Source organism: Alkalimonas cellulosilytica (genome assembly GCF_036325985.1).
In the GTDB taxonomy this organism is placed as follows: domain Bacteria; phylum Pseudomonadota; class Gammaproteobacteria; order Enterobacterales; family Alteromonadaceae; genus Alkalimonas; species Alkalimonas cellulosilytica.
In genome coordinates this window covers 1-55,505 of the sequence record NZ_JAUHLI010000019.1, presented here as the reverse complement: position 1 = coordinate 55,505, position 55,505 = coordinate 1, and the positions used below count along the sequence as shown (strand labels likewise).

Annotated in this window: 47 protein-coding genes; 26 read left to right on the top strand and 21 right to left on the bottom strand. The window is 53.1% G+C overall.

All coding sequences use genetic code 11. The features are described from left to right. The first annotated feature begins 104 nt into the window (after positions 1-104). Together QWY20_RS16225 and QWY20_RS16220 are read left to right on the top strand one after the other, a co-directional pair. A complete protein-coding gene (locus QWY20_RS16225) occupies positions 105-1,412 on the top strand; it encodes a short-chain fatty acid transporter (RefSeq protein ID WP_330130053.1) in 1,308 nt (435 codons plus the stop codon). A 100-nt stretch (positions 1,413-1,512) separates the two neighbouring features. After that, a complete protein-coding gene (locus QWY20_RS16220) occupies positions 1,513-2,175 on the top strand; it encodes an SDR family oxidoreductase (RefSeq protein ID WP_330130052.1) in 663 nt (220 codons plus the stop codon). An 85-nt stretch (positions 2,176-2,260) separates the two neighbouring features. On the opposite strand, the gene QWY20_RS16215 is transcribed toward QWY20_RS16220, so the two are convergent. Continuing rightward, on the bottom strand, positions 2,261-2,743 hold the full coding sequence (locus QWY20_RS16215) for a hypothetical protein (protein ID WP_330130051.1): 483 nt from the start codon (positions 2,741-2,743) through the stop codon (positions 2,261-2,263). A 331-nt stretch (positions 2,744-3,074) separates the two neighbouring features. On the opposite strand from QWY20_RS16215, the gene QWY20_RS16210 reads away from it, so the two are divergent. From QWY20_RS16210 to QWY20_RS16200, 3 genes are all read left to right on the top strand, one after another. Continuing rightward, complete coding sequence (locus QWY20_RS16210; RefSeq protein ID WP_330130050.1) at positions 3,075-4,496, top strand: HAMP domain-containing sensor histidine kinase; 1,422 nt, start codon at positions 3,075-3,077, stop codon at positions 4,494-4,496. Next, a complete protein-coding gene (locus QWY20_RS16205) occupies positions 4,493-5,848 on the top strand; it encodes a sigma-54-dependent transcriptional regulator (protein WP_330130049.1) in 1,356 nt (451 codons plus the stop codon). Before QWY20_RS16210 ends, QWY20_RS16205 begins: the two co-directional genes overlap by 4 nt. Before the next feature lie 125 nt (positions 5,849-5,973). Next, entirely contained in the window at positions 5,974-7,305 is a 1,332-nt protein-coding gene (locus QWY20_RS16200; RefSeq protein WP_330130048.1) for a phospholipase effector Tle1 domain-containing protein, read from the top strand. 66 nt (positions 7,306-7,371) lie between these two features. On the opposite strand, the gene QWY20_RS16195 is transcribed toward QWY20_RS16200, so the two are convergent. Continuing rightward, entirely contained in the window at positions 7,372-8,295 is a 924-nt protein-coding gene (locus tag QWY20_RS16195; protein WP_330130047.1) for a tetratricopeptide repeat protein, read from the bottom strand. 249 nt (positions 8,296-8,544) lie between these two features. On the opposite strand from QWY20_RS16195, the gene QWY20_RS16190 reads away from it, so the two are divergent. After that, positions 8,545-9,072 (top strand): DUF3617 domain-containing protein, encoded by a 528-nt coding sequence (locus QWY20_RS16190; protein WP_330130046.1) that lies wholly within the window; start codon positions 8,545-8,547, stop codon positions 9,070-9,072. A gap of 52 nt (positions 9,073-9,124) precedes the next feature. Here the strand turns inward: QWY20_RS16190 and QWY20_RS16185 are convergent, their stop codons facing one another. The 3 genes from QWY20_RS16185 to QWY20_RS16175 are packed head-to-tail and all read right to left on the bottom strand — an operon-like array spanning position 9,125 to position 11,722. After that, positions 9,125-9,856 (bottom strand): ABC transporter permease, encoded by a 732-nt coding sequence (locus QWY20_RS16185; protein ID WP_330130045.1) that lies wholly within the window; start codon positions 9,854-9,856, stop codon positions 9,125-9,127. Beyond that, on the bottom strand, positions 9,853-10,767 hold the full coding sequence (locus QWY20_RS16180) for an ABC transporter ATP-binding protein (protein WP_330130044.1): 915 nt from the start codon (positions 10,765-10,767) through the stop codon (positions 9,853-9,855). Before QWY20_RS16180 ends, QWY20_RS16185 begins: the two co-directional genes overlap by 4 nt. Before the next feature lie 4 nt (positions 10,768-10,771). Next, entirely contained in the window at positions 10,772-11,722 is a 951-nt protein-coding gene (locus QWY20_RS16175; protein WP_330130043.1) for an alpha/beta fold hydrolase, read from the bottom strand. A 182-nt stretch (positions 11,723-11,904) separates the two neighbouring features. On the opposite strand from QWY20_RS16175, the gene QWY20_RS16170 reads away from it, so the two are divergent. Next, positions 11,905-12,981: a sensor histidine kinase gene (locus tag QWY20_RS16170; RefSeq protein ID WP_330130042.1), complete on the top strand. Its 1,077-nt coding sequence runs from the start codon at positions 11,905-11,907 to the stop codon at positions 12,979-12,981. Next, positions 12,978-13,574 carry a response regulator transcription factor gene (locus QWY20_RS16165; RefSeq protein WP_330130041.1) on the top strand — a complete coding sequence of 199 codons (597 nt, stop codon included), beginning with the start codon at positions 12,978-12,980 and terminating at the stop codon, positions 13,572-13,574. Before QWY20_RS16170 ends, QWY20_RS16165 begins: the two co-directional genes overlap by 4 nt. 12 nt (positions 13,575-13,586) lie before the next feature. Here QWY20_RS16165 and QWY20_RS16160 read toward each other — a convergent pair whose 3' ends face one another. Next, positions 13,587-13,907 carry a hypothetical protein gene (locus tag QWY20_RS16160; RefSeq protein ID WP_330130040.1) on the bottom strand — a complete coding sequence of 107 codons (321 nt, stop codon included), beginning with the start codon at positions 13,905-13,907 and terminating at the stop codon, positions 13,587-13,589. A gap of 76 nt (positions 13,908-13,983) precedes the next feature. Beyond that, positions 13,984-15,408, bottom strand: a complete 1,425-nt coding sequence (locus QWY20_RS16155; protein WP_330130039.1) for a hypothetical protein — start codon at positions 15,406-15,408, stop codon at positions 13,984-13,986. Positions 15,409-15,716: 308 nt separating this feature from the next. On the opposite strand from QWY20_RS16155, the gene QWY20_RS16150 reads away from it, so the two are divergent. The 3 genes from QWY20_RS16150 to QWY20_RS16140 all read left to right on the top strand — a co-directional run bounded on the left by QWY20_RS16150 (position 15,717) and on the right by QWY20_RS16140 (position 23,015). After that, positions 15,717-18,560, top strand: a complete 2,844-nt coding sequence (locus tag QWY20_RS16150) for a TonB-dependent receptor (RefSeq protein WP_330130038.1) — start codon at positions 15,717-15,719, stop codon at positions 18,558-18,560. Between the two features lie 39 nt (positions 18,561-18,599). After that, positions 18,600-22,574, top strand: a complete 3,975-nt coding sequence (locus tag QWY20_RS16145) for an alpha-1,6-glucosidase domain-containing protein (protein ID WP_330130037.1) — start codon at positions 18,600-18,602, stop codon at positions 22,572-22,574. A gap of 147 nt (positions 22,575-22,721) precedes the next feature. Then, positions 22,722-23,015 (top strand): hypothetical protein, encoded by a 294-nt coding sequence (locus tag QWY20_RS16140; protein ID WP_330130036.1) that lies wholly within the window; start codon positions 22,722-22,724, stop codon positions 23,013-23,015. A gap of 31 nt (positions 23,016-23,046) precedes the next feature. Here the strand turns inward: QWY20_RS16140 and QWY20_RS16135 are convergent, their stop codons facing one another. Next, entirely contained in the window at positions 23,047-24,369 is a 1,323-nt protein-coding gene (locus QWY20_RS16135; RefSeq protein WP_330130035.1) for a DUF4397 domain-containing protein, read from the bottom strand. Between the two features lie 297 nt (positions 24,370-24,666). Here QWY20_RS16135 and QWY20_RS16130 point away from each other — a divergent pair, with 297 nt between their 5' ends. Together QWY20_RS16130 and QWY20_RS16125 are read left to right on the top strand one after the other, a co-directional pair. Next, positions 24,667-26,574, top strand: a complete 1,908-nt coding sequence (locus QWY20_RS16130; RefSeq protein WP_330130034.1) for an alpha-amylase family protein — start codon at positions 24,667-24,669, stop codon at positions 26,572-26,574. A gap of 3 nt (positions 26,575-26,577) precedes the next feature. Continuing rightward, complete coding sequence (locus QWY20_RS16125; protein ID WP_330130033.1) at positions 26,578-29,001, top strand: glycoside hydrolase family 31 protein; 2,424 nt, start codon at positions 26,578-26,580, stop codon at positions 28,999-29,001. 79 nt (positions 29,002-29,080) lie between these two features. On the opposite strand, the gene QWY20_RS16120 is transcribed toward QWY20_RS16125, so the two are convergent. Both QWY20_RS16120 and QWY20_RS16115 read right to left on the bottom strand, forming a co-directional pair. Further along, a complete protein-coding gene (locus QWY20_RS16120) occupies positions 29,081-29,425 on the bottom strand; it encodes a hypothetical protein (RefSeq protein ID WP_330130032.1) in 345 nt (114 codons plus the stop codon). Beyond that, positions 29,418-29,636 (bottom strand): type II toxin-antitoxin system Phd/YefM family antitoxin, encoded by a 219-nt coding sequence (locus tag QWY20_RS16115; protein WP_330130031.1) that lies wholly within the window; start codon positions 29,634-29,636, stop codon positions 29,418-29,420. Before QWY20_RS16115 ends, QWY20_RS16120 begins: the two co-directional genes overlap by 8 nt. A gap of 174 nt (positions 29,637-29,810) precedes the next feature. Between QWY20_RS16115 and QWY20_RS16110 the strand changes: the two genes are divergently transcribed. Continuing rightward, positions 29,811-30,254: a YybH family protein gene (locus QWY20_RS16110; protein WP_330130030.1), complete on the top strand. Its 444-nt coding sequence runs from the start codon at positions 29,811-29,813 to the stop codon at positions 30,252-30,254. Positions 30,255-30,267: 13 nt separating this feature from the next. Here QWY20_RS16110 and QWY20_RS16105 read toward each other — a convergent pair whose 3' ends face one another. After that, positions 30,268-30,606, bottom strand: a complete 339-nt coding sequence (locus tag QWY20_RS16105) for a tRNA-binding protein (RefSeq protein ID WP_330130029.1) — start codon at positions 30,604-30,606, stop codon at positions 30,268-30,270. Positions 30,607-30,735: 129 nt separating this feature from the next. Between QWY20_RS16105 and QWY20_RS16100 the strand changes: the two genes are divergently transcribed. Then, entirely contained in the window at positions 30,736-32,241 is a 1,506-nt protein-coding gene (locus QWY20_RS16100) for an MFS transporter (RefSeq protein WP_330130028.1), read from the top strand. A 3-nt stretch (positions 32,242-32,244) separates the two neighbouring features. Further along, positions 32,245-33,975, top strand: a complete 1,731-nt coding sequence (locus QWY20_RS16095; protein WP_330130027.1) for an alpha-amylase family glycosyl hydrolase — start codon at positions 32,245-32,247, stop codon at positions 33,973-33,975. A 50-nt stretch (positions 33,976-34,025) separates the two neighbouring features. On the opposite strand, the gene QWY20_RS16090 is transcribed toward QWY20_RS16095, so the two are convergent. The 3 genes from QWY20_RS16090 to QWY20_RS16080 all read right to left on the bottom strand — a co-directional run bounded on the left by QWY20_RS16090 (position 34,026) and on the right by QWY20_RS16080 (position 36,520). Then, a complete protein-coding gene (locus QWY20_RS16090; protein WP_330130026.1) occupies positions 34,026-34,268 on the bottom strand; it encodes an EexN family lipoprotein in 243 nt (80 codons plus the stop codon). 1 nt (position 34,269) lies between these two features. Further along, entirely contained in the window at positions 34,270-35,304 is a 1,035-nt protein-coding gene (locus QWY20_RS16085) for a LacI family DNA-binding transcriptional regulator (protein WP_330130025.1), read from the bottom strand. A gap of 166 nt (positions 35,305-35,470) precedes the next feature. Then, positions 35,471-36,520 (bottom strand): S66 peptidase family protein, encoded by a 1,050-nt coding sequence (locus QWY20_RS16080; protein WP_330130024.1) that lies wholly within the window; start codon positions 36,518-36,520, stop codon positions 35,471-35,473. Between the two features lie 205 nt (positions 36,521-36,725). On the opposite strand from QWY20_RS16080, the gene QWY20_RS16075 reads away from it, so the two are divergent. From QWY20_RS16075 to QWY20_RS16060, 4 genes are read left to right on the top strand one after another with little or no spacing between them, the layout of a single operon-like run. Beyond that, positions 36,726-37,580: a MipA/OmpV family protein gene (locus tag QWY20_RS16075; protein WP_330130023.1), complete on the top strand. Its 855-nt coding sequence runs from the start codon at positions 36,726-36,728 to the stop codon at positions 37,578-37,580. After that, on the top strand, positions 37,580-37,966 hold the full coding sequence (locus QWY20_RS16070) for a DUF3019 domain-containing protein (protein ID WP_330130022.1): 387 nt from the start codon (positions 37,580-37,582) through the stop codon (positions 37,964-37,966). The genes QWY20_RS16075 and QWY20_RS16070 overlap by 1 nt, the downstream gene beginning before the upstream one ends. Beyond that, positions 37,966-38,661: a winged helix-turn-helix domain-containing protein gene (locus QWY20_RS16065; RefSeq protein ID WP_330130021.1), complete on the top strand. Its 696-nt coding sequence runs from the start codon at positions 37,966-37,968 to the stop codon at positions 38,659-38,661. The genes QWY20_RS16070 and QWY20_RS16065 overlap by 1 nt, the downstream gene beginning before the upstream one ends. Next, entirely contained in the window at positions 38,661-39,878 is a 1,218-nt protein-coding gene (locus tag QWY20_RS16060) for an ATP-binding protein (protein ID WP_330130020.1), read from the top strand. Before QWY20_RS16065 ends, QWY20_RS16060 begins: the two co-directional genes overlap by 1 nt. On the opposite strand, the gene QWY20_RS16055 is transcribed toward QWY20_RS16060, so the two are convergent. Next, entirely contained in the window at positions 39,867-40,541 is a 675-nt protein-coding gene (locus QWY20_RS16055; protein WP_330130019.1) for a DUF3334 family protein, read from the bottom strand. The two genes, QWY20_RS16060 and QWY20_RS16055, sit on opposite strands and share 12 nt — an antisense overlap. A gap of 86 nt (positions 40,542-40,627) precedes the next feature. Beyond that, positions 40,628-42,454: an SLC13 family permease gene (locus QWY20_RS16050; protein ID WP_330130018.1), complete on the bottom strand. Its 1,827-nt coding sequence runs from the start codon at positions 42,452-42,454 to the stop codon at positions 40,628-40,630. Between the two features lie 146 nt (positions 42,455-42,600). Between QWY20_RS16050 and pyrC the strand changes: the two genes are divergently transcribed. Beyond that, the gene (gene pyrC / locus QWY20_RS16045; protein ID WP_330130017.1) at positions 42,601-43,632 is read left to right on the top strand and encodes a dihydroorotase; all 1,032 of its coding nucleotides are present in this window, start codon (positions 42,601-42,603) and stop codon (positions 43,630-43,632) included. A gap of 11 nt (positions 43,633-43,643) precedes the next feature. On the opposite strand, the gene QWY20_RS16040 is transcribed toward pyrC, so the two are convergent. Next, positions 43,644-45,149, bottom strand: a complete 1,506-nt coding sequence (locus QWY20_RS16040) for a YifB family Mg chelatase-like AAA ATPase (protein ID WP_330130016.1) — start codon at positions 45,147-45,149, stop codon at positions 43,644-43,646. A 192-nt stretch (positions 45,150-45,341) separates the two neighbouring features. On the opposite strand from QWY20_RS16040, the gene QWY20_RS16035 reads away from it, so the two are divergent. From QWY20_RS16035 to QWY20_RS16025, 3 genes are read left to right on the top strand one after another with little or no spacing between them, the layout of a single operon-like run. Next, complete coding sequence (locus tag QWY20_RS16035; RefSeq protein ID WP_330130015.1) at positions 45,342-47,654, top strand: efflux RND transporter permease subunit; 2,313 nt, start codon at positions 45,342-45,344, stop codon at positions 47,652-47,654. Then, a complete protein-coding gene (locus QWY20_RS16030) occupies positions 47,623-48,420 on the top strand; it encodes an outer membrane lipoprotein-sorting protein (protein ID WP_330130014.1) in 798 nt (265 codons plus the stop codon). Before QWY20_RS16035 ends, QWY20_RS16030 begins: the two co-directional genes overlap by 32 nt. 13 nt (positions 48,421-48,433) lie before the next feature. Beyond that, positions 48,434-50,116 carry a FimV/HubP family polar landmark protein gene (locus QWY20_RS16025; RefSeq protein WP_330130013.1) on the top strand — a complete coding sequence of 561 codons (1,683 nt, stop codon included), beginning with the start codon at positions 48,434-48,436 and terminating at the stop codon, positions 50,114-50,116. Here QWY20_RS16025 and QWY20_RS16020 read toward each other — a convergent pair. Continuing rightward, the gene (locus tag QWY20_RS16020; RefSeq protein WP_407935440.1) at positions 50,113-50,742 is read right to left on the bottom strand and encodes a trimeric intracellular cation channel family protein; all 630 of its coding nucleotides are present in this window, start codon (positions 50,740-50,742) and stop codon (positions 50,113-50,115) included. The genes QWY20_RS16025 and QWY20_RS16020 overlap by 4 nt on opposite strands. A 106-nt stretch (positions 50,743-50,848) precedes the next feature. Between QWY20_RS16020 and QWY20_RS16015 the strand changes: the two genes are divergently transcribed. Continuing rightward, the gene (locus QWY20_RS16015; protein WP_330130012.1) at positions 50,849-51,805 is read left to right on the top strand and encodes a hypothetical protein; all 957 of its coding nucleotides are present in this window, start codon (positions 50,849-50,851) and stop codon (positions 51,803-51,805) included. A gap of 52 nt (positions 51,806-51,857) precedes the next feature. Here the strand turns inward: QWY20_RS16015 and QWY20_RS16010 are convergent, their stop codons facing one another. Continuing rightward, on the bottom strand, positions 51,858-52,988 hold the full coding sequence (locus QWY20_RS16010) for an acyl-CoA desaturase (RefSeq protein WP_330130011.1): 1,131 nt from the start codon (positions 52,986-52,988) through the stop codon (positions 51,858-51,860). A gap of 98 nt (positions 52,989-53,086) precedes the next feature. Here QWY20_RS16010 and fabR point away from each other — a divergent pair, with 98 nt between their 5' ends. After that, positions 53,087-53,683: an HTH-type transcriptional repressor FabR gene (gene fabR, locus QWY20_RS16005; RefSeq protein WP_330130010.1), complete on the top strand. Its 597-nt coding sequence runs from the start codon at positions 53,087-53,089 to the stop codon at positions 53,681-53,683. Between the two features lie 4 nt (positions 53,684-53,687). Here the strand turns inward: fabR and trmA are convergent, their stop codons facing one another. Then, the gene (gene trmA, locus QWY20_RS16000) at positions 53,688-54,782 is read right to left on the bottom strand and encodes a tRNA (uridine(54)-C5)-methyltransferase TrmA (protein WP_330130009.1); all 1,095 of its coding nucleotides are present in this window, start codon (positions 54,780-54,782) and stop codon (positions 53,688-53,690) included. Positions 54,783-54,897: 115 nt separating this feature from the next. Continuing rightward, the gene (locus QWY20_RS15995; RefSeq protein WP_330130008.1) at positions 54,898-55,365 is read right to left on the bottom strand and encodes an RNA recognition motif domain-containing protein; all 468 of its coding nucleotides are present in this window, start codon (positions 55,363-55,365) and stop codon (positions 54,898-54,900) included. Positions 55,366-55,505: the final 140 nt, after the last annotated feature.

Here is a 55,505-nt window from a genome sequence, read left to right as displayed (position 1 = left end):
CCATGCCGGCAGGGTTTTTATTTGTTGTTGGCGTTGGGCTGTCTGGTACTTTGGGGCCAAAGCCGCTAGGCTAACAGCATGATTGTACATGGGATACTGACTTCATGCTGAGCAATTTTGCCAAACCCTTTGTTCGACTGACCGAACGTTATCTGCCAGATCCCTTTGTGCTGGTATTGCTTTTGACCCTGCTGGTATTTGCAGCCGCTGTGCTGTTTCAGCAACAGGCACCGCTGACGGTACTGCGGTATTGGGGGGATGGCTTTTGGGGCCTGCTGAGCTTTGCCATGCAGATGATGCTGGTGCTGGTCACCGGTTTTTTACTGGCGACCACCCCTTTGGTGCAGCGGGCGCTGGATGGGCTGGCTGCCAAGGTGCAGAGTGCCGGTACGGCCATTGTGCTGGTGACGTTGGTCGCACTGATAGCCAGCTGGCTGAACTGGGGCTTTGGTCTGGTGGTGGGCGCTTTTTTTGCCAAAGCACTGGCCAGGCGGGTGGCGGTGGATTACCGTTTGCTGGTGGCCAGTGCCTACTCCGGTTTTGTGATTTGGCATGGTGGCCTGGCAGGCTCGGTGCCACTGACCATTGCTACGGAGGGGCACTTTTCTGAAGCCTTGATTGGCGTGATTCCGACCAGTCAGACCATTTTCTCCGGTTTTAATCTGACACTGACGCTTTTGCTGGTGCTGTTGATCCCACTGTTGAACCGGTTGATGCTGCCGAATAAAGACGAAGCGGTTTTGGTGGATCCGGCCAAACTGGCTGAGCCGGAACAAACAGCGCCTTTGCCAGAGCGTCCGGCTGAGTATCTGGAGCACAGTCACTGGCTGGGCTGGTTGTTTGGTGGCCTTGGGCTTGGTTACTTGTGGCTGTATTTTAGTGATGGCGGTGGGCTGAATTTAAACAGCGTCAATTTGTTGTTTTTATTTGCGGCGATTTTACTGCATCAGAGCCCGCGCAATCTGCTGACCAGTTTGCAGCAGGCGATCAGTGGCAGTGCCGGTATTTTACTGCAGTTTCCATTTTACGCCGGCATGATGGCGGTGATGGTGCAGTCGGGCATGGCGCAAAGTTTGTCACAGTGGTTTGTTGGCTTTGCCAGCAGTGACACCTTGCCGCTGTGGAGCTTTTTAAGTGCTGGTCTGGTCAATATTTTTGTGCCTTCCGGCGGTGGTCAGTGGGCGGTGCAGGCACCGGTGATGCTACCGGCTGCGCTGGAGCTGGGTGCTGATATCGAGCGGGTGGCGATGGCAGTGGCCTGGGGCGATGCCTGGACCAATCTGATTCAGCCGTTCTGGGCCTTGCCAGTGCTGGCGATTGCCGGCTTAAAAGCCAAGGATATTATGGGCTTTTGTTTGCTGCAGCTGCTGCTGACGGGCTTGGTCATCGCTGCGGTACTCACCTGGTACTAAGCAGGTGCTCACTGCCTTTGCCGTACAGAGCCACCAAGTTTTGCTTGAGTTTTGCTATAGTGGCATTACAACCTATTTATGAACCAGGGAGCTGATTCGTATGCAACACATAGTCATTACCGGAGGTAACCGCGGTATAGGTTTATCGCTGGTGAAACAATATTTGGCCAAGGGCTGCAAAGTGACGGTACTGTGCCGTACCATGTCGGCCGAGCTGGCCGATCTGGATGTGACGGTGCACAGTGGCATTGATTTTAGCCAGTCTGAGCAGTTGCAACAGGTGGCTCAGCAGTTTGGCAACAACTCGGTCGATATTCTGATCAACAATGCCGGTATTTTCAGCAATGAAACGCTGAATGATTTGGATCTTAGCCGTATTCATGCACAGTTTCAGGTGGACGCCCTGGCACCACTGGTACTGAGCCACGCCATGCTGCCGGCGCTTAGAAAAGGCAGCAAGATTGCGATGATCACCAGCCGGATGGGTTCGATCAGCGACAATGGATCGGGTGCCTATTACGGTTACCGCATGGCTAAGGCCGCGCTGAACGCAGCCAGTGTATCGCTGAGCCTGGATGTGGCCAGCCAGCAGATTTATGTGGGGATTTACCACCCGGGTTTTGTCAAAACGCAGATGGTGGGCTTTGCCGGCGATATCAGCCCGGATGAGGCTGCCCGTCGTCTGGTTGAGCGCATCAGTGAGCTGTGTGCCGATAACAGCGGCCAGTTTTTCCACAGCAATGGCGATGCGTTGCCCTGGTAGGCAAAGCAGAGCTGTGTACCCTGCTTCACTACGAAACTCTGATGCCTGCTGGGAATGCATTGAGCTGGCCAGCAGGCATGAAGCATTAGTACTTGCTGTCCAGCAGTTGTTGCAACGACTGCAGCTGCTCACGGCTGAGTTCGGTCTGTTCCAGCATACGGCGGATCACTTCCACCTTGTGTTCGGCGACTTTCTGGCGAATATCAAGGATGTGTTCAGCCATCAGCTCATCATCACCACTTCGTATAATCAATTGCTTGATGCCATCTTTATCCTGCCAGTGCACTCTGGGGAGTGGTGGTATAGGCGGAATGGGTGGAAAGTCTGGCCGGCTAAGCAGTCGTTTCAGCTTTTCCTGCCGTTCAGGCTCCAGGCTATCGAATAGTTGCTGCCACTCTGCACTCTCTTGCCAGTCACGGCCTGAAAAGTGCCACTCCTGCCGCTCCCCATCCTGCAGCAAAATGATCCGGGTGGATTGCGAACTGCTGGTTTGCTCTTTGGCCTGGACGGATTGCACACTGCAGCCAGTCATTGCCAGCGCGAGCGCTGCGTAAATCATTGCTTTCATTTGTTGTCTCCTGTGGTATAGGTTCACAGCAGTCAATGAAAAAGCCGTGCCAGAATTAAAACTATTTATTTTCAAATGGTTAATTGAACCCTTGGTCGCTTGTTGCGGATATCATCCTCCTGACTTCCGGATTTGAGGATAGAGTACTGCCAGGATTGACCGGCTAGCCGCTTGAAGCGAGTACAAAGAATACAAAGTGGCTTGTTTTGTATCAGAAATCGCCTTGCTGATGGAGTTGGCATATAGTTTGTAACATAGAGTTTGTAAGTAGATGAATGCTGGTGTGGTTGCTGCTGATTCGCGGAGCAGTCTGGTGGATTTTGGAGTGCAGATGTCGATACGTTGGATTTTATCATTAGGAATTATCGGGCTCTTGCTGGTGATGGCGGTGAGTCAGATTGTATTGATCCAGAGCTTCAGGGAGCGGATTGAACAGCAAATCAGTAGCAGTAGCTCGGAGTTAACTCAGGTGGTGCTGGATGAGGCGAAGCGGCAGTTGATTGAGATCCCGATGCCGCCAACACCGCCGGAGCCGCTGGAGATTCTGCGTGACTTGAAGGTACCGACTCCGGAAGCATTACGCAACCGCGAAGAGCGGGAGGCCTGGCGCCGGGAGCTGCAACAGCAGTTGGAGCAAAACCGCGAGGAACGACAAGCCAGACAACAAGAGATGCAGGCCAGTCAGCAGGAATGGCAAGCCTGGCAGCAGCAGGTGCAACAGCAGGTGCAGCAGCAAGTGCAGCAGAATTTGCGTATTGTGATCCAGCGACAGTGGAGTCCGGAGGCAATCCGGGCGCAGGTGGAACAGGCACAACAGCAAATGCAGTTGCAATCGGCTGCGCCGCTGTTTCGCGAGTTCACTGCCTATACAGTGATGTTGATTGCACTCAGTACCGGCATTGCCATGTTGATCTCCTTATGGTTAGGTCATCGTTTAATTCAGCCATTACAGAGCCTGGTGGCGGGGTTTCGCACCTTGCAGCAGGGGCAGTTGGGGCAGCAGATTGCGGTGCAGGGCTTACGGGAGTACCGCTATGTCAGTGCTCAGTTTAACCAGATGAGTCTCCGGCTGGCTGAGCTGGCAGAGATGGCCGAACAGGCACAGCAACAGCAGCATCTGGTTGAAATTGGTGAGATGAGCAGAGGCCTGGTGCATGCACTGCGTAACCCATTGCATACCCTGACATTATTGATGGAACAACTGGGGGATGAGCCCGATGCTGTCAGGCGTAAGCAGCTGATGCAGCAGGCGGAGCAAAAGATCCAGCACATCAACCGCAGCCTGACCGCGGTGTTAACTTTGAGCTGTGCGGACGTCGATCGGCAACAGCAGGTCTCTGTCAGTGCTATTTTGCAGGATTTGCAGCTTGAATTTTCTGCCAGCCCGGTCCGGATAGAGCTGGATGCACCCACCGATCTGGTGCTGGCCGGAGCCGAGCAAGAGCTACGCGCTATTATCCATACCTTGTTGAGCAATGCGGTGGAAGCAAGTCCGGTCAATGGCATCATTCGTATCCAGCTGGATGCAGCGTGTGCTGCGCTTTGCATCACCGATCAGGGCGACGGCCTGGAGCCGGCTATCGCCGAGCAATTGTTTCAGCCACATATCAGCAGCAAGCCAGCAGGCGCTGGCATGGGCCTTTACATTGCCCAGCGTCTGATGCAGCGTTACTATCAGGGACGAATTGCCCTGGAAAATTATGAGTCCGGTGGCTGCCGGGCCTGCTTATTTTTTGCGGAATCAAAGAAATGAAGAGCACCTTATTGCTGGTAGAGGACGACCCGCAGCAGCGTGAGCTGCTGATCCAAATCCTTAGCGCTGAGCCCTATCAGATCCTGGCTGCTGACTCGGTGGAAAGCGCCATTTTGCTGCTGAAAGAACACCGGGATATCCAGCTGGTGTTCAGTGACTGGAAGCTCGGAGCCCGCACTGCCATGCAGTTATTGCAGTATGTGCGTCAGCACCTGCCGGAGCTTGGCTTTGTGGTTGCGACTGCTTATGGCTCCATCAGTCATGCAGTGGAGGCAATTCAGGCCGGGGCTGATGATTACCTCAGCAAGCCTTTCAAGCGGCAGGAGCTGCTGCTGGCCATTGAAAAAGCCCTGCGGGCATCGACACTGCGGCTGCAAAATCGCCGCTTGACGGCCAGTTTGTCGGAGCAACAACAACTGGTCGATCTGGTCGGTAAGGCGCCCTGTATGCAGCAGCTGTTTGAGCGCATCAGCCGGATTTCACCGACTCAGGCCACGGTGTTGATCACCGGCGAAAGTGGTACCGGCAAAGAGCTGGCAGCGCGGGCGCTGCACCAGCTGTCGCCACGGCATCAGGGTCCTTTTATGGCGCTAAACTGTGGCGCCATCCCGGAGCATCTGGCCGAAGCTGAACTGTTTGGCGCTGAGAAAGGGGCTTACACCGGGGCCAGTCAGAGCAAAGCCGGCAAATTCGAAGCTGCGCAGGGGGGCACCATTTTCCTGGATGAAATTGCCGAGTTACCGTTAAACCTGCAGGCTAAGTTATTGCGTTTATTGCAAGAAGGCACCGTCACCCGGTTGGGCAGTCATCAGGAAATTGCGTTGGATATCCGGGTAGTCGCTGCGACCCATCAAAACTTAGTCAAAGCCGTGGAAGAAGGCCGATTTCGGGAGGACTTGTATTACCGGTTGAATGTGGTGCCGATTCGGATGCCTGCGCTTAGAGAGCGGGCAGAAGACATTCCGCAACTTATCCGGCATTTTCTTCGCCTGCACCAGCAACGCTATCAGTTGCAAGTGCCAGAGCTCAGTAAGACGGTGTTGCGGCAGCTGATGGATTATCACTGGCCGGGCAATGTACGGGAGCTTAGTAACCGACTGGAACGTTTTGTGCTGTTAGGGGATGAGCAGGAGTTGGTGCAGGATTTGCGCAGCAAAGCAAATTCAGCCGTGCTGGCTGGGGGGGCTTTTCGGCTGCCGGAGCAAGGCATGGCCTTTGATGCTCTGGAGCAGCAATGCTTACAGCAGGCTCTGGCGCTGGCCGAGGGCAACAAAACCAAGGCCGCTAAATTGCTGGATATGCCTTATAAGGCCTTTTTGTACCGGCTGGAGAAGTTCAATCTGGTGCCCTGAGTTGTCATTTTCTGCCTCTCACAAAGCCTGGCTGGCGGTTTTTTGTACAGTATACGCTATACTAGAAACAGGCGCCGTTACCGCCAGGCGGTATGCCATTGTGCAACGCATAAGGAGGCATCGCCATGACATCCAAACGCATTATTTTGTGCTGTGACGGCACCTGGAATGAACCGCAGGAAAACCCAACCAACATTGTGAAGATTGCCCGTGCTATCCAGCCGAAGGCTGAGGATGGCCGTCATCAGGTGGTGTTTTATGACCAGGGGGTAGGTACCTTTGGTCGGGTGGATCGCTTTTTTGGCGGTGCATTTGGCATGGGGGTGGCGCGCAATGTGTTAAGGGCTTACCGCTTCTTAGTCCACAACTACCAGCCGGGTGATGAAATCTACTGCTTTGGTTTTAGTCGTGGCGCTTATACGGCACGGGCTGTGGTCGGGATGGTCCATGCCCTGGGGTTGGTGTCAAAGCAACAATTGCACCAGTTAGGGGAAGCGTATCGTTACTACCGCTCAGCCCCCGAGCAACGGGCAACGCAATGGTTAAACAACCCTTATCAGCACAATTACCGGCCAACCATTCGCATGGCGGGTGTCTTTGATACGGTGGGGGCTCTGGGTGTGCCGGTGCTGGCGCTTAACCATTGGGGCCGCTCCCGGATTGGCTTTTTTGATACCCATTTAAGTCCTCTGGTTAAACATGCCTACCACGCGCTGGCGCTGGATGAAAAACGGGAGCCGTTTGCGCCGGATTTGTGGACCGGGGACATTCTGCCCGATCAACAGGTTGAGCAATGCTGGTTTGCCGGTGTTCACTCCGATATTGGCGGTGGCTATCCTCGTACTGGATTATCGGATACCTGTCTGGAATGGATGCTGGAAAAAGCCAGAGCGCTTGGGTTGAGCTTTGATGAGTTCTACCTGGAGCAACAGCTTCGCACTGCACCGATGCAGCGTGAACACAACTCCTATACCTGGCCTTACCGTTTGTTGGCTTTACTCAACAATGGGGTCTATATCCGCCGTATTTATGGCAGAAGCAATGAAGCTGCGATGGGAGTGCGGGTTCACAGCAGTGTTTATCAGCGTATTGAGTCGGGTTACTACCAACCCCAAAACCCGGATTTGCCAGCTAGCCTTAAGGATTATCTGGCCAGCCTGCCGGATGGCGCGCCTGACACGGCAGTCAAGGTAGCGGCAAACGATGGCAGTGAGCGGCGGCAATACCCGCGTTTGGCGGCAAAAGCGGAGGCCGACTCAGCCCGCTTGTATCTATCCACAGAGGCGTTTGAATGTCAGGTGCTGGATTACAGTGAACAAGGCGGGGTGCGGTTGCGTTGCAGCAAAGCTATGCATCCAGGTACGCGATTGCAGCTGGCTTTTGAGAAAACCGGGCTGCGTCAGGCGGTATGCGTTTGGCAGCGCGGTGATGAGAGCGGAATTCGTTTTGCAGCTTGAGCTATGCAAGGCACTTTTCTGCTAGCGGCAGACAAATGCCTTGCATGTATCAATGAAGGTGCTTGCTCACTGTGATCCGGTGATCATATCTGTAATGGTTGAGCTGGTTCCATTCGAGCGTATTACCGAGCATGGGGAACCTGAGTTTTCACAGTTTGTACCCCGGATTCTGCTGCCGATGGAGCCCCGGATATACTGTCCTGAATTATCCAACTGGCGAGCCAGGCTACCAAGTTGAGAAGTCAGCTGATTACGTTGTCCAACAACCTGGATCACCTCGATAGAATCCACGTCATTGAAGTATGCTACCAGCTCATGTTGTTCTGCATCCTGCTGCAATGTATCAATAATGTCTTGCAGTTGTGCCCGGGCATTTGGGTAACCGTGGATAGCAAGGTTGCGGAAAGTTCGTCCGGCAGCCTCGAGATCTTGCTCCGTCCCCAGGCCAAAGGTTTGCAGGCGGGCATACAGATACATAGAGTCCATATGACGTTGTTCATCGCCCTTTTTAAGTAGCTCCGCTGCCTTGGTAATATCTTCAGGTTGGTGTGTCTGAATGAGCTTGCTGGCTTTTAGGTAGAGTGCTGGTGCATAATTCTGTGCTACAGCCCGGTCTAGCAGTTCTTCTGCTTTTACAGCATCTTGTGGCAGCAGAAAACCCCGCTGGTACCAGTCGGATTGCAGATACATCGCCATGGCACTGCCCTGGCGCACGCCCTGTTGCAAGAAGCGCAATGCTTCATCGGCATCGTATTCGTAACCTTCACCACTGGCGTAGGCCAAGGCAATCACGGCTGATGCATCACCACTACCATAGCGGGATAAGCGACGCAGGGTTCGTAAATCGCTGCTGCATTCTCCTTGCTCACATACCGAAAGGCCAATGCCAATCTCCTGTTGATCGGATGGTTGCTGCTGCTCAGATAGCTGGGCTGGGGTAGATAGCAGCAAGCCTAAAGCTGTAAAAGTGCACAATGTCATTAATTTCATAGCGATTCCCTGCAAAGTAACAGTTTGTTCTTGTTGATAGTTCAGTGGAATCAAGGCAGAAAGTCAATGATGATTTTTTATCATAATGTAACAGTATATTAATTGTGGCTGACTTGCTCTGGTCAAATTGCGAGCAAAGTTTTGGATCTAACTACCATTCGCAGCTATGCTGTTAAGTCTTAGCAAAACAAAGACGGCTCCGGGAGTAATGAGTCGCTGCGAAGATGAACTAAAACAAGGATGCGGACTATGTTGCAATTAAAACATTTACTCACACTTCTGCTGGTGTTTTTTTCTGGTTGGGTGGTAGGTGATTCGTTGAAACTGGATATGGAGCCTGGCCTTTGGGAGCACAGCTTCTCGATGCAAAGTGAAAGTGGAGAGCTGGAGCGGGCAATGGAAGAAGCCAAGCGCCAGCTGGAAGGCTTGCCAGCAGCGCAGCGTCGGATGATGGAGTCGATGCTGGAGCAGCAAGGCATTCGCTTTGGCGGTAGCAGCTCCTCCATTCAGGTGTGTTTAACCCAGCAGGATATAGAGCAAGGCAGTATGCCGCAGCAGGAAGGCTGTGAGCAGACTCTTGAACCTCAAGGCGATAACCGTTTTCGTTTTAGTTTCCGGTGCGATACCAACCCACCCTCCAGTGGTCAGGGAGAAATGGTGCTGGAAAGTTCGCGCTCCTACCGCGGCAATGCAGAGTTTACCACCGAGGTGAATGGTCGTGCAGAACGCATGACTATGCAGCAGCAAGGCAAGTGGCTGCGAGCGGAGTGTGGTTAATACGAAAAGAGTGAGCCTGCCAGGCTTTTGCTGACGGCTCACTCAGGTTCACTTAAGTCAGGCGTTTAAATGCGAAGACAGCCAATGCACCAAGCAGGCTAGTGCTTGCAATGAGTAGTAGCAGGTGCAGCCACAGCGCATGGCCCTGATCCATGGCAATGACTTTCAGGCCAATTTGCGATAAGTGATAGCTGGGCCAAATCCAGCTGGCGTGTTGCAGCACTTGCGGTAGTAGGGTGATGGGTAGCCATAAGCCGGATAAAAAGGCCATTGGCAGGTACAGCAGGTTGACTACACCCGGTGCAGCTTTATCACTCAGAGTTAGGCCTAAAATCAGCCCGATTAAGGCAAAAGGCAAGGTGCCAAGCAGCAGTACCAGTACCAGCAGCACCCACTGTGTAGCGAGAAGCTGCACATCGGCCAGTAGCACGGCAATGCTAAACAGTGTGATGATAATCACCAGTGCAAACACAAGGGCGGTAATGAGCTTCGCCAGCAAATAGGCCCCAAGCGGCATCGGCGACAGTCGTTTTAAGGTAAGCCAGCCATGTGCCCGGTCGCTTGCAATTGTCATGGCAAAATTAAACATGGCCGGGCCCATAATGCCAAAGCAGGCGTAGGTCACCAGCATATAGGTGCTTGCCGAACCGGTATTTAAAAAAACACCAAAAAACACATAGAAAATGGTAGGAAATGCCAGCGCTGGCAACACAAAACCAGGTGTGCGCCAGACACTGACTAAGTCGTACCAGGCTTCTTTACGATAGACAATGGCAGTAGTCATGCGGCGTGCTCCTTGTGAGTGGTGTCGTTTTGGGTGAGTTGTAAAAATGCCTGCTCCAGCCCGACCGACCGTATTTCCAGCTGGCGGACGCTATCATCGGCCAGCAGCAGAGCTTTTACGGTGCACTCAGCATGGCTGCTGTGGAGGATGCAAAGGCTGTGCTCGCGCTGCAGATGCTGGACGCCTGGCAGGGTCAGCAAAGCCTGGTCAGTTAAGGTGCTTTCGCATTGAATGACTTTGTAGTGGGTTAAGGCTTTGAGCTCCGCCGGGCTGCCACTCGCCACCACCACGCCTTGATTCAGCACAGTGATCCGATCCGCCAGTTGTTCAGCCTCTTCCAGATAATGGGTGGTGAGCACAACGGCTACCCCCTGCTGTTTTAGCTGTTGCACTTGCTGCCACAAAGCGCGCCTTGCCTCAACGTCCATGCCGAGCGTTGGCTCGTCCAGAAACACCAGGTTCGGCTTAGCCGCCAGGGCCAGTGCAAACAACAAACGCTGCTTCTGACCACCGGATAAACGGCCAAAGCGCTGTTGGCTATGAGCTTCCAGCCCGGCCAGAGCGACCAGCTCCGTAGCGCTGTAGCCATGGACATAGTAGCTGCTGAACAAATCGCACTGCTCAAACACGGTGAGGTTGGCGCTCAGGTTGCCGATTTGCATCATCACGCCCAGTTGCTGGCGTAAGGCCCTGCTGCGCGTGCTGCCCTGTTGCAACTCACCAAAGAGGTTTATCTCGCCACTGTCGGCCTTGATCAAACCCAAAATAGCCGAAATGAAGGTGGTCTTTCCTGCTCCGTTCGGGCCCAGAATGCAGAGTACCTCGCCGGCAGCCAACTGGATATCCACGCCGGCTAGCACAGTAGTGGCGTCATACGCTTTGGTCAGGCGTTTTACGTCGAGTGCGAACATTGCTTTACTCCTCTGTCACGGCATGGCTGTGCAGAAACTGCGTGATTTGCTGGGTAAGCCACTCGGGCGCATCCGCCATAATGAAATGTTTGGAGTCTGCAGCAAAAGCGAAGCTGTGGTACTGTGCCGGGGCATTGGCCAGCTGGTTTTCATAATTTGCCTGTACCTGTTCAGGCGTGCTGTAGGGAGCGCCATGTTGCAGTGCTCCAAGTGTTAGCACTGGCACGCGGATATTGCCCAATTGTGGTCTTAAGTCAGCCTGCATCAATTCGCCCATCACGCGGCCTGCGGTCATGTCATCGGAGCGGAACATGTCGTTCTCAATGAGCTGATGCCAGCTTTCGTTATTCGCCATACTTTGGGCCATAGCCATAGGGTCAAAATTTGCCGGGGCGGCATTTTGGCGAGCACTATCACTGGCTGTGCTCTGAGCAAAAAGTGCGCCCAGTGCTGGTAAGCCATCGATATTTATCGCACCGCCGATAGCTTCGGGGGCCGTTGCGGCTAAAGCCAGTGCCAGGTAGCCCCCCAATGAATGGCCAATGACTACCGGTTTATTCAGTTGCTGCTGCCGGATATAGCGCAAAATCGCCTCTTGCTGGGTCGGTAAAAAGCCATGCTCCCACGCCTCATGTGCCAGCGGCATCACCCCGCCAAAGCCGGCCAGTGTGAACACATGCAGCTGATAGTCCGCCTGCAGTGCCTCGACGGTGCTGTGCCACACATCGCCGGAAGATGCCAGGCCAGGAATAAGCAGAACGGCTGGTCCCTCTCCGACTACCGTTACCTCGAAACAAGCACAGACAGAGTGTTCTGCATTTTGCGTGGTTGCCTGTTGAGCGGTGCTCGCCTGTGAGGTGTCCGCCTGGGCGGCTGTCGCAGGCAGGCTGACCAAAGCGCCGGCTACACCTACAGCCAGAATCAGGCTGCGAAGTGGGGTGTTGAATGATGTCATAGTAAGTGCCTCATACTTGATGGTTGTCGATGAGGGCAGTTTAGGCCGGAGCGATCGTTTGCATAGGTAACGCTTGTCAGCAATTGAGGATGACAACTGTCATGCCATTCTGTGATGGTTGTCACTGGCACAGTCGCAGTCATTGCGCTTACACTGTTTGCAGTTAAGTGCGGGAGAACCAGATGCAACCCTTCGATAAAATGGAGACAAAACTTAGCTGGGTTTATCTGATCAACCTGGTGTTCTTTATTATTCCGTTATTTACCATCCGTTTTGAGCTCTGGCAGTACCTTGCGATGGCTACGGCCTTGCTGATTTTCCTTTATTGCTATTTTTGGGCTTATCGTTGCAATCGCAATGAGATGGTCAAACCCGTTGTTGGTATTGTGGTCGTTGCGACGTTGATCACACCGGTGAATTACGGCGCTATCGCCTTATTTGCCTATGCCGGCTTTTTTATCGGCTATGCCTGCAGGCTACAGCGTTATCTGCTTCTTATGACGATGCTCATCGTGTTGTTGGTGCTGCTCTATGTCTTGCTGGGTATTCAATGGGAGCTGTTTCTGCTGATGGGGGTCCCCGTTGTGCTGGGCGTCAGCCTGTTAGGCCGTGTTGAGCAAGCCAAGCAGCGACAGCGATTGGCAGAGCGACAAAGTGCCGATGAAATTAAGCAGTTGGCAACCATGGTTGAGCGGGAGCGTATTGGCCGCGATTTGCACGATATATTAGGCCATACGTTATCAAGCATTATCCTAAAGGCTGATTTAGCAGAGAAATTGCTAATGCACCAGCAAACAGATGCCGCCCGGCAGCAGCTTAGCGAGTTGAGTCAAATCGCACGGGATGCGCTTAGTCAGGTACGGCAAAGTGTGTCAGGCTACAAACATCAGGGCTTAACGGCAGAAGTAACCAAACTGCTCAATCGCTTGCGCGATGCGGGTTTTCAGGCCGAACTTCACGGGGAGCTTCCCATCTTGGATCCTCGCCGTGAAACAGCCGTGGTGTTGGCCTTAACCGAGTTGGTGACCAACATTATGCGTCACAGCCAGGGCGATAGTTGCCAATTAAGTTTTGTGCAGCAGGGCAAGCAATTGCAGATTCAGCTCAGTGATAATGGTCGTTGCTCTGAACTCAAAGAAGGCAATGGGATTACAGGCTTACGCGAACGGCTGGCGGCCATTGGCGCAACGCTGGCGCTGGAACAAAGTGATGGCGTGACGGCCAGCATTCAACTTTCACTGCAGGAACAGACAGCATGAAAATTTTATTGGCCGAAGATCAGGCGATGGTCCGTACAGCCCTTGCCAGCCTGCTGCGATTGGAATCCGGTTTTGACGTTACCGAAGCAGCTGATGGTGACCAGGCACTGACGCTGTTAAAGCAACAGCCGTTTGACTTGCTGCTAAGCGATATCGAAATGCCGGGAAAAACCGGCATTGAGCTGGCGCACTATGTCCAACAGCACAAGTTAACTACCAAAGTGGTGATCATCACCACCTTTGGTCGTGCTGGTTATGTCAAGCGGGCGATGGATGCTGGTGTCGGTGGCTTTTTGTTAAAAGATGCGCCGGTTGAGCAGCTGGTGCAAGCTATTGCACAAGTGATGGCCGGTAGAAAAGTGGTCGACAGCGAACTGTTGCTAAACTCACTGGGCGAACAGGATCCACTCAGTGATAAAGAGCGCCAGGCGTTACGCTTGGCGGCGGATGGTAAAAGTACCAGTGAAATCGCGGCGGCCCTTTATATTGCAGAAGGTACCGCCCGTAACTACTTATCTGACGCGATCAACAAGTTAGATGCCGCCAACCGGATTGATGCGGCCCGTATCGCGCGGCAGAAGGGCTGGTTGTAAGCAGAGCCCTAGCTATGAGCGCATTTGTTGCCGGCTTTCAATCGCAGTAATTCTCCCTTGCACCAAGGTGATGCTGACCAGATAATTGCCACCGATCGAGCCCGGTAAAATATAAGACCAGGTTTCGACACGCTCGCCTGCTTGTCCGGGCTCCATGCTGATAGCATGCACCTCGACATCTTTGCTCAGGGGCTGACCGGCCCGATCCAGCAGTTCGATACGGCTCATATTACAGCTAAGCAGCTTGCCATCTTTCATGCGAAAGCCGCAGGCTGAAGCACTAAATGAGCTGACCATCAGGGTGCCAGCCAACAGAAGCATGAAGATACGCATGATATTCTCCGCGATAGGTAGTTGTTTGAGTGTAAAGCACATACCTTAAAGGCAGATGAATGTTAACCGGATATGCCTAGCCCTTATTCCATAAGTTCTGATGGGCTGGCAGGCTAAAAAAATCGTTAGGCTGCCAGCAGCGGGGCAGCAATTGCCGTAAGAAGCGTTGTTCGGCATCGGCAAATAATTTGCTCAGGATCTCCCGCAGCCGCTCCGGTGGCACCACTTCAAGCTGCTTACGGGCCGTTCGAAAATAAAGGTTCTGTGCCGTTGGAACAGCGTAGTCTTTACCGGTATTTTTATACTGCAGGTTGCGGGTAACAATACGACAGTGCGGAACCTGAGGCTCCGCCGGGTAAAGTGCATTTACAATGGCGAACTCGTATTTATCCCGGCTTTGCTCGCTGGCTCTGGCTGGAATAAAAGCCAGGCCATAGCCTTGAGGGAACAAGCCAGTGATGCGCAGTAACTGATCCACCCAGTCAGCACTATACAGCTGTTGCTGAACACCCTGCTTTAAGAGCAAGGCGGCTTTGGGCAAAGCTTCGTAGCGGAAGCGTTTGCGCCCCGGCATCACAATGGATGCATAGACCTGAGGCACTTTCAGCAGGTTACCGCTACCCTGGCCTGGTACCTGGGTTGCTTCCAGCAGCTGCTTTATCCACTGTTGTTGCTTCTGCTGTTGCTGCTCATGCTGCTGGCGCTCTGTTTTATCGCTGCCCTGATAGGGCCAGACACCTAACCCCTGCTGCACTAATTGCAAGCTGCCCTGATGGCTTTGCAGTAAGAACTGATAACGTGCATCGCTATCCAGCTCAGTCAGTGGATCCAGTCGTCGCTCCGAATTATGCAGCAGCTTCTGCGCCGCTGGATGCAGTTGCCCAAATTCCTGTACCAGGATGGCTTGCAACAGAGGCAGCTGGATCTGGTTTCTAAAAGGGCACAGAGTACTTGCGGTAGGATCGGACTGGCGCTGTTGCCAACAATGCTGCCAGCTGGATGGCATTTGTTCCCGCTCCAACCGGTGATCGAGCAATCGCAGCGCCAGCACCATCTTGTACAGCAGCTTATAACTGAACTGCACCTCCAATGCGCGCTTGGGCTGATGAGGTACCAGCAACTGCAAACTACCCAGCACCCTGGCTGAGCGGGTCAGGGTTTCCGATTTGCTTTCGCCCTCGCACAGTTGCAGCAGCAGCTCACAGCAATAGATACTTTGCTCCAGTCGCTTTAAACGCTGCTGTTCCAATTGGTAACTTAACTCTGTGTAGCGACGACGATGTTGGCTTAGTGCCGGGTCTGGCAGTTTTTTTGCATTCTGCCAGTTTTGCTGCAGGTTCACCAATTCTTGCCAGCCAGGTTGTTCTTGTTGAAAGTAAGCTCGCACCAGACCAAAGAGTGAGTCTTGTGGCTGGCTGGCCTGGTAAAGGGCCGTCAGCAAGAAATTTAGCTGCCGCAAAAAGACATTGGCATATATGGTTTTATCCGCGGTTTTGGCCAAGACGATTACCTCATCCTATCAATGCAACTGCTGACCTGTAGTGCCTTTAGCAAGCACCAACTTGGTTGAAAGCTCATCTTAACATACGTCAACACCATAAAAAGTAAAGCCTGAGTGTAGTCGGGCTTTCTGCTGCCTGCTGGTGCAAGCAGGCTGATAAATGCATGGTATGAATACGTATTCATCTTGTCCATTGGTTAATTTCTGTCCATAACTGTGCAAGGCATCACCGATGCCGGGCGGGTTGGTGCATCAGGGTGCAATGAAAAGAGCCTGCCATAACAACAAGAAAACCGGGGACAACAGACATGTTGAAGACCAAAAAAACGCTGCTGACACTGGCGCTCGCTGCGGTTGGTGTCAGTGGTTTGGCAGTGGCTGATGCCGGGCAGGATGCGCCTGCCAGTGCCGAAGAACAGGTGGAAGTGATTCAGGTGCGGGGCTTTGCCAGCAGTTTATTCCGTTCTTTAGACGCGAAACGTTTCAGCGACATAGTATCCGAGACCATTTCGGCCGATGATTTAGGCGCTTTACCAGATGTATCGATGGCTGACGCGCTCACACGCTTGCCGGGGGTATCGGCGGTGCGTACCGGCGGTCAGGCCGCCGAAATCAATATTCGTGGTATGTCGGGTGGCTTTGTGTTTTCCACTTTAAATGGCCGTGAGCAGGTGTCTACCAGCGGTAAGCGGAATATTGAATTTGATCAGTACCCGTCTGAATTGATCAATTCGGCTGCTGTGTACAAGTCGCCGAAAGCTTCCTTGATTGAAGGCGGTGTGGCCGGTACGGTCGAGCTGGAAACGGCCAGCCCGCTGCGCAACACCGAGCAGCATAGTTTCACAGTAAATCTGCGCGGTATGTACAACGATCGGGCTACCGAAGTGCCGGATGGTCAGAGTGTGGGCCACCGCTTTAGTTTTTCGTATCAGGGCAAATATCTGGACGACACCCTGGGGCTGGCGCTGGGCTATGCCCGCTTGTACCAGCCCAGTGTCGCCACCCAGTTTATTGGCCTGGCTTACAATGCGCAAAAAGATGTTACCGGTAATGGTCAGCCGGAGTTTCTTAGTGAGGGTTTTGAGATCCAGCACCGGGGTGGTGAAGAGACCCGCAATGGTTATCTGGCCTCGGTGGAGTGGGTGCCGGTCAGTAATTTCACCTTAAAAGCCGATGCGTTTTTATCGCGCTTTGATAAAGAAGCTTTTGCCCGCGGCTTTCGGGTAAAACTGGGTGGGGCCAGTGCCGCTGTTGGCAACCCGGTGCTGAACAACAGCTCGGTGGTTGGCGGTACCTTTAACCGCACTTCACAAAGCTTTACCCGGGTGGAAATTGTCAATGATGACAACCGGGATTTTAATAAGGTCAACAGTTTTGGCGTGAATGCCGACTGGGATGTGACCGACCGGCTTAATCTGTCGCTGGATGTGTCACGCTCGACCGCCAGCAGTGATTTCCGCAATGGCTTGCTGTGGTCGCTGGTGGCCGAGGACGCCAATGCCGAGGTACCGGTTCTGGATACCAATGTGTCGATCAGCTACTTGCTGAATGGGCTGAACCTGCCGGATATGGGCTTTAATCAGGCGGCGGCCTTTTCCGATATCGATCGGGTGATGGTCAGCAAATATGGCATTTACCCTTATGTAAACTCCGATGCGGTCAATGCCTATAAGCTGGATTTGAGTTACGAGCTGGACCTGCCGGTGCTGCGCTCGATTGAGGCTGGGGTGCGTTATTCCGAGCGGCGTTACAGCAACGATCGCTCGGTGTTCGAATACGGTAGTGATGGCGCCTTCCTGAGCTCACAACCGCCGCTGCGCTTAACGCAGGACATGGTAGATGTGGTCGATTTTAAAGGCAAATTCAGTTACTTCCCCAGCTACCTGGCGATTGATCTGGATAAAGCGCTGAATGCCTGGTTTCCACAGGGCATTCCGCAGCCGGTGCAAACCTGGGGCAGCGGCAACCCGGATGTGATCAACAGCCCGACGCCTGGCGTGGGACCGAATTACAGCTGGTCGGTGCAGGAAAGTGGCCGGGTGTTTGAGGATGTGCTGGCCGCCTATCTGATGGCCAATCTGGATACCGAAATTTTTGGCTTGCCGCTGCGCGGTAATATCGGGGTGCGGCGGGTGCATACCGATCAGTCGGCGACTGATCTGGCCAATGTCGGTGGCGACCCGCTGCAAGGGGCCCAGTTTATTGTCGATGAGGTCGGCTTGATCAATGGCCGCTATGCCCCGGGCATTATTGGCGATAGCTACACCCACTACCTGCCCAGCCTGAACCTGAACTTAGGGTTGACCGAGAATACCCAGCTGCGCTTTGCTGCCGCCAAAGTGATGTCGCGGCCACCGATTAACCGGCTGGCCTCCAATACCGCGATTTTTATCAGCGACGATGGCGAAGTCAGTGGCAACAGCTCCAACAGCCCGTTCTTGCGGCCGTTTGAAGCGACGCAGTACGACTTGTCCTACGAAGTGTACTTCCCGGCCGGCGCTTTTGTTGCGGCCTTGTTTTACAAGGACATCAAGTCCTTTATCAATGACTTCACCATTCAGGAGTTTGATTTTAAAGCCGCCGGTTTCCCGGTACCGGATCAGATTATTAACGAGGATGGTATTCCGCGTGCGACCTTTAATGGCGCTTTTTCTACCGCGGTTAACAACGACGATGGCGGTTACATTCGGGGTTTGGAACTGGCTTACACCCAGGTGTTTAATTTCCTGCCGGATTTCTGGTCTGGTCTTGGGGTCAGTGGCAGCTACTCCTACACCCAGAGTGAGGTCAACCTGGTCAATCCGCTGGGGGGCGATCCGGTGCCCATGAGCTTTGAAGGCTTATCCCGCGAAGTCCTGACCGCCACTGTGTTTTGGGAGTATGAAGGTTTTGAGGCCCGCATCAGCGGCCGCTATCGCTCGCCTTTTGTCTCCACCCAGATTGGTATTGATGAGCAGGTCACCAACTTTCACAGCGAAACCGTGGTCGACTTTCAGGCTGGTTATCAGTGGAACGACCATTTGAAGCTGTTGTTTCAGGTCAATAACCTGACCGATGAACCGACCAAAAGTTACTTTGGGCAGCAGGCCCAGACCGGCACCCTGCAGTTCTTTGGCCGCCAGTATTTCCTCGGCGCTGTGTATGTCTTCTGACACTGAGCATGGAACTGACTACGAATTGGAGCAAGAAAAATGTCTAGTATGAAACAATGCCTGAAGCTGGGTGCCAGTGCGCTGCTGTTGCTGTTGCTCAGTGCCTGCGGCGGCGATTCCACCGAGCAGGGCCAGGTCCTGTTGACCTGTGCTGTACCGCAAATTCCGAATCAGGCCGGCACGGCCTGTATTGATCCACCGCCAATCCAGTGCCCTGCACCCACAGTGCCGGATGCGATGAATGAAAGTTGCGTGGTGGGGGCGGACCCCAATGCGCCGGACCCGATCATTTTCCCGAATGAAAACCAGGCGGTGCTGTTTTACAAAAGGCCGCAGGATGGCAACTACGATGGCTGGCGGCTGCACACCTGGAACAACGATGCCTGCGATGCTTACCAACCAGCGTCGATAGCCCCCTCCTGGGACAATGGTCTGCCGATTACCGGCATCGATCCCAACTACGGCGCCTACTGGTTGCTGGAGCTGAAAGAGGGCTATGCCGGTACCGAAGGCGCTTGCGGTAATTTTATTATCCATATTGGCACCGAAGACTCCGGCAAAGAGATGGGCGGTGGTGATTTCACCATGCCGTTGTCGCAAGACGACCCGGATTTTGCCCGCATGAACTGGACCTTCTCCGGAGTGGCTTCGGTGTTTGAATACCCGCTGCTGTCGTTGGGTGTCAGTGTGCAGGGTGCGGCGGCACACTGGATCGATCAGCATACTTTGATCTGGAATGCCGATGTATGGGCCGCCAACCGGGTACGCTTGTTTCACGATGCCGAGGCTGACATTCAGGTACTGGATGAGGATTTGACTGGCCAGTCGATTGAACTGGTGCCGGTGGATTTAACCGATGCGCAGCGGGCGCTGGTGCCTCACCTTGGCGATCAGCCTGCCTTTATGCTGGATGTGGATCGGGCGACAGCTAAGCAACTGGCGCGTCAGCAGCTGGCATTGGCAGCCTACAATCAAGAGGGTGAGTTACTGACAGCAACCTGGGTGCAGGCCGCCAAAGTGCTGGATGATCTTTATGCCTATGGCGAGAACAGTGCCCTTTCGGCCCAGCTGGGAATTCATTACGAGGCGGGCAGCATCCATACTGCGGTCTGGGCACCCACCGCCCATGAGGTGCGTTTGCAGGTCTACAATGCTGCCAAAAATCTGCAAGACAGTGTGTTGATGGATTACGACAGCGAGACCGGTGTCTGGTCGTACAGCGCTGATCGTGACGAGCTGGACCGGTTGTTCTACCGTTATCAGGTCACCGCTTACCACCCTCTGACCCGTGCTGTGGAAGTGATGGAAGCGACCGATCCTTACTCGCTGAATGTTTCGATGAATGGCCTTTTTAGTCAGTTTGTCGATCTGAACGACGACGACTTTAAACCGGAAGGTTGGGATGAGCGTCCAGTGCCCGTGGTGCAGCACCCGGAAGACATTGTGATTTACGAAGGCCATATCCGTGATTTTAGTATCCGCGATATCAGCACCCGGACCGGCTGGCGCGGCAAGTACCTGGCTTTCACGGAAGAGGACTCGGCGCCGGTGCAGCATCTGCGGCGTTTGGCTGAGGCAGGCGTCACCCACTTTCACGTACTGCCAGCGACCAATCAGTCCAATATCAACGAGGATGTCAGCCAGCGGGTGGAAATCACCGATACCGTCGGCCGCTTGTGTCAACTGAATCCGCAGGCACCGGTCTGTGGTGTCGAAAGCAACAGCGCCACTATCATCTCGGTTCTGGAAAGCTATCTGCCGTATGAAACCAAGGCTCAGGCGCTGGTGCAGTCGATGCGACATCTGGATGGCTTTAACTGGGGCTATGATCCACACCACTTTATTGCGCCGGAAGGCAGTTTTGCCACCGCGGTGGAAGGGCCGGCCCGGGTACGGGAAGTGCGGGCCATGATCCAGGCCTTGAATGAGATGGGACTGCGGGTGGCGCTGGATGTGGTCTACAACCATACCAGTTCGTCCGGTCTGTTTGATAAGTCGGTGTTCGACAAAATAGTGCCGGGCTACTACCACCGCTACAACGAAAGCACCGGGGTGATTGAACGCTCGACCTGCTGTGAGAACACCGCCACTGAGCACAGGATGATGGATAAGTTTATCCGCGACTCGCTGGTGATCCTGGCGCGGGACTTCGGCTACAACGATTTCCGCTTCGATATTATGGGCCATCACCGCAAAGAAGACATTCTGGCGGCCCGTGAGGCAGTCCGTGCGGTCGACCCAGACACCTACTTCTACGGTGAAGGCTGGAACTTTGGCGAAGTGGCCAATAACCGCTTGTTTACCCAGGCCAAGCAGCAGGATATGGCTGGCACTGCGGTCGGTACCTTCAACGATCGCATTCGGGAAGGGGTGCGCAGCGCGGCGTTATTCAAGTCGGAGCTAAGTGACTCAGATCGCAGCGAGCTGGACATCATCCGGGTTAGCCTGGCAGCTACTTTAAAAGACTATGTGCTGCTGACGCATCGTGGCAGCTCGGGCCCGGCATCCAGCTTAAACTGGAATGGTCAGCCAGCTGGCTATGCTGAAATGCCAGCCGATATCATCAACTACGTCTCCAAGCACGACAACGAAACGCTGTGGGATCAGTTGCAGTACCGGCTGGATGAGCAGATGTCTGCGGCAGACAGGGTCCGGGCGCAAAACATCTCCATTGCCATTCCGCTGATGAGCCAGGGCATTCCCTTTCTGCAATTGGGGGGTGATTTCCTGCGCTCCAAGTCGATGGACAGAGACAGTTACGACTCCGGCGACTGGTTCAATTACGTGGATTTCACTTTCCAGACCAATAACTGGGCGGTGGGCCTGCCATTGGCAGAAAAAAATGAAGGCAACTGGGATGCGATTGCCCGTTTGTTTTTAAACCCCAATACCGCAGTGCAGCCGGAGGATATTTCCTTTGCTGCTGAAGTCTTTAACGAGTTCCTGCGCATTCGCAGTCAGCATCCGTTGTTCCGCTTGCGGACCGCCGGGGATGTGATGGACCGGGTAGGTTTTCACAATGTTGGCAGCAACCAGACGCCCGGCTTGATTGTGATGAGCATCGACGATGGGCTGGGTCTGGCCGATCTGGATCCAACCATTGATGCGCTGGTAGTGGTGATCAACGGCAGTGCCCATGAAGTAGCGCACAGCATCCCAACCGCACAGGACTTTGATTTGCACCCTATCCAGCAGGCTTCGGTTGATAGCCGGGTGCGCTCGGCCTATTTCCAGCAAGGCAATGACGAAGGCACCTTCGTGGTCCCGGCGCGCACCATGGCGGTCTTTATCAAACCTCAGCATGGCGACCAGGGCGAAGGCCTGTCGGCCGATGCGACCACTGGCGCACCGGATATCCCGCCTTATGAGGCGACCAGTGTCTTTGTCCGTGGCGGCATGAATGGCTGGAGCACCGACGATGAGATGCTGTACGAAGGTGGCAATGTCTATGCGCTGGAGCGTCATCTGGAAGCGGGCGACTATGAGTTCAAAGTAGCTTCATCCGACTGGAGCTCCGTGGACTTTGGCGGCGGCGCTGATGGTGCCGACGTGGTGCTGGGCAGCAACAAGACGCTGGCGCGTCAGGGTGCTAACTTGCGGCTGACCATAGCAACAGCCGGCACCTATCGCTTTAGTCTGAATGCCAGCAATCCGGAAGCACCGGTGCTGTTGGTGGAAGAGAAGCGGCCTTATGGGGCCACCACCATCTATCTGCGTGGCAGTTTGACGGACTGGGGGACCAGCATGCCCTTCCAGTACATTGGGGCTGATCAGTATCAGGTCACCATGACATTGGAAGCTCAAAACTACGAGTTTAAGTTTGCCGATGCCGATTGGGCCGACATCAATTTCGGTGCAGGTGATGACGGCGGCGCCATGGAGCTGGGGGTAGGGAAGACGCTGGTGTTTAACGGCGGCAACCTGAACCTGAGCTTCCCGGCAGCCGGTGATTACACCTTTACTATCGATGCCAGCGAGCCGACGGCACCGGTGTTTACCGTGACTGCAAACTAAGCTGTGTTGCGGAAGTGCTGATGCAGGCTCAGCACTTCTTTTGCTTTTCCTGGCACTCTGGGGATCTTCGGATCCCCTTTTTTGTCAGTCAGCAAGGCCCGGCAGCTTTGCTATACTGCATATTCTGCAACGAGAGAGAGAACTGCGATGAAACCTTGGTACTGTCTACTGTTATTAAGCCTGCCGGTACTGGCTGGCCAACCCCAAACCACCCAGTGTACCCGTGGCGATTCAGTGCGCCTGATTGAAGTGGTCTACCCCGAAGGCGGTGAACTGCCGTGCGAAGTGCGTTATAGCCGTGAGGGCGAACAGCAGGTGCTGTGGCGTGCCCGTAATGAGGTGGGGTACTGCGCGGAAAAAGCCGCGCACTTTGTTGAAAAGCAGCGCGGCTGGGGGTATCAATGCACCTTATTACCGCAGGGCAGGCCCGCTACGGATTAAAACTTCCTTGCTCCTGTAAAAGCCGCAGATGCTAATGGAGCAGCTGCAGTTTGACATCATTCGGACTGGCAGGGTCGTGCTCTAAACTAATTAAGTAATGTTGACCTTGTTGCAGGGTCATTGGTGCTGTTTTTTCCAGTAGTAGCTCATTACCCTGGCTGGTGATGGCGGTAAGAGCCAGTGAGATTTGACTGGAGGGTATCCGGATCTGCTGTTGCTTGCCAATAGCCAGTTTCTGTACTTTGTAGTGGGCACTGTGAATGGTTTCATCCGCCCTGACAAAATAGAGGTTTAATTCATCGAAGGTTTCATTCAGGTTCACTACCGTGACATCGTGCTGGTGTTGTTGAGGCCGGTTTGGTTCGATGTACTGCAGGTTTCTGGCTGCACCTGTCCTGTCCTGAAATAGCACCATGACCTTGCTTTGCCCTTGCTGCAAACTAAGTAATTGATTTTCAAGAATTGAGTTACCTTCCATATCCCGTACTGTAAGTTGGTAATCGCCTTGTGGCAGCAGGGTGTAATTACTGAGTTCTGCGTGTTCTAATGCCTGCAATGGCTCTTGATCCAACAGTACCTGAATGGGTTGCATGCTATTGAACAGGCGGAATTGAGCTGGGGCCTGGCGATGCTGCAGTTGTTCGGTGGCGCTGGAGTTCAGTACCACATCGATTACCAGTTGATCCGTCAGAGGACCAGGCAGGTCACGTATGATCAGGCTGTAGGTACTGTTGTATTGAAAATGGAAGTTTTGGCTCTGGAACTCTACTTGCTGTTGTCCCGGTTTGGTCAGGTACACACTGTAATAACCGCGTGCCAGCTTGTCATTTGGGTATGCTACTTCGAACGGGCTGAGGGTTTCCTGCAACTCAGCCTCGGATAAGCTCTGATCCGCTTTTACCAGATGGATATCCAACTCAGGAAACTGGACGGATAGATTGGTCAGGGTCAGCATAAATTGCTGATCTAAACTGGTGTTGCGATCAAACTCAACCGCCAGCAGCTCCGGCTCGCCCTCTTGCTCGGTCAGAATCATTAAATGTTTGTAGCCAGAGGTCAGAGCCATACTGGCTTTGAGCAGTTGTTGCTGGCTCTGCACTGTGGTTAGGCTGAACTCATGTTCAGTGGCATCCAGAGTCCGTAAACTGGAAGCCTGCCCCAGACTCAGTTGGCTGGGCTGGTGATGATTTACCTGCAGTTGCACCGGCTCCAGGCTGGTTGCGCCGTGATAAAACTGCAGATAGCTTTGTGCATAGTTGGTTTCATCCTCATTTTTATCGGAACTGCCGCCGCAAGCAGTCAAACCGGACAAAAGACTCAGACTCAAAGCGATAACACGAAATTGCGTCAACATGGTGAAATACCTATCTGGTTAGTAACCGCCAGAGCCTACTCAGTATTGGCCTGCGGCTGAAGAGCTATTGTCAAAAAAATACAATTGATTACAGTAGGTTACATTTCATGATCGTTGGAGTGGAAGTGGTTATGGCAGGGGGTCAGACCGGCCCTATCACTCTCGTGCAAAAACGGTGTTGTCGCATCTGCAAGGCAATGCATGCATACGTATTCAGTGCAAAAAGTGCGGATTTGCCACAAAGAAGTGCGTAACTTTAGGGGTAAGCATTTTTTATGGTTTGCGGGGAGCAGAGCAATGCAGTTAAAACCATCCTTATTGGCGCTGGCCGCCAGTGCCGCCTTGTTGGCCTGTCAACCGGCATCGCAGCCAGATCAGTCGACTGCGGCTAAGCCAGAGGCGGAGCCCGCCACCGAGCAGACTGCGGAAGCAGGCAAGGCGGTGGTGTATCAGGTCTTTACCCGGCTGTTTGGCAACACCAACACCACCAACAAACCCTGGGGCACGCTGGAAGAAAACGGCGTTGGTAAATTCAGCGATTTTACCGATGAAGCCCTGGCCGGTATTAAAGAGCTGGGCGTAACCCATGTCTGGTACACCGGGGTGCCGCATCATGCGGTGATCCGCGACTACACTGCCTATGGCATTTCGCTGGACGACCCGGATGTGGTGAAAGGCCGGGCCGGCTCACCTTACGCGGTGAAAGACTACTACAACGTCAGTCCGGATCTGGCTGATGATCCGGCCAATCGCTTGCAGGAATTTCAGGCCCTGATTGCCCGCACCCATGCCCATGGCATGAAGGTGCTGATTGATATTGTGCCCAACCACGTGGCGCGTAACTATCACTCCATCAGCCGGCCGGATGGGGTGGCTGACTTTGGTGCCAGCGACGACACCAGTGTGGCCTACGCCCGCGACAACAATTTCTACTACATCCCGGGCGAAGCTTTTCAGGTTCCGGCCTGGCCCGAGGATTATCGGCCACTTGGCGGTGAGCCGCACCCGCTGGCCGATGGCCAGTTTGACGAGTATCCCGCCAAGTGGACCGGCAACGGCTCGCGCTCTGCCCAGCCAGACTTTGATGACTGGTACGAAACGGTCAAAATCAACTTTGGTGTGCGGCCCGATGGCAGTTACGACTTTGATAGCCTGCCAGCCGAGTATGCACAGAAAAGCATTGAGGATCACTATACCTTCTGGCAAGGCCGGGATGTGCCAGATTCCTGGCAGAAATTTCGTGACATCGTGCTGTACTGGATCGACATGGGTGTCGATGGCTTTCGTTACGACATGGCCGAAATGGTACCGGTCGAGTTCTGGAGTTACCTGAATTCGCACATCAAGCAGGTGAATCCGGATGCCTTCCTGTTGGCCGAAGTGTACCAGCCGCATCTGTACCGCGACTATCTGCATCTGGGCCGGATGGATTACCTGTACGACAAGGTCGAGTTTTACGACAACCTGAAGTGGGCGATGCAAGGCCACGGCAGCACCGATGCGTTGGTGGAGGTGCAGGACAGCATGGCGGATATTGAGCACCATATGCTGCACTTTTTGGAAAACCACGATGAGCAGCGCATTGCCAGCCCGGAATTTGCCGGCGACGCCCGCTTAGGGATGCCCGCCATGCTGATTTCAGCCACCATCAGCACCTCGCCAACCATGCTGTACTTTGGCCAGGAAGTCGGCGAAGCGGCCAGCGACGATGCCGGTTTTGGTAAGGCCAGCCGCACCACCATTTTTGATTACTGGGGTGTGCCGGCTCATCAGCGCTGGATGAACGGAGGCAAATTTGACGGCGGCGCTCTGACCGATGAAGAGCGTAAGCTGCGTGATTTCTATGTGCGTTTGATGCGCTTTAGTGCTGAGCAGCCAGCCATGAACGGCCACTACGCCGAAATTCACCGCGCCAACCGGGCGGCGACCGAGCATTACGATGACAAGCTGCTGTCTTTCCTGCGCTGGACCGATGAACAGAAATTACTGATTGTTGCCAATGTGCGGGATGCGGCTTACCCGCCGATGAACTTGCAGATCCCGGCAGAGCAAATTGCCGCCTGGGGCCTGACCGATGGCAGTTACACCCTGACGGAACAGCTGTATGGTGAGCTTTCGGTGTCGCTGACGGTGCAAAACGGTGTCGGCTCGGTGCCATTGACGCTGGCGCCTTTGGCATCTCTGATCCTGCAACTGGAGCACTAAGCCATGCTTAAATCCATAGGTGCACTCTTTGTTAGCCTGCTGGTGTTTGCCAGCTGGCTGCTGCCAGCGCAGACACTGGACTACCAAAGCCATCAGCTGACGGATGAGGGCCTGCTGATCCAGACCAGCGCAGGTCAATTGACGCTGCGCTTCCATCAGCCGGCGGTGGTGGAAGTGTTTTATCAAAACGAGGGCGTAAAACAACTGCCATCCTTTACGTTGCCACCAAAACCTCAATTGCTGGCGGCTGGGCTGGAAACTCAGGGTGAGGTGCTGTATTACGGCACCGAAGCCCTGACGGTAAGGGTTGCGACCCAGCCGCTGCGGCTGAGCTTTCTGCGCGACGGCGAGGTCTTTCTGGCCGAGGAGCAAGGCCTATTTGTGCACGATACCCTGCGCGGTTTTCGTTTTCAGTTAAAGCCGGATGAAAAGCTACTCGGCGCCGGCCAGCGGGTGCTGGGCATGGACCGACGGGGTCACCGGCTGCCGCTTTACAACAAAGCGCACTATGGTTACACCACCGAGTCCGAGCAAATGTACTTCAGCATTCCCGGAGTGATTTCCAGCCACAACTATCTGCTGTTGTTTGATAACTCGGCCAGCGGCTTTATCGACCTGGGCAAAACCGAAGCCGATGTGCTGCAATTTGAAGCCGTCGGTGGCCGCACCGGTTACCTTGTTGCTGCCGGCGACAGCCATCAGGACACGCTGCAGCAGTATTTGCAGGCCAGTGGCATGCCGCCACTACCCCCACGCTGGGCGCTCGGTAACTACGCCTCCCGCTTTGGCTACCGAACCGAGCAAGAAGCCCGCGACACCGTGCAGCGTTTCGTCGATCAGGGTTTTCCGCTCGATGCCATCGTGCTGGATCTGTTCTGGTTTGGCCCCGATATTCAGGGCCACATGGGCAATCTGGCCTGGGATAAAGCAGCCTTTCCCAACCCTGAGCAAATGATCGCCGATTTTCGTGAGCTGGGCGTGAAAACCATTCTAATCACCGAACCTTTTATGCTGACCAGCTCCAACCGTTGGCAAGAAGCGGTGCGTGAGGATGTGCTGGCGCTGAATCTGGCCGGCAAGCCCAGAACCTTTGATTTTTATTTTGGCAACACCGGCCTGATTGATGTGTTCAAACCAGAAGCAGCTGAGTGGTTCTGGCAGATTTACCATGGCTTGATGCAGCAGGGGGTAGCGGGCTGGTGGGGTGATTTGGGCGAGCCGGAAGTGCACCCGCACGATGCCATTCACCGCCTGCCGCAAGGCACTGCCACCGCCGATGAGATTCACAATGCCTATGGCCATGAGTGGGCCAAAATGGTGTTTGAGCGCCATGTGCGCGATTACCCGACGCTTCGGCCCTTTATCATGATGCGCTCCGGCGCACCGGGCTCGCAGCGCTACGGCATGATCCCCTGGACCGGCGATGTCGATCGCAGCTGGGATGGTTTAAAGCCGCAGGTCGAGCTGGCACTGCAAATGAGCCTGTTTGGCTTTGGCTACATCCACTCGGATCTGGGCGGTTTTGCCGGCGGTGAAACCTTCGATGCCGAAATGTACACCCGCTGGATGCAGTTTGGGGTCTTTCAACCGGTGTACCGGCCGCACGCGCAGGAGCACATCGCGCCTGAGCCGGTGTTCCACGATGGCACCACCCAGCGCATCAGCCGTGACTTTATCCGTTTGCGCTACCGTTTAACGCCGTACAACTATACCCTGGCCTACCAGCACAGCACCCGCGGCCTGCCTTTGATGCGCCCACTGTTTTGGCTGGAGCCGGACAACCCGGACTACCTGACAGAGAAAAACAGCTATCTGTGGGGCGATGCTTTTCTGGTCGCACCGGTAACTGAACCAGGCGTTAGCAGCTGGACGGTCAATGCACCGGCTGGGGTCTGGTTTGATTTCTTTGCTGGCACCGCCTATCAAGGGGGGCAAAAGCTCGAGGTGCCGGTGACGCTGGAAACCATTCCTGTGCTGGTTAAAGCCGGGTCCTTTGTGCCGATGGTAGCGCCGCTGCAAAGCCTGGATCAGTACAGCACCAAGCAGTTGGAGCTGCACTACTGGCACCATGCCAGTGTGGGCCAAAGCGAAGGCGAGTTGTACGACGACGATGGCCACAGCCGCACCAGTTTAGAGGACGGCGCATTTGAACTGCTGCAGTTCAGCGCCCGCAATCAACAGGATCAGCAACTGGCAATCAGTCTAAGCCGTCAGGGCGACTTCCCCGGCATGCCGGCAGCGCGCCAATTGATGTTGGTGCTGCACCAGGCCCCGACACAATGGCAGCAAGTACAGCTGGGCGAGCAGCGTTTTACCATCCAAGCCGAAGCGCTGGCTGAAGGCGAAACCGGTGCCTGGCGTAACCGCGATGGCGCCATTGTGGTGCAATTTAGCTGGCAGCAGGATACTCAGCTGCAACTGCGTTAACTACCATTTCTCCCAAAAAAAGCCAGCACAGCGGTCGGGTGCTGGTTTTTCTTTAAAAGTTTCGCGGCTGGCTGCGCGGCTACAGCAGTAAATTCAGTTCAAACAGCAACTTTTGCAAACTTTGCCGGCTGTCCATTGATAGCAGCAGCTCGATTTGATGTTGCTGCTCGTTGACGGAGTAAAACAGCAGGTTGTGTCCATCCAGTTGCCATTGCCGGTACTCGGTGATCCCTAGTGCGAATAGTCGTTCGCTAATCGGTGCTATTTCAGGTGTGTTGGGTAAGTGCTGCAAAATGCGCTGTTGAATGGCGGTGAGGGTGTCGGCTGCTTTTTGCTCACCATACTTGTCGCTAAGAAAGGCTTTAAAACGCTGAACAGATAATCTGAATAGCGGTGAGCTGACAATAGAAAATGGCTTACTCAAAAGCTTGTTCCACAGTTAACTTAGTATGCTGCAGCGTTTTTTCGGATAGCTTTAAGATTTTCAGCAACGCCAGTGTGTCCTGTTGGAACTGATAATCCTGGTAGGACTGCACCACAAAAGCGGGTTTACCGTGCTTGGTGATCAGCAGCTCTTCATGCAACTCCAGGGTGTTGGCATGTTCCTTCAGGTAGGTCACGGTCTCGGTTTGCATCAGCCACCTTTAAAAAGACTTTAAAAAGCCCTTTCAGCTTAGCAGAGCACTGAGCGTTCTTCCAGTTGGCTTGTGACATCTGCTTACACCTTTTCACCACTTTTTTCTGTCGTTTTTGTCGAAATACGACATCCTTAACCGACTAGCCTAAAAAGCAGTTGACAGGAGAGCGTGATGACCGATCAAGACCATGCAAAGCAGATACGGCAGTTGATAGACAGCTGGAGTAAGGCGGTGGCCCGTAAAGATGTCGAAGCCATTATGCAGTTTTACAGCCCACCGTTACGGGCTTTTGATGCGATAGGCCCGTTGCAGTTCCAAAGCCGTGATGCCTATCAACAGCACTGGCAGCACAGCATGGGTTTCTGCCCTGGTGAGTTTCGCTTTGAAGTACACCAGCTGGAAGTGCAGGCCGATACCGAACTGGCTTTTTGCCACTTCTTAAATTATGGCGGCGGCACCGATCACCAAGGCCAATTGCATCTGTGCTGGCTACGCTGCACTCAGTGCTGGCAACTGCAACCTGATGGCTGGAAAATCATCCACGAGCATTTCTCAGTACCGGTTGATATGGCATCCGGCCAAGGCCAGTTTGATTTAAAGCCTGATGGTGACTGATGAGCTGAGCTTTTCAGCCCAGCTTAGCGCCATTGAGCACATCCTGCTCCGGAATAGCCAGCACCACGGCACCATCTGGCCGGTAAAAGCCGCAAATCAGGCATTCGGAACGAAAGGGGCCAATCTGGCGCGGCGGGAAATTGACCACACCAAGCACTTGCCGTCCCAACAATTGCTCTGGCTGATACAACGCCGTTAGCTGGGCACTGGATTTTTTGATGCCGATGTCTTCGCCAAAATCGATCCATAGCTTGTAAGCTGGTTTGCGTGCTTCAGGAAAGGGCTGCACATCGATAATGGTGCCTGCCCTTAGCTCCACCTGCTCAAAATCATCCCATGCGATGAGCTTCATGCTGCCCCCTTTTTGGCCGTCATGCACCATGAATGTGACGGTTTCATGCATTTGAATACGTATTCATCTTGTTGTTGCACCATAATAGGGTTATCAAAGACAGATCAACAGTGGTTTTAGAGAATAACAATGCAACAACAAAAACCTGATCTTAGTTTCTGGCAAATCTGGAACATGTGCCTGGGCTTTTTTGGTATTCAGTTCGGTTTTGCCCTGCAAAATGGCAATGTCAGCCGGATTTTCCAAACCCTGGGCGCCGAGATGGACCAGATTGCCATCCTCTGGGTAGCAGCGCCGCTAACCGGTTTGCTGGTGCAGCCGATTGTCGGTCATTTTAGCGATAAAACCTGGACCAAACTGGGCCGGCGCCGGCCTTTCTTCCTCTATGGTGCCATTGCCACCACCTTAGCACTGATTTTTATGCCGAACTCACCGCATTTGTGGGTAGCGGCGATGATGCTGTGGATTTTGGATGCGGCCATTAACGTCACCATGGAGCCGTTCCGGGCCTTTGTTGGTGATAACCTGAACAAAAAACAGCGGCCGCAGGGTTTTGCCATGCAAAGCTTCTTTATTGGCGTGGGCGCCGTCGTTGCTTCGGCGCTGCCCTGGATGATGACCAACTGGTTTGGTGTGTCCAATATCGCGCCGGAAGGCATGATCCCGGACTCGGTGGTTTATTCCTTCTATGCCGGTGGTGTGGTGCTGTTCCTGGCGGTCGGTTGGACCATTCTGCGCAGCAAAGAATACAGCCCGGATCAGCTGGCAGCCTTTGAAGCGGCCGAGCAGCAGGCCAACCCGGTGGAAGTAGAAGTCGTCAAAGTCCGCGACAACTACTGGGGTAGTGGCGCTGCGGCTGTGGTGATGGGCGTGCTGTTCTGGGGCTTTGTTTACCTGCAACAGCTGGATCAGAACCTGTATTTGCTGGGCGCCCTGATTGCTGCCTTCGGGGTGCTGCAGTGGCTGACCAGCTGGTTTAAGCAGCAGAATAACCGCAACATGCTGGTGCAGATTATCGATGACCTCTACGCCATGCCGGGCACCATGAAGCAATTGGCGGTGGTGCAATTTTTCTCCTGGTTCCCGCTCTTTGCCATGTGGATTTACACCACGGCAGCAGTGACCAGCCACCATTATGGCACCAGTGATACCACCTCATTGGCGTACAACACCGGTGCTGACTGGGTCGGTGTTTTATTTGCGGTGTACAATGGCTTTGCCGCCATTGCTGCTTTGATTATCCCCTGGCTGGCCCGCCGTATCACCACCCAGCGCACCCACAGCATTAATCTGACCTGTGGCGCCCTGGGGCTGTTTTCCTTCTTCTGGATCCAGGACCCTGCGCTGTTGTGGTTGCCGATGATTGGCATTGGCATTGCCTGGGCTTCGATTTTGTCCTTGCCCTACGCCATGCTGTCGAACAGCCTGCCAGCCCACAAGATGGGCATTTACATGGGTATCTTTAATATCTTTATTGTGTTGCCGCAGCTGCTGGCAGCGGCTATTTTGGGCAGCATGCTGAAGTACTTCTTCGGCGGCGAAGCCATTTATGCGTTGGCACTGGGCGGGGTCAGTTACTTGATCGCCGCTGTCTATGTGCTCTTTGTTCGAACCAGCAAAACAGTCAAAGGATAAGTGATGCAACTGAATCCCTGGTTTTCTACCACTCTTAAGGCGGCTGGTCTGGCAGCCGCTCTGGCAGCGGTCAGCGCTTGCCAGCCGGCACCCGCGTCGGGTTATCAAGCCCCAACTGCAGCGCCTGTCGAGCAGACCGAAGCGCCCTGGTGGGACGATGCGGTTTTCTATCAAATCTGGCCACGTAGTTTTTACGATACCAGTGGTGATGGTCATGGCGATTTTAATGGCATGACCGCCAAACTGCCTTATTTGTCCGAGCTAGGCATTGATGCCATCTGGTTGACGCCGATGTTTGAAGCGCCGTCTTACCATGGCTACGACTTTACCGAGTTTTATCAGGTGGAGTCAGATTACGGTACCATGGCTGATTTTGAACGCTTTTTGCAAGAAGCCGAAGCCCGTGGTATCCGGGTGATTCTGGATCTGGTGATCAACCACATTTCCCGTGAGCACCAGTGGTTTCAGCGCTCAGCCGAGCGCATTGAGCCGTACAGCGATTACTTTATCTGGCGGGAAAGCCTGCCAGAAGCTGGCAAAGGCTGGGGCCATGCCTGGTCGGATAACGATATGCCTGAAGCGGTTTGGCATTTTGATGAGACCCGGGGCGAGTACTACTACGCCGCCTTTGGTGCCACTCAGCCGGATCTGAATCTGGAGCATCCGGATGTGATCGAAGAAATGAAACGGATGGCCCAATTCTGGCTGGATAAAGGGGTTGATGGCTTTCGGCTCGATGCGGTGCGCTTTGTGATAGAGCGCGGCCCGAGCGGTCAGGCCGACTTGCCCGAGACCATTGATTACTGGAAAGATTTCAATGCCTTTGTCAAAAGCGTCAATCCCGAGGCTTACTTAGTGGGCGAAGCCTGGGTCGATATCCCGGTGGCAGCCAAATACTGGGGGGAAGGCAAAGGGCTGGATCAGGGCTTTGATTTTGAATTTGGCTACATCGTGCTGGATATGCTGCAGCAAGGCTTGGCCACAGAAGCCCAGTTTGGCACCATGAGCCAGCAGTCTGGTCAGGCAGAAGACGGCGCCTTGCATCCGCTAGCGCAGAATGTGCAGCGCCGGCTGGAGTCCGGCGCACCGCTGGCCTTCTTCACGCCGTTTTTAACCAATCACGATCAGGATAGAGTTGGTTTTCAATTGCAGGAAAACCACGGCAAAGCCAAGCAGGCAGCTGCCTTATTGTTTAGCTCACCAGGAACTAAATACATCTACTACGGTGAAGAAATTGGCATGACGCAGCAGCAAAGTGGCCATGATGTGTACAAGCGGGCACCGATGTTATGGGATCAGAGCCATCAGGCTGGTTTCAGCCAGGCTGAACTCAGCTGGGTGCAGCAAAAAGAGCTCTTTACCCAGGCGTTTGATCCCTGGTGGCCGGATTTTCTGGCGCAGCAGCTGGCAGCCGGCGATAGGACGGTGGCAGCGCAGCGCGCTCAACCGGACTCCTTGTGGAACTTGCACCGTCTGCTGATCGCGATGCAAAAGCAGCGGCCGGAAATGCGTCTGGCGGGCTCTTACCAGGTGCAATCACCGCAGCAGGGTATTCTGACGGTGACGCGTGAGCTGGGCGATCAACGCACGGTGTTTGTGCTGAATCTGGCCGGTGAAATGGCTGATATTGCCACAGTGCTGGCAGAGCACAGCAGTCTGTCAGTAAGATGGGGCTTTGATTTGGATGGTAGTCTGTTGGCTACCGATGGCTTACTGATTATGCAATCGAGATAACAAAGCAGGTGAACAGGGCTGCGTCTGCCTGGCGCAGCCCTGGTTTTTTACTAATTACCGAGCAGTTTATCCAGCTCTTTTTTCGCATCATCCAGCAGTTGTTGCTGGGCTTTCTTGGCATTATTGCATTTGGCAATATCCGTGCTTTCACCTTTCAGCCGAAGTTCGGCACACTCCATCATTACCTTTGCCAATAGTTCCGGGTCTTTTGCCAAGGTATCGGCGGAAGGAGCACCACCACAGGCTAGTAATGTCAGGCCAGAACAAAGAAGCAAGCTCGTTTTTTTCATCATCTTATCCTTTTGATGCTGTGCCGCAGGAAGTACGGATCACAATTTTTGGTTCAATTTGATTGGTCTCGATGGGTTGATTGTTCACCAACCGCAGCAGGTTCTCTACCAGCATTTCACCGGCCAGGCTGGTGTCTTGTTGAATGGTGCTCAGCGGTGGGGTGGTGTAGGATGCCACCGGAATGTCATCAAAACCCATCACCGCAATATCATCTGGCACCTGCAGCCCGCGCTGTTGAATGCCCTGCATCACCCCAATGGCAATTAAATCACTGGCGCAGAAGATGGCATCGACAGCTTTGCCGCTATCCAACAGGTTCTGTACGGCCAGCTGACCCGCTTGTTCGGTTGAAATGGCATTGAACTGGGCAATAGCATCGTGGCGAATGCCCGCTTGTTGCAGTGCATCGCTAAAGCCCAGGAAGCGCTGATTAAACTCTGGGCTGCCAGCCGAGGCATTGCCTATAAAAGCAAAGTGTTGGTGGCCCAGAGACAATAAATGTTCGCCAGCTAAGCGGCCACCCTGACGGTTGTTGCTGCGAATGGTAAAATCCGGATGACCTTCGACATCGGCTCCCCAGCAAACAAAGTGGGTTTCCTGTGCCAGCAGTTTGTCCAGCTTTTCTTCGTAATCTTCATAGTCACCATAACCGAGTAAAATAATCCCATCGGCCTTTTTGGTGTCTTCGTAGTCGGCATGCCAATCATCACTCAACTGCTGAAAAGACACCAGCAGATCTTGCCCCCGCTGTGCACAGGCCCGGGTAATGCTACCGAGCATGGATAAAAAGAATGGATTGATCAACGACTCATCGGTGGTGGGATCTTCAAACAGCAACAAAGCCAGGGTACTGCTGCGCTGCTTACGCAGGTTACTGGCATTTTTATCCACCTTGTAGTTGAGCTGGCGGGCAATGGCCTGCACCTTATCCCTGGTCTCTTTATTAACCTGAGGACTGTTGCGCAAGGCCCGGGATACGGTAGATTGTGATACACCGGCCAGGTAAGCAATATCGAAGGATGTGGCTTTTTCTTTCATGGATTACGCTCAACTGTAGCTCGTTGCTCTAATCGATTAACAACGAGCCAGACAAAGAAAGATACTGGAGCGACAACGACTTAACACGGCCTTTGCTGACACCTGCTTCCTATCATAGTCGGAAGCAGGTTGGGATTCAAATGCTGAAACAAACGAGGGGAGTGAGTTAACTGCTCTGGAATACCGGCTCCAGCAAACTGAAGCTGCCGCTATCGGCATCCATTTCGGCCGAAGCGCCCACGGGTACAATAAACTGGCGTGGTATATGGCCGATCATGGCACCGTTGTAGGCTGGTATATTCAACGGCAGGATGTAATCATCCAGAATATCGTCCAGCGTCAGGCTACCCCAGCCGCCGCCAGGCTCACAACGGGCACAATCGCCAAAAATAAAGCCACTGATTTTTTGCAAAGCACCACTTAAACGCAAGGTGCTGAGCATCCGATCGACTTTGTAAGGTGGCTCATTGATATCTTCTAAAAACAGAATCTTATTGGTAAAGTCCGGTAAGTAAGGCGTTCCGGCCAGTGATGTCAAGACGGTCAGGTTGCCGCCAACCAGCTCACCCCGTGCTTTGCCACCACGAATGGTATTGGTACGGTTGTTGCGCACAATGATATCGTCTTCCGGCCGGTGTTCGTTTTGAAAGCGAACCAGCTCGCGCTGAAAAAACAGCTGCTCAAATTGTTGCACATTAAATTCATGCCAGCGACTACTGCCATTGGGGCCATGGAAAGTAACCAGGCCGGTCTTAGCATGCAAGGCATTATGAATGGCGGTAATGTCGGAGTACCCCAGCACGACTTTAGGATTTCTGCGCACCAGCTCGTAATCAATCAGTGGCAGAATGCGGGCGGCACCCGAGCCACCACGCAGGCAGATTACGGCTTTGACCTCCGGATCAGCAAACATGGCATTAAAATCAGCTGCCCGCTCGGCATCCTGCCCCGCCAGGTGGCCATGCCGGCTTTGGAAGTGAGGGCCTGTCTTGACTTTAAAACCAAGGGCCTGCATCGACTCTACGGCAAACTGGGCCTCCATCCGGCCAGCAATGGCGGCAGATGGGCTGACTACCCCGATGGTATCACCACGATTAAGCGGCAATGGCAGTAGTTTCCCCTTTGGATTGACAGCACTGCTGGCTAAACCGACAGGGCTCATCAGTGGTAGTAAGGCAGATGCAATGCTTAGTTTCATAAAGCTGCGTTTATTCATGGTGCTGTCTCCTTTAAAGGGGTAATCCGCAGTCTAATACAATTTTTTATTACTAATCAAATCAAAGATAGGAATTTTTTATTCCTTACTTGGTGTTCAGAACTGGATTTAATCAGGTGAAATTGTGAAACATTGTTAACTTTGTTCTGTCAGCACCTGACCGGTGATAAACTAATCAGACTCAGGTTTTCGAGAACTTCTGTCAATGAAAATGCTTCAAGCCACTTTTCTGTTGTTGGTATCCGGCTTTGCTGCAGCTAGTGAAGCCAGGCCACAGGATGATGGCTTTGTGGAAGAGTCCAGTTGGCGCTTCTCACTGGCGCTGGGTGTCGGTCAGAGCTCCAGCCCTTTGTATGATGCGGCCAATATGCCACTCTATTTGATGCCAGATATTAGTTATTATGGCAAGGTAGGTTTTTTTGACAACGGCATCCTTGGCGCTGGTCTGGATCTGACACCGCACTGGAGTATCAGTCTGGTTAGCCGGCTTAACCCGGAAAAGGGCTACTTTTATCGTTGGCATGTCTCGCGTATTCCTTCCTTTGAGCAAACTTTCTCCAGTATGCCGACGGTCTCGATGGAACCACGCTCATTGCAGCAGCAGGTTTCTGTGAACGAAGTAAACCGGCGCCCGACCGCCTGGGATGGTGGGGTACAACTCAATGCCTGGTTTGATGAGTGGACACTACGCCTCAATGGCTGGACTGATATCAGTGGTCAGCACCATGGCCATGAAATCAGTGTGGTAGCTGGGCGCCATCATCAGACTGCTTTGGGGCATTGGCGTCTCAGTGGCGGCGTGTATTGGAAAAGTGAAAACCTGATGCAGCGTTATTATGGCTTGTCCGACGATGAACCCTTGCATCTGCCGCGCTATCAACCCAGAGCGAGTGTGCAACCGGAGCTGGAGTTGTACTGGTCCTTGCCGCTCAGTGCTGGTTGGCGCATGATGGCGTTTTATCGTTATCGCTGGCTGGACAGTGCTATGACCCGAAGCCCATTGGTGCAACAGTCGTATCAACACAGTTGGTTTATTGGCTGGAGCTATCGGTTTTTCTGATGATGGGATTATTCGCTAAAACTGCATGGATGCTTCTACTGCCGCTGGCTGCAACGCCAACCGAGCCATGTGATGCCGGCTTATGCTGGTCGGCCAGCCCGATGTTGTGCATTGCCAGTGCCCAAGGGGAGCGCTGTGAGGCAGAGCTCAAAGTAGTTTGGTCCAGTTCCGAGCCGATTGATCTTTGTCTGTATCTGGCAGAAGAGGCGCTCAGTTGTTGGCAACAACAGCAGCAAGGCCAGTGGAGTTCCCGCTTAATTTGGCCGGAACAAGCCAGACTGTCTTTGCGGGATGCCGACCAAGTGTTCCTGGATGAAACTCTGATCACAGTCAGTCGTCAGCCAAAACGACGTAGACGGCTGGTGGCGCCATGGAGTGTATTTTGATGAGTAAAGTATTGTTGGTGGAAGATGATGTGCGGTTGGCAGAGCTGGTACAAGGCTATCTAATTCAGCATGGTTTTGTCGTCGAGGTGCAAGGCAATGGCAATGAGGTGGCAGCGCATTGCCAGCGCTTCCGTCCCGATTTAATCATTCTTGATCTGATGCTACCTGGCCTGGACGGCTTTGGTGTCTGCCGACAGATCCGGCCTGGTTTCGCTGGCCCTATCTTAATGTTGACTGCAAGGCAAAGTGATATCGATCAGGTGCTTGGTTTGGAGCTGGGAGCCGATGACTACGTGATAAAACCGGTGGAGCCCCGGGTGTTGCTCGCCCGGATCCACGCCTTGCTAAGGCGGCGCCAAGCGGCTGAGCCAGGCCAAACGCATGAACTGAGCTTCGGTCAACTGCAATTAAAGCGTCGGGCCAGAGAGGCTTTTTTAGCGGGGGAGCGGGTTGATTTAACCAGCTATGAATTTGATTTGCTCTGGATGTTGGCAGCGCATGCGGGTCAGACGGTTCGGCGGGAGGAAATTCATCAGCAAGTGATTGGCCGGCCCTATGATGGCCTGGATCGCACCGTCGATGTACGGGTATCGCATCTACGCAAAAAACTCAATGACAATACCGAAACACCCTTTCGGATCAAAACCGTCTGGGGTAAAGGCTACTTATTCGTTGCGGATGCCTGGTCGGTCTGATGCAGCGCCTGTTCCTGCAGTTTTATTTGTTCCTGTTGGTGCTGCTGATTGCGCTGGGCTGGAGTATTGAGCAATTGTGGCAACTGTGGTCGAAAGAGGAGCTGCCTCCTTCTGTCGCTCTGTGGCAACGACAAATTGAATTGGTCATGCAACAACCGGTATCCCAACTACCCTCGCAATTAGCTCTACCGGCTCAGGCGCTACCGCTTGATGGCGTGCCATTCCCGCAGGCAGAAATGCAGGCATTGAATCAGGGGGCGGTGATCCCCATGTTTGGCCATCAGAATGAGTTGTACTTGTTTGCCCGGCAACAGGACCAACTCTGGCAATTTGGTCCAGTGCAGCTAGAGAGTCCTTCACAGTTGCGGTTGTGGTTGACGTTGTTATTCTTTGTGTTGCTGGGGGTTGCGGTTGCTTTGTGGCTGTGGCCTTTAGCGCGTGATATCCGCCAGTTACAGCGTGATTTGAGTGTTGTGGGTCGGGGTAAGCCATCTCCGGTTAGCTTGCCCGGTTACTCGATGCTGGCGCCCATCGCTGATAGTGTGCAGCAAATGCAGGCACAAATTCAGCGCTTACTGTCATTGCAAAAGGAAATGACCCATGCAGTGTCGCATGAGCTTCGCACCCCTTTAGCCCGTTTAAGCTTTGCACTGGAAATGGCCAGTCAGCTCAGCGAACGTGAGCGCCAACTGATGCAACAGGATGTACTGGTATTGCAGCGGCTGGTGGATGAAATGCTGGATTATGCCCGGCTGGAAGTAGCAATGCCACAACTAAGGCCCGTACCCGTCGATCTCACTGAGCTGTTGCAGAGCTTACAAGAGCAACTGGCACTGCTGCCTGGGCCTGTTATTGAATTGAACTTGCCACAGCCTTGTTGCTGCCGGGCAGATGGGCATTATCTGGAGCGGGCTTTGGTTAATTTACTGCAAAATGCTAAAGGCTTTGCCCGTAGCCGCATCCTGGTTTCTGTTGAGCAAAAAAATGGTCAACTGTGGCTGCATGTCGATGATGATGGCCCAGGGATACCGGATGCGATGCAGCAGGAAATCACCAAACCCTTTCAGCGGCTGGACCAGCCCAGAAGAGCGGGTACCGGTGGCTTTGGACTGGGCTTAGCCATTGTTAGTCGTATTATGGAGTGGCACCAGGGGCGACTGGCGGTTGGCCAGAGCCCACTGGGTGGAGCTCGTTTCAGCTTGGTACTAAAGGCCTAAATCGCGCAAAAAATCGTCATCCACGTCAGGGCTTACCTGATCGGCAACGGCATAGTTGCCTTGCTTGGCATTTTCCAGAATGTCGTCCGGGTTTTCCTGCACGGCTCTTTCAAACTCATGCAACTGGATGAACTCGGTTTTATCCATCGCCAGCTCAAGATAAAAAATATTGTGCTCGGGAGTATTAAAGGTAACCCGCCTGGCCTGAGGTTGATCCAGTTGGGTATTGATCAAGATTTGCACTTGCTTGTTGATGGCCATCATTTTCGGCTGGCTCTGGTTGATCGAGGTCTGCAAATCAAGCCGTACTTTATTGGTAAAATCACCGACGATCTGGTTCATCAGCTCGCCCATCACGTTACCCACTTCATCCGAGGTATGGAATTGCGCCAGCTCAGATTCAGGCATGCCCATACTCATCATGTACTTGCGGTAAATTTCCATGGCGGCCTGAGAGGTAAAGTTAATGACCACCAAACCAGAAAAGCCGCCATCAAATAACACAAAACAGCCCAGATCTGGCCGCAGGCAGGTTTTCTGAATTTTCTGCACCATGGGTGAGTAATTGACCTCACGGTTGCCGGCTGCAGCCAGCACTTCAGTCACCGATTGACACAAGGTCAGCAAAATATCTTCGGTGGCTACGATTTTACTTTTTTTCATGAAAGGCCCTGTGACTGCTCTGATGGTATGGTTTCAGTATATGCCGAAACGACCTGCTGCGCCTAGCACATGATGAAGATGTCCCCTTATAGCGGCCAAAACAGCAGCAATGCCGGGATCGCTACGGCAATGACCACCAGCTCCATCGGTAAACCAAGCCGCCAGTAATCGCCAAACCGGAAGCCGCCTGGGCCTAAAATCAGGGTATTGTTCTGATGGCCAATGGGCGTTAAAAAAGCACAGGAAGCACCGATTGCAACCGCCATCAGAAAGGGATCCGATTGGACGTTCAGTTGATTGGCAACACTGATAGCAATAGGACACATCATCGCTGCTGTGGCGGCATTGTTCATAAAATCCGACAGCGTCATGGTCAGTACCAGAATCAATGCCAGTGCCAAAATCGCATTCTCGCCTGCCAGGTAGTACAACATATTCTGCGCCAGCATATCTGCAGCTCCTGTGGTGGCCATTGCGCCGGCAACCGGGATCAGGCAGGCTAGCAGTACAATCACCGGCCAGTCGATGGCCGTGTAGACTTTCCGCAGCGGCATTACTTTTAATGCCATAATAGCCAGCATGCCTGCAGCAAAAGAAATAGCTGCCGGCAGCAAGCCGAAGGCGGCGCCACATATAGCCCCCAGCATAATTATGCTGGCAAACAGAGTATTGCGCTTTTCCGGAACCCGGATCTGGCGCTCCGCCAAAGGTACACAGCCAAAATCTGCTGAGAACACGGCCAGGGCTTCCTCCTGCCCTTGCAGTAACAGCACATCCCCCGCCTGCAAGGTGGTTCTGCGCACGCGTTTGTAGGAACGCTGTCCCTGGCGGGATAATGCCAGTAAGTGAATATTGAAGCGACGCCGCAAGTTCAGGGTGGCAGCGGTGCGGCCAATCAGATCGGAGTTAGGCAGAACGGCCAGTTCGAGCAAGTGCAGCTCACCATTATCCTCTTGCTTGTTTTTTTCTTTGCGGGAGTCCTGAGCCTCAACCTCTTGTTCGTTTTCATCTCCTTTTTGATTTGCAGGGCTTTCTTCTAGCGATAACCCGAGGTTGGATAGCAGAGAACCAAGGCTTTCAGGCTCAGCCTCGATGATCAGTACATCCTGATCCACCAAACGGTAATAACCGGGTGGTGATGGTGCCCGGTAATTGTTTCGCACAATGCCAACCACCTGGGCATCGAGCTCTTCCAGCTTTTTTTCCAGCTCGCGCAGCGGAATATCAACCAGCTTGCTTTCTTTGGTGATGCGAATCTCAGTCAGGTATTTGCCGGTTTCAAAGCTGCTGGCGTCCGCCCTGTTGCGCACCGGCACCAGCCGCCAACCAATCAGGGCGACAAACAGCACTCCTACCAGCGCAACCAGCACGCCAACTGGGCTGTAATCGAACATGGCAAAGCCACGCTCTGCGGTTTCGGCACGAAAACCGGAGACAATCAGATTCGGTGGGGTGCCAATCAGTGTTGTCATGCCGCCCAAAATGGAGCCAAATGCCACCGGCATCAGGATCTGACCAGGCGCCACCTGGATGCGGGATGCCACCTGAATGGCTATGGGCATTAACAACGCCAGCGCTCCGACATTGTTCATGAAAGCGGATAAAATGGCTGCTAAAGCAGTGAGTGCAGTGATAGTGAGGGTGGGGCCAGCCTGCTTCGGTAGTACTTTCATTGCCAGCACATCGACAGCCCCAGTGGCTTGCAAAGCCTGGCTCAGCACCAGCACACAGGCCACGGTAATCACTGCCGGATGGCCAAAGCCATTGAAGGCTTCATCGGTTGGTACCAGGCCAAGCAATACGCAAGCCAGCAAACTGGCAAGGGCAATCATGTCATGCCGCCAACGACCGGATAAAAACAACGCCACGGTAATGGCCAAAACGGCAAAAATTAAGAGTTGTGCTAGTTCCACTTCCAGGCCTTAGTGATTGACGTGACGTGAGAGTTACTGCATTCACTATCCGACAGGATGGAATTTTTCGCAAGCTAAGGACAGTCAATCATTGCTTTGGTACAATCTTGCTATGATTAGCTGCTTCTGGTTACTGGACTGTTCTTATGCATCAACTCACTTTGCAAACCCCGGACGACTGGCATCTGCATTTTCGCGATGGCGATCTGTTAAAGGATACGGTTCCGGCGACGGCCCGCAGCTTTCACCGTGCGATTGTGATGCCGAATCTGGTTCCTCCGGTGACCACCGCAGCATTGGCGGTGGCTTATCGTGAGCGTATCCTGGCAGCACGACCAGAGGGCAGTCATTTTGAGCCGCTGATGACGTTATTTCTGACCGATAAAACCTCGGCACAAGACATTGCGGCTGCTAAAGCTGCTGGTGTCATCGCCGCCAAGCTGTATCCGGCAGGAGCGACAACCAACTCCAACGATGCGGTCAGTGCGCTCGATAGCCTGTACCCGGTGTTCGAGGCCATGGCGAAAGAAGGTATGCTGTTGTTGGTGCACGGCGAAGTGACCAACGCCGATATTGATATTTTTGACCGGGAAAAAGTCTTTATCGACCGTTATCTGCAGCACATAGTAGCCCGCTTGCCAGAACTCAAAGTGGTGTTTGAGCACATTACCACCGCCGACGCCGCCCAGTTTGTGCAGGAAGCTCCGGCCAATGTGGCAGCCACCATTACCCCGCAGCACCTGATGCTCAACCGCAATGATTTGCTGGTTGGCGGTATTCGGCCTCACAATTACTGCTTGCCGGTGTTAAAGCGCAGTACGCATCAGCAGGCGCTTCGCGCTGCGGTTGCGTCAGGTTCGTCTAAGTTTTTCCTGGGGACTGACTCCGCACCTCATGTCAAACACCGTAAAGAGTCCAGTTGCGGCTGCGCTGGCTGTTACAGTGCACCTTGTGCCATTGAGCTCTATGCCGAAGTATTTGATGACTTAGGTTGCCTGGATAAGCTGGAGGGGTTTGCCAGTCACTATGGCCCGGACTTTTATGGCTTGCCGCGCAATACTGGTAGCATCGTGTTGCAACGCCAGGATTGGCTGGTGCCGGAAGAGCTGGCGCTCACAAATGGCGACACCATAGTGCCGTTTCATGCTGGCCAGCCGCTGAAGTGGAAACAACTGTAGTTGAAGTTTCTTTACCCTTTCAGATAGCTGAGCAACCGTTCCAGCGCGCGGTAGCTCAGTGCTTCCATTAAATGTTCTTTGCGAATATGCGGTAGTTCCTGCAAGTCAGCAATGGTACGAGCGACCTTGATCAACTTATGATAACTGCGTGCCGACAGCTTCAAATGGTGAATGGTATCTTCCAGAAAAGCGGCATCCTGAGTGCTCAAAGGGCAATGCTGGTTGATTTCGGCGGCTGATAAACGGGCATTAGCTTTGCCCTGGCGCGCCAGCTGGGTAGCCCGTGCTGCCAGTACCCGTTGGCGTACCTGAGCGCTACTTTCTGCTACGACACCTTGTTGGCTGAGCAAACCTTTTGGCAGTAAAGGTACATCGATTTGCAGTTCGATACGATCGAGAAAAGGCCCGGAAATGCGGTTTAAATAACGCATCACCTGCTCCGGGCTGGCGCGGCCATCGTCGTGGTGCCCGGTTGGGCTTGGGTTGAGTGCTGCAATCAGTTGGAATTGTGCCGGGAACTCGGCCTGGCGGGCGGCGCGGGAAATATGGATCCAGCCTGTTTCCAGCGGTTCTCTCAGCACATCCAATACTTTCCTCGGAAACTCGGGCAGCTCGTCCAAAAACAGCACTCCATGATGGGCCAGCGAGATTTCACCAGGCTTAGGTACCGGGCCGCCACCGACCAATGCCACGGCTGAGCTGGTGTGGTGTGGTTGGCGAAAAGGCCGTTGCTGCCAGTCGTTCATGGAGCGTGGCATCCCGGCTATGGAATAGAGTGCCGCCGTTTGCAGGGCTTCTTCTTCCGTCAGCTCAGGCAAAATAGCCGGTAGCCGCTGAGCCAGCATGGATTTCCCGGTGCCGGCGGGCCCCAGCATCAGCAGATTGTGCTCGCCGGCAGCGGCGATTTCCAGTGCCCGCTTGGCGGCGGTCTGACCTTTGACATCGGCCAAATCGGGCCACTGCTTGCGGGGCTCAGTCTGTAACGCAGGGATTGCTGGCAGCGCTTGTCCGGATTGCAAAAAACTATGGATCTGCAGCAAGTGGGTAGCACCATAGATACGGGCTTTGGGCACTTGCTGGGCTTGCTCGGCGTTGATCATGGGCATTAGGGTGGCCCGGCCAGCATCCCGGCAGGCCATAGCGACCGGTATTTCACCAACAATGGCCCGGATTTCACCGGATAAAGCCAGCTCACCAACAAATTCGTAGCCTTCAATGCTTTTCTCGGCCAGTTGGCCACTGGCGACGATAATACCAAGGGCAATCGGCAGGTCGAAACGGCCACCTTCTTTTGGTAAGTCAGCAGGTGCCAGGTTGACGGTGATTTTTCGATCCGGGAAGGCAAAGCCGCTGTTAACCAGTGCACTGCGCACCCGGTCTCTGGACTCTTTCACAGAAGCCTCCGGCAAACCAACCAGGTGAAAAGCGGGCAGACCATTGGCAATATGAACTTCAACGGTAACAAGAGGGGCGGCCAATCCATGGCGCGCCCTGCTAAAAACAATGGCTAATGACATCCTGTCTCCACAATTACCGACGAATGAAATCACATCCTGATTAGTATTGATCATAAAGTTTATAAATTGCAAATTAAATGATTATAATTTGATTTTTCTGTGCGAATGCTCATGAATCACGCAGGCATTCCGATAACGAATACGCTACACTTAGTCCCTGCTCGTTTTGAATCATGTATTTACGGAGGCTGCATGCAGCAATTCTGGCTGAACAGTGCGCTGCGACATCCCTGGCTGACTATCTGCTGGGCTTTACTGGCTATTTTGGTGATGTCCGCTGGCATGAGTCAGTTGTATTTTCGGGGGGATTACCGGATCTTTTTCTCACCGGATAATCCGCAAATGCTGGCGTTTGAGCAAATGCAAGACGAGTTCAACAAGAGTGATAACATTCTGATCGCGATTGCACCCAGGCAAGGTGATGTTTTTACCGAGGAGGTGTTGGAGCTCATCTGGCGTTATACCGATGCTGCCTGGCAAACGCCATACTCCAGTCGGGTAGACTCCATCACCAATTTTCAGCATACCGAAGCGATTGATGACGATTTGTTGGTCGAAGACCTGCTGTTGCAGCCAGCCATGCTGGATGACGACAAGCTTGCCGCCATTCGCCGGATAGCGATGAGCGAGCCGGCGCTTTATCGCAGCCTGGTATCGAAGGATGGCAAGGTTGCTGCTATTAATGTGATCGTGCAGCTGCCTGAAATCGACCAGAACCAGGAGGTGGTGGATGCATACGAGTATGTGCTGGCGCTTAGCGAACAATTTGCTGCCGAATATCCCGGAGTAGACTTTTACCATGCTGGTATTCTGGCGCTGAATTATGCCTTTGCCAGTGAAGCAGAGAAGGATGCCAGTACCCTGGTTCCTTTGATGTTTCTGGTGATCGTGCTGATGCTGTTGTTGCTGCTGCGTTCTTTTTCTGCTGCCATGGCGACGGTCATTATTATTCTGGTAACTATTTTTAGTACGCTTGGGATTGCCGGCTGGCTGGGCATTTTTTTAAGCACTGCGACCGTCAATGTGCCGACCATTGTGATGACACTGGCAGTGGCGGATTGTGTGCATGTGATTGCCTCCATGCAATATGCGCTGCGTCAGGGTAAGAGTAAAGATGAAGCTATCCATTACAGCATGACGCGCAATCTGGTGCCGATTTTTATCACCAGCATTACCACCTCGATTGGCTTTTTAACCTTAAACTTTTCAGAAGTACCGATTCTGCGTGACCTTGGCAATATGACCGCGGTTGGTGTCATGTTGGCCTGCTTCTTTAGCGTGACATTGCTGCCGGCGTTGCTGCGTTTGTTGCCTGCTAAAGTGGTGCCGGTCAGTCATACTGCGAACGGCATTGAGAAACTGGCGAACTTTGTGGTGCTACAGCATCGGAAGATTTTGCCGGTAGGCATCATTCTGATGCTGGGACTAGCCGCCTTTGCAGCCACCAATCAGGTTAATGATGTGGCAGTGAAGTACTTTGATAAACGCACTGAGTTTCGTCAGTCGCTGGATTTTATTGAAGAGAATCTGACCGGCACTGCGAATCTGGATTTTGCCATAGAAAGCGGGCAAACAAGTGGGGTGAATGATCCGGTGTTCTTGGCCAGAGTGGCTCGCTTTGCCGACTGGCTCGATCAACAGCCTGAAGTCACTCATGTCGCCAGTATTACCCATGTTTTTAAACGACTGAATAAAAATATGCATGGTGATGATCCGGCCTATTACCGCTTGCCTGAGCAGCAGGATTTGGCTGCTCAGTATTTATTGATGTATGAGATGTCTTTGCCCTTTGGGCTCGATCTGAACAATCAGCTGAATCTGGACAAAAGCGCCACCCGGGTAACGGCAACTTTGCAAAACCTGGGGAGTAAAGAGTTGACTGGTTTTGAGCAGCGCGCTCTGGACTGGCTGGCTACTGAAATGCCGGATTACCAGAGCTCGGCTGCCAGTACGGCGTTGATGTTTGCCCATATTGGGGAACGAAACATGGCGTCGATGCTCAAAACTTTACCTTTTGCACTGGTATTGATTTCAGCTTTGCTGGTGATCAGCCTGCGCTCCTGGCGGCTTGGCATCTTTAGCTTGTTGCCGAATATTATGCCGGCTTTGGTTGGCTTTGGTATCTGGGCACTGTATTCAGGTGAGATCAATCTGGGCTTGTCAGTAGTGGCCAGCATCAGCCTTGGGATCATCGTGGATGATACGGTGCATTTTCTTAGCAAATACCAGCGTGGTTTGCGTGAGGGGCAGGATACCGAAGGCGCGGTGCGCTATGCTTTTCATAGCGTTGGCCGGGCGCTCTTTGTGACCACTGTGGTGTTGGTGGCGGGTTTTACGGTATTGGCGATGTCTGGTTTCCGGCTGAACTCGGATATGGGTTTGTTAACCGGCCTGATTATTTTGCTGGCGCTGATTATTGATTTGCTGGTGTTACCGTCGCTGTTGCTGCGTTTTGACAACAAAGGAAAAAACAATGAGACATTCTCTGCAAAAACTTCTGCTTAGTCTTTGTATTGGTTTACTGATCACAACAGCCTGGGCAGATGAACAGGCTGCAGCAGAAGAGGGGCTGCGGATCTCGACCGAGCGTAAAGTCCGTGATACTGGCTGGGGGGACACTGAGGCCAGCATGACCATGGTACTGCGCGATGCCCGTGGCCGTGAGAGTCGGCGTGAAATGCGCACGCTCACGCTGGAAATGCCGGATGATGGCGATAAAGCGTTAACTATCTTTGATGAACCACGAGATGTCAGGGGCTCTGCGTTTCTAACCCACACCAAGACGATGGTACCGGATGAACAGTGGTTATTCTTACCGGCTGTGAATCGGGTGCGTCGCATTGTATCGCGCAATAAGTCGGGCCCTTTTATGGGCAGTGAATTTGCTTACGAGGATTTAAGCTCGTTTGAGCTGGAAAAGTTCAGCTTCCGTTACCTGCGGAGTGAAATGATGGATGGTGAGGAGTGCTACGTGGTGGAGCAAATTCCGCTAGATGAGTTTTCCGGCTACAGCCGTATGCTGGTATGGATTGATAAAAGCCACTACCGCGTGCAGCAAATCGAATATTTTGATCGCCGTGACAGCTTACTAAAAACCTTAACCATGCATGATTATCAGCTGTACAAAGACAAGTTCTGGCGGCCGCACCGGATGGAGATGGTCAATGTGCAGAACCAGAAAAGCACCAGTTTGCTGCTGAACGAAATTTTGTTTGACCGTGGTTTGACCGATGCGGACTTCGACCAAAATGCGTTGCAACGTGCCCGCTAGCGGGAGCGTATCCATGAGAATACGGCCTAAGCCTTTGTGCCTGCTTGGTCTGTGCCTGGTGTTCTGTGCGATACCAGCCACTGCAGAAACCAGCAGGCAGCGACAGGTGCTGCCGGATGAAACCTTATGGCGCATCGCCACTGAGATCCGACCGGATCTCAGTGTCAGTATGTCGCAGGTGATGCAAGCGATTCGTGAATTAAACCCACAGGCTTTTCAGCAGGGCGACCCGAATCAATTACGCCATGGCATCATCCTTCAATTACCAAGCCGCGAACAGATGATGCAACAAAATCCGGAGCTAGCTGAGCAGGTGATGGCAGATGCACGAGCTGCCTTGCTGGCTTCGTCAGTCCGGCAGTCATCAACGATCACTCAGGTTGATACTGCAGAACTGCCAAGTAAAAACAGCAGGCCCGCAGTCGTGATAGCTGAACCACAGCCAACCTGGCAGTCAGAGGCTGCTACGGCAACGAAGGCTCCACAAATCGTCTCATCCAGTGCTGATAACACCATGGGAGTCAGCAATCATGCTGCCCCAACGGTTGCAGTAACTGAGCCAGGGCCTGGTTTCTGGCAGCAAGTCGAATGGTTTTCCCAGCTGAACCTGATGCCTCGCTGGTATCCTCAGACCGGCTTGCAGCAGCAGGCGCAATGGCACAGCAGTGTCAGTTTTGAGCTGGAGGGTTACTGGCAGTCGGATGACCGTAGCCATACTCTGGTGTTTTCACCCTATATGCGGTGGGACCAACGGGACAGTGCCCGTCACCTGCTGGATATTTCCGAAGCGTACTGGCTGTATTTTGGTGGTGATTGGGAGTTAAGGGCCGGTATCAATAAAGTCTTCTGGGGGGCGGTAGAGTCACAGCGACTGGTGGATGTGATCAATCAGCGTGATTTACTGGACAGGCCGGATGGCGAAAGTAAGTTGGGGCAGCCGATGCTGCAACTGAGTCTTATTCGCGACTATGGCACTGTCCAGGCTTATCTGCTGCCGTATTTTCGCGAGCGAAAATTTGCCGGAGAAAAAGGGCGATTGCGTCTGCCACAACCCGTAGACACCTCGGCCGCTTTGTATGAGTCGCGCCATAAGCGCAGTCACCTGGATTGGGCGCTGCGCTGGTCACAACAGTTCAGCAGTCTGGATCTGGGGCTGAGTTATTTCCAGGGCACAGCACGAGAGCCAGTGTTGTTGCCAACAGAGCAATCCTTACTACCTTTTTATCCGCAATTGAAGCAGTTGGGGCTGGATGCACAGTGGGTGCTGGGGTCCTGGTTATGGAAAACTGAAGCAGTGTACCGGCATACAGAGCAAGAGCACTCCAAAGCCCTGGTGACCGGCTTTGAATACACTCAGGTTGGTATCAATGATCACTTCTGGGATCTGGGTTGGCTGCTGGAGTATCAGTACGATAGCCGGGGGCTTGGCGCAGCGACCATTGCACAAAATGATGTTTTTGTCGGTTGGCGATTAGCGCTCAATGATGCGGCTGGCTCCGAAATCTTGTTTGGCATGATGCAAGATCTGGATCGAAGCCATAGCCGCAGTGCTTACCTTGAAGCATCGACCCGCTTGGGGGAACGGCTAAGATTACGCGTCGATGGCTGGCTCTTTCACAGTCGTTACCCGGACGAGCTATTGTACTGGCTACGGCGTGATGATTACATTCAACTGACGCTGGAGTATTACTTTTAAGGTTCACCTAAGTCGGATGAGTGTTTGCCAAATACTGGGATGGTTAGCTGCCATTTAATGGCTGCCAGTCGCAGTGCAAGCAGGCTGCTCATACCAAGCAACATGGCTATCAGGGTTGTTGCGCCAGCAAGTTGAACCAGAATATAGATGGTGCCGCCAAAGATACAGGCAAAGGCGTAAAGCTCGCCACGAAATACCATCGGGATTTCCCGGCAAAGCACATCACGGATCATGCCACCGGCGACCCCACTCATGGTACCCATCATAACCGCCACAAAATAGGAGGTGCCATGATCCAGGGCTTTCTGAGTGCCCATAATTACGAAAAACGCCAGTCCAATCGCATCAAAGAATTGCAGGGTGTTATTGGGGATTGTGAGGCGTTTTCTTAGCAGTACGATGGTGATTAGCGCGGCGCTGAAAATCGCAATGAAGTAATTGTTGTTGTTCATCCACACCACAGGGACATCCAGCAACACATCGCGCAGGCTACCACCGCCAATGGCAGTGACCGTTGCTAAAACTAACACGCCAAAACCGTCCATTTGCTTTCGCCAGGCAGCTAAAGTGCCGGAGATCGCAAACACCGCCACCCCCATTAAATCAAACCAGTGCAGATAATCCATCAGTCAATACCCGGTGTCACGATGATTGCTGATATGCTAGCATGCCACTCAATCTGAAGGATAGCTCTGTTAATTCACGGCAATTACCGTGTTAAGCTGGGGAACTATGAATAAAAAACTGCTTATTCCAGTGGTACTACTGGGGGGGGTGTTGGTTGGGCTACAACTGGCCAACCATCAAGCCAGCAAGACCATTAAAACGCAAATTGCGGAAGTGAATCAGTCGTATGCGGAGATGGCTGAGCAAGGGTTATTGCCCGCATTGCAACTGCAATACCAAGGCGTGCGCGCCAGTGTGCTGCGCTCACGCTACCAGATTGAGGGTTTGAGCCTGCAGCTGCAGGGTCTTGGTGAGTTATTGACGATTGAACAGGTTCAGCTCCATGGCATCAAACCGCATCGTTTATCCGAGCAGGGCAGTGTTCGGGTGCGTAGTCTGACGCTTGGCAGTGGTGCCCAGTTGTTTGTTCCGGCAGAGCTGGCAGAGTTTGCAGGCAGTGTAAAGGTGCATGGTGATTATAGTTACCAGTACCAGGCGAGAAATGGCCAGCTGCAGCTGGCGCAGCAAACCCGTATTAATGACGAATTTGTGCTGCGCTACCACATTCAGTTTGCCGGGATGCAAGCGGTCTGGCAACAACTGAGCAATATCACTGCGATGAGTTCAGCAGAACAACAGGCAATGCTGGAGTCTGAAGCTTATGTGGAGCAATTTACCGCCGCAGTGATGGCGGCTGCACTAGCCAGCGGTGAGCTTCGCATTGAGAATCATGGCTTTTTGCAGCGTTTGCTGGCTCAGCTGTCGGCACAAGGCCAAGCGCCTGATTTCAGCGTGATGCAGGGGATGGCACTGATGCTGTTATCAACAGCCGAGGGGTTGCCGGCGGACATGCGGCAAAAATTGATTGTTTTTGTGCAGCAACCGGAGTCCTTCACGCTAGGTTTCCAGTTTCAGCAACCTTTGCCGTTGGCTGAACTTGAGCATGGCCTGGCTTTTCAGGCGTTGGATAGCCTGGATGATTTTATTGAGTTTGCAGGTGTCCGCGTGCGTGTGAATGATTAACTACATAAAAAAGGGCAGCCAGTGGCTGCCCCTTTGTGGATGCCATCTGACTTTAAGCCAGCTCAGTGGTTAACCGGCGCCAGTGGCGGCGCTGTTCGGTGAACAAAGCTTTCAGTTCCTGATACTGTTTTTGAATATTCAGCTCGGCATAGTGCTCCTGCAGACTACTTTGCAATTGCTGTTTGCGTTGCAGTAACAGGCTTTTTTTCAGCTCATAATAAGCCTGCATCCGTTCCAGTAACAGCTCATACTCCAGCTCCATTTTATGCAGAATTTGCTCTGCATCCGGCAATGCTGATAAACGTGCCTTGGCATGCTGTAATTGCATGGCCGCTTTAGCCTGCTCAATACGCTCTTCCGGACAGGTGCGTAGTTTGCTGGTTAAACCTACCCAGGAGCCTGCTTTGATCAGCCACTTGGTAGGATCAAAGTGCCACCACTTAATGCCGTTGCGGTAATCGTATTCAAAAAGGTGATGGAAGTTATGGTAGCCTTCACCATAGGTCAACAGTGCCAGTACACCATTGTCCCGTGCGGTATTTTGATCGGTGTAGGTCTGCTTGCCCCAGATATGCGCCAGTGAATTGATAAAGAAAGTAAAATGATGGCTGAGCACCAATCGCAAGACGCCCACCAGCAGGATCATGCCCCAGAGGTTGCCAAGCAACAGCCCCAATAAAATAGGAATACCAATGTTGGTCGCTAACGCCAGCGCCAGATAATGTTTGTGCTGAAAGCGAAGAATTTTGTTTTTTTGTAAATCACGGACATTATCATAGGTATAATGATCTGGCCCCTGGTAATCGCGCAGCATCCAGCCAATATGGCTGAACCAAAAGCCGCGCCTGGCGGAATAAGGATCTTTATCGTTGTCATCGACATGGCGGTGGTGCACCCGATGATCCGATGCCCAATGAATGGCACTGTTTTGCAACGCGAAAGCACCACCAATGGCAAAGATAAACTCCAGTATTGGATGTGCCTGATAGGACTTGTGCGACCACAAGCGATGATAGCCAGCGGTAATTGACATTCCGCAGTAGCCAAGGCATAAGATCATGGCAATGATTTCTGCTTTGCCAAAGCCTACCGCGATGGCATACCAGGGCACTGCGACCAAAGCAACGAGGAAAGTACTGCTAAAGACCAGAATATTGGTCCAGATAAGTGGGGCTTTTTGCATAAATAATTTTCAGCTTACAAATGTACGCCCAATGTACCGGTGCCGTGTTAACAGGTCAAGCTGGATCCGATGAATGACAGTGAAAAAGAGACGCCGCTGTGAGCCGAGCTGAACAAAAAGAGAAAACCAGGCGCGCCATTATTAATGCCGCTTTTCAGCAGCTGAGCGCAGACAAAAGCTTTGCCAGCCTGAGTTTACGTGAGGTAGCCCGTGAGGCTGGAATCGCACCAACGTCCTTTTATCGTCACTTTTCTGATATGGATGAATTGGGATTAACCCTGGTGGATGAGGCGGGCCTGATGTTGCGGCAACTGATGCGCCAGGCCAGGCAGCGCATCGTGCATAATCGCAGCGTGATCCAGACCTCAGTCGAAACCTTTATGGAGTTTATTATGCAGCACAGCAATGTGTTCCGTTTGCTGCTGCGCGAACGCTCTGGTACCTCGGCGGCGTTTCGAAGCGCTGTTGCACGTGAAATTCAGCATTTTTGTGCTGAACTGGCCGATTATCTGCGTAAAGAAAACAAGTGTTCTGCTGAGATGGCATTAATTCAGGCGGAAGCCATGGTGATCCTGGTGTTTCATGCTGGCGCTGATGCACTGGATGCCAGTGATGAAGTGCGGCAGCGTATTACCATAAAAACCATTCAGCAGTTACGCTGGTTGGCCGGAGGCAGTAAGCCCCCGGTCGTATAAGCTGCTAGCGTGCTTTTTTCCGCAGCCAGACACCACACTCCAGATGATGGGTATAAGGGAACTGATCAAAAACTGCAAAGCGTTCAATGCTGTGTGTTTTCGCTAACTCATCCAGATTCGTTTTCAGTGTTTCCGGATTGCAGGAAATATAAAGAATGTCTTCAAAGCGGCTCACCAGCGTCACGGTCGCTGGATCCAGGCCAGCCCGGGGTGGGTCGACCAGCACGGTATTCAACTGCAAGTTTGATAAGTCAAGTTGCTTCAGCTGCGAGCTCTTGAGTAAGGCTGCTGAGACATCTTCTGCCGACATTTGCAGCACCTGTACATTCTTGATGTGATTCAGGCTGCAGTTGTACTGAGCAGAGCGGATGGATTTGCGGGATATTTCGGTTGCAACCACTTGATGAAAGTGCGCTGCCAGTGCCAGTGAAAAGTTGCCATTGCCACAATACAACTCCAGCAAGTCGCCTTTTAGCTGCTTAGCGACATCGCATGCCCAGCTCAGCATGTGTTGATTGACTACGCCGTTTGGCTGCGTAAAGCTGTTTTCAATTTGCTGATAGCGCAGCGTTCTTTGTCCGACCTGCAGTTGCTCAATGATGTAGTCACGATCCAGTTCAATTTTCTGTTTTCGCGCCCGACCAATCAGATCCACCGGTCCATAATCTGCCAGCTGCTGTTTAAGTCTATTGGCTGCCTGTTGCCAGTTTTCATCCAGCTGACGTTTGTAGATCAAGGTGATCAGCAATTCACCACTTAGGCCAGTCAGATAATCGATTTGGTACAGGCGGCGGCGCAGTTCATCGTTGTCTTTTAGCTGCTGTAACAGTACGGGCATCATATTGCTGATGCGTTTATCGGCGACAGGGAAATGATCTATGCGTACCCGCTCTTTGGTTGCCGGGTCAAACATAATATGAAACAGATCATCGCCTTCATGCCAGATGCGAAACTCAGCCCGTAAGCGGTAGTGCTCGCTTGGCGAACGAAATACCTCTACTTCAGGAGGCTGCAAAGGGGCTAACAAGGTCTGCACTGAGCCAAGCTTGGACGTGAGCAGGGCTTCGTATTGTTCGGGAAAAGTTTGTCCTGGGCGCATGCGGCATCCTGATCAAGCATAAAAGCGTGATCTTACGTTTTTTTAAGCGGGGTGCCAAATACAAAGAAGAGCAGCGCTAACTTTAGCGCTGCAATGCATCGTGTGGGAGTCGCGATTAGTTTTCTTGCCGATCTTTTGCTTCACGGACTTTCAGTGTTCTGTCCTGGAACTCGCTATCATTAAGTGCCTGAATCATTTTTTCAGCATCTTTGGTGGCTACTTCCACAAAACCAAAACCTCGACGACGTCCTGTCTGGCGATCTTTCATCAAACGTACATTCAGCACCACGCCTTTGGTTTCGAACAACTGTTGAACCGCTTCTTCATTAGCACGGTATGGCAGGTTGCCGACATAAAGAGTTGCGGTATCGCCTTGGTAAATCTGTTCGACCAAATCGTCGCTCAAGTTGATGGCATTGCCTTTGACATCTCTCAGAATAGGTACCAGCACTCCTGCGACTAATACGCCAAGTACAACTGAAACATACGAAGGTAAGGCTGGATCAAGCAGGTAAAACACTAAAAAAGCAAGAATAGCCACCGCTAAGGTGTAAGGTAAGGTGGCTCGTAACGTAGGTAACATAAGATATATCCTATAAGAGTCAATGAATTAATATGGTAAAAACCTGCGGAACAGGTGATTTAATCTTAGCGGTTGCTCGGGAACTAGCCAACTGAAATCTGATAAAAGACAAATTTGTCTTTTCAGCCTTGACAGCGCGT

Coding starts and splice junctions, on each gene's coding strand:
- QWY20_RS16225 (WP_330130053.1), top strand. CDS start 105: ATGCTGAGCAATTTTGCCAAACCCTTTGTTCGACTGACCGAACGTTAT.
- QWY20_RS16220 (WP_330130052.1), top strand. CDS start 1,513: ATGCAACACATAGTCATTACCGGAGGTAACCGCGGTATAGGTTTATCG.
- QWY20_RS16215 (WP_330130051.1), bottom strand. CDS start 2,743: ATGAAAGCAATGATTTACGCAGCGCTCGCGCTGGCAATGACTGGCTGC.
- QWY20_RS16210 (WP_330130050.1), top strand. CDS start 3,075: ATGTCGATACGTTGGATTTTATCATTAGGAATTATCGGGCTCTTGCTG.
- QWY20_RS16205 (WP_330130049.1), top strand. CDS start 4,493: ATGAAGAGCACCTTATTGCTGGTAGAGGACGACCCGCAGCAGCGTGAG.
- QWY20_RS16200 (WP_330130048.1), top strand. CDS start 5,974: ATGACATCCAAACGCATTATTTTGTGCTGTGACGGCACCTGGAATGAA.
- QWY20_RS16195 (WP_330130047.1), bottom strand. CDS start 8,295: ATGAAATTAATGACATTGTGCACTTTTACAGCTTTAGGCTTGCTGCTA.
- QWY20_RS16190 (WP_330130046.1), top strand. CDS start 8,545: ATGTTGCAATTAAAACATTTACTCACACTTCTGCTGGTGTTTTTTTCT.
- QWY20_RS16185 (WP_330130045.1), bottom strand. CDS start 9,856: ATGACTACTGCCATTGTCTATCGTAAAGAAGCCTGGTACGACTTAGTC.
- QWY20_RS16180 (WP_330130044.1), bottom strand. CDS start 10,767: ATGTTCGCACTCGACGTAAAACGCCTGACCAAAGCGTATGACGCCACT.
- QWY20_RS16175 (WP_330130043.1), bottom strand. CDS start 11,722: ATGACATCATTCAACACCCCACTTCGCAGCCTGATTCTGGCTGTAGGT.
- QWY20_RS16170 (WP_330130042.1), top strand. CDS start 11,905: ATGCAACCCTTCGATAAAATGGAGACAAAACTTAGCTGGGTTTATCTG.
- QWY20_RS16165 (WP_330130041.1), top strand. CDS start 12,978: ATGAAAATTTTATTGGCCGAAGATCAGGCGATGGTCCGTACAGCCCTT.
- QWY20_RS16160 (WP_330130040.1), bottom strand. CDS start 13,907: ATGCGTATCTTCATGCTTCTGTTGGCTGGCACCCTGATGGTCAGCTCA.
- QWY20_RS16150 (WP_330130038.1), top strand. CDS start 15,717: ATGTTGAAGACCAAAAAAACGCTGCTGACACTGGCGCTCGCTGCGGTT.
- QWY20_RS16145 (WP_330130037.1), top strand. CDS start 18,600: ATGTCTAGTATGAAACAATGCCTGAAGCTGGGTGCCAGTGCGCTGCTG.
- QWY20_RS16140 (WP_330130036.1), top strand. CDS start 22,722: ATGAAACCTTGGTACTGTCTACTGTTATTAAGCCTGCCGGTACTGGCT.
- QWY20_RS16135 (WP_330130035.1), bottom strand. CDS start 24,369: ATGTTGACGCAATTTCGTGTTATCGCTTTGAGTCTGAGTCTTTTGTCC.
- QWY20_RS16130 (WP_330130034.1), top strand. CDS start 24,667: ATGCAGTTAAAACCATCCTTATTGGCGCTGGCCGCCAGTGCCGCCTTG.
- QWY20_RS16125 (WP_330130033.1), top strand. CDS start 26,578: ATGCTTAAATCCATAGGTGCACTCTTTGTTAGCCTGCTGGTGTTTGCC.
- QWY20_RS16115 (WP_330130031.1), bottom strand. CDS start 29,636: ATGCAAACCGAGACCGTGACCTACCTGAAGGAACATGCCAACACCCTG.
- QWY20_RS16110 (WP_330130030.1), top strand. CDS start 29,811: ATGACCGATCAAGACCATGCAAAGCAGATACGGCAGTTGATAGACAGC.
- QWY20_RS16105 (WP_330130029.1), bottom strand. CDS start 30,606: ATGAAGCTCATCGCATGGGATGATTTTGAGCAGGTGGAGCTAAGGGCA.
- QWY20_RS16100 (WP_330130028.1), top strand. CDS start 30,736: ATGCAACAACAAAAACCTGATCTTAGTTTCTGGCAAATCTGGAACATG.
- QWY20_RS16095 (WP_330130027.1), top strand. CDS start 32,245: ATGCAACTGAATCCCTGGTTTTCTACCACTCTTAAGGCGGCTGGTCTG.
- QWY20_RS16090 (WP_330130026.1), bottom strand. CDS start 34,268: ATGATGAAAAAAACGAGCTTGCTTCTTTGTTCTGGCCTGACATTACTA.
- QWY20_RS16085 (WP_330130025.1), bottom strand. CDS start 35,304: ATGAAAGAAAAAGCCACATCCTTCGATATTGCTTACCTGGCCGGTGTA.
- QWY20_RS16080 (WP_330130024.1), bottom strand. CDS start 36,520: ATGAATAAACGCAGCTTTATGAAACTAAGCATTGCATCTGCCTTACTA.
- QWY20_RS16075 (WP_330130023.1), top strand. CDS start 36,726: ATGAAAATGCTTCAAGCCACTTTTCTGTTGTTGGTATCCGGCTTTGCT.
- QWY20_RS16070 (WP_330130022.1), top strand. CDS start 37,580: ATGATGGGATTATTCGCTAAAACTGCATGGATGCTTCTACTGCCGCTG.
- QWY20_RS16065 (WP_330130021.1), top strand. CDS start 37,966: ATGAGTAAAGTATTGTTGGTGGAAGATGATGTGCGGTTGGCAGAGCTG.
- QWY20_RS16060 (WP_330130020.1), top strand. CDS start 38,661: ATGCAGCGCCTGTTCCTGCAGTTTTATTTGTTCCTGTTGGTGCTGCTG.
- QWY20_RS16055 (WP_330130019.1), bottom strand. CDS start 40,541: ATGAAAAAAAGTAAAATCGTAGCCACCGAAGATATTTTGCTGACCTTG.
- pyrC (WP_330130017.1), top strand. CDS start 42,601: ATGCATCAACTCACTTTGCAAACCCCGGACGACTGGCATCTGCATTTT.
- QWY20_RS16040 (WP_330130016.1), bottom strand. CDS start 45,149: ATGTCATTAGCCATTGTTTTTAGCAGGGCGCGCCATGGATTGGCCGCC.
- QWY20_RS16035 (WP_330130015.1), top strand. CDS start 45,342: ATGCAGCAATTCTGGCTGAACAGTGCGCTGCGACATCCCTGGCTGACT.
- QWY20_RS16030 (WP_330130014.1), top strand. CDS start 47,623: ATGAGACATTCTCTGCAAAAACTTCTGCTTAGTCTTTGTATTGGTTTA.
- QWY20_RS16025 (WP_330130013.1), top strand. CDS start 48,434: ATGAGAATACGGCCTAAGCCTTTGTGCCTGCTTGGTCTGTGCCTGGTG.
- QWY20_RS16020 (WP_407935440.1), bottom strand. CDS start 50,742: ATGGATTATCTGCACTGGTTTGATTTAATGGGGGTGGCGGTGTTTGCG.
- QWY20_RS16015 (WP_330130012.1), top strand. CDS start 50,849: ATGAATAAAAAACTGCTTATTCCAGTGGTACTACTGGGGGGGGTGTTG.
- QWY20_RS16010 (WP_330130011.1), bottom strand. CDS start 52,988: ATGCAAAAAGCCCCACTTATCTGGACCAATATTCTGGTCTTTAGCAGT.
- trmA (WP_330130009.1), bottom strand. CDS start 54,782: ATGCGCCCAGGACAAACTTTTCCCGAACAATACGAAGCCCTGCTCACG.
- QWY20_RS15995 (WP_330130008.1), bottom strand. CDS start 55,365: ATGTTACCTACGTTACGAGCCACCTTACCTTACACCTTAGCGGTGGCT.